Raw genomic sequence first — 54723 nt, 5'->3', positions numbered from 1 at the left:
GTAATGACGTCCTCGTCAGTGCCGCAGGTAACGACATCATCATCGGTGGCGCAGGTACCGACACGATGGTCGGTGGCGTCGACAACGATGTCTACGCAGTCACCGAGCTTGGGGACGTGGTGAGCGAGCTTGGCGGTGAGGGTATTGACACGGTCTGGACTTCGCTCGCGAGCTACACCCTGGGTGCCGACGTCGAGAATCTGTTTTTCGGCGGCAGCGGCAACTTCGCGGGCAGCGGCAACGCGCTCGACAACACGCTCGTGGGCGGTGCGGGTAACGACGTGCTCACCGGCGGTGGCGGTAACGACCTGCTGAGTGGCGGCGTCGCTGGCAACGATACGTTCGTGTTTGCTGCCGCGGGTTTCGGCAACGATACGATCCTGAACTTCGGAGCTAATCCGGCCGGACAGGACTTGCTCAATATCACGGCGCTGGGGATCAATAGCGCGACGTTCGCTGCCAACGTGACCATAACGGCTAACGGGGCGGACACGGTGGTAGGGATCGGGGCGGACACGATTCACCTTGTTGGTGTCAACAGCGCGGCCGTTGATCAGACGGACTTCATTCTGGCCACTTGAGGTCCTGGTCAGTACTGTCGCAGGGAGCGTGGACAGAGGAGGGGAGGGCAATGGATGCCCTCCCTTTCTCCTTCCATTCAATTGCCCATTAGCTATCGGGGTGCCAGCAGCGTACTGGAACTCATCAAAGCAGGTTGGAACCGAGCGGCGAAAACAAAAAACAATGGAAAAAAGGAAGCCCGGCCTTGAACATTTCAGCCATCTGCCTCTTGAGCAGCCTATTGGTTTCGGTCGCGGCGTCTGCTACCGGAGTGACTCCGCTCTTCGACCTGGACTTCACCAGATCAGCCACGGAAACGCTGAAAAAACTGGATATCAACGACGCTTGCATTATCGCCGTCTCAAGTCCTGCGGCGTTTACCTTCTGCCGAAAAGGGTCGTCAACGCTCTGGAAGTATCAGGTGTTGGATCTGGAGCAACTGGCGGCGATCCAGACTGGCCAAAAGCGCTCTTCGACGGATGATCAGCGAATTACCGTTGAGGAAGTCGATAGCGCTGCCTGCGAGCAGGATCACCTTGCGCTATTGGTTAATCCGGTTATCAGGCGTGGACTTGTCCTCGGCCTGATCAGCCTGTTTCTGTTGATTGGCCTGCGACAGACCTACCGGGCAATCCTGTATTGCCGTTATGACCAATCCGGGTTTTCGAAGTCCGGCTTGCGGCGGTTGAGCGAATCCCGGTTACCGCACAATTCAACGGTAATGGCGTTGGCCGCGTGGGGTGTAGCTGCAGCCATGGCATTTGTTTACTTCGGATTTTGGGCATGACCACAGATGACGAATAAGTAACTTGATTCACGCCCTGATTGATTCAATTGATCCTGCGTTGCGGCCTGCGTGAAGTGGTGGCCGGATTATCGTGGAATCCGCAGTTGGAGTTGGCTCTGGATGAGAGTCGCTCGCTATTGTGCGTGTTGTCGGATGTATAACAACTAGTGGATCCAATGTGCAGTTGTAAAAATGCAAGTAGTCAAGCAGGCCAGTTGTGGTGGGGCATAGAGTGAAAGTTGGCTCATTACTGTCGCTTCAGGCGCACTTGCGCTACGCACCGTTTGTCGGTGGTTTGTTCAAGAAATGAACATTGGAGCGTCTGTGGCCTCTGATTCCTAAGCACGTCAGTCATGACCTGCCCATGCAGTCGCAAAAAAGAAGTGGAAATTGAATTTCAAATGCAGTGAATGCACATGGGGATTTTTATCTAAAAATCAGGGGGGTGATAAACCAGCCGGTCATTGAATCGCCAAGCGAGTCAATGAGGTTAACAGTGCCGAGTCCATGATTTGGCTTATCTTTTAGAAGTAAGGTCGTACAGGGTTTTTAATAATTAAAGATTCTGTCAAGTGGTCGATCCGTACTCTCGAATAAGGTGGAGAAAATACCGTGGCGATAAATACCATTATGAGTCTGCTGGAAAATAAGGAATTCCTGGAGTTTTTGCGTCTGGGCGTTATTTACGTTCATTTGGTGGCGTGTTGTGTGGCCATCGGTTTGGTGCTGACCAGTGATGTTGCGATGGTCAGGGATCTTTTAAAACGGAAAGTATTCACTGAGCATGATAATGCTCACATGGAAAGTCTTCAGAAGTCTGTCATCGTTGCACTAATAGCGCTGTGGGTAACGGGTGTCGCTGTCGTCGGTATCGATTACCTGGATAAGGGTGCCGATTACTTTTTGAATCCAAAACTTCAAGCCAAAGTCATTATTGTGGCGTTGCTGACTTACAACGGCATCTTGTTGCATCGCATGGTACTGCCAGCCCTGCAAAAGGCGGGCTCCTTGCTAAATCTCGGATTCAGTGCACGGATGCTGGCGTTGGCCTGCGGGTCGTTGTCGGCAGTGTCCTGGATGTATGCCGCCATGCTGGGTGTCGGGCGCCCTTTGGCCTGGAAGTATTCCCTTTCCGAACTGTTGATGGCTTATCCGGTGCTGATTGTGCTCGGGTTCCTGGCGATGGTGGCGTTGACCCAGCGAGCGAAACAACAGGACGACTATGTTGCGCCTGCTCGGTCAGTAGCAAGCGCATGCTAAGCCGGTTCTGCGCGTAAACCTTGCGGGCTTCTCCAGAGCCCGAAAGGAAGCGGCCTTCTGGTGCAGGTTTCAATCCGGACCTGCACCGCAAGGTCGTTTTTGTTTTGAGTCATCCCCGGGTGCCCAAAGCCGCTGCTCATTTCGATCAATAATTTGTCAGTTGCGGTCATTGAGGGATGACGGCGCGACTCTTAGTCTGTCGAACATGACTGATGGGGGCCACAGAGCTCCTGCACTTTCCGTGATCGCTCGATGTGGAGTTACCGATGACCGCCGCTCAATACCCGCACCTGCTGGCTCCGCTGGACCTGGGTTTCACCACGTTGCGCAACCGCACCCTGATGGGGTCGATGCACACTGGCCTTGAAGAAAAACCGGGTGGCTTCGAGCGCATGGCGGCGTACTTTGCCGAGCGTGCCCGTGGCGGTGTCGGCCTGATGGTCACTGGCGGTATCGGCCCGAACGAAGAGGGTGGCGTGTATTCCGGTGCGGCCAAGCTGACGACCGAAGAAGAGGCGCTCAAGCACCGTATCGTCACCCGTGCCGTGCACGACGCAGGCGGCAAGATCTGCATGCAGATCCTCCATGCCGGTCGTTATGCCTACAGCCCGAAACAGGTTGCGCCCAGCGCGATCCAGGCGCCGATTAACCCGTTCAAGCCCAAGGAGCTGGACGAGGAAGGCATCGAGAAGCAGATCAGCGATTTCGTCACCTGCTCGGTGCTGGCACAAACCGCCGAGTACGACGGCGTGGAAATCATGGGCTCCGAAGGTTATTTCATTAACCAGTTCCTCGCCGCCCACACCAACCACCGCACCGACCGCTGGGGCGGCAGCTACGAAAACCGTATGCGCCTGCCGGTGGAAATCGTGCGTCGCGTGCGTGAAGCGGTAGGCCCGAACTTCATCATCATTTTCCGCCTGTCGATGCTCGACCTGGTCGAAGGCGGCAGCACCTGGGAAGAAATCGTGCAACTGGCCAAGGCCATCGAGCTGGCCGGTGCGACCATCATCAACACCGGTATCGGCTGGCACGAAGCGCGGATTCCGACCATCGCCACCAAAGTGCCGCGCGCGGCCTTCAGCAAGGTCACGGCCAAACTGCGGGGTTCGGTCAATATTCCGCTGATCACCACCAACCGCATCAACACCCCGGAAGTGGCCGAGCAGATCCTGGCCGAGGGCGATGCCGACATGGTGTCCATGGCGCGGCCGTTCCTCGCCGACCCGGATTTCGTCAACAAGGCCGCTGAAGGTCGCGCCGATGAAATCAACACCTGCATCGGTTGCAACCAGGCCTGCCTCGATCACACCTTCGGCGGCAAGCTGACCAGTTGCCTGGTCAACCCGCGTGCCTGCCACGAAACCGAACTCAATTACCTGCCCGTGCAGCAACTGAAGAAAATCGCCGTGGTTGGGGCCGGCCCTGCCGGTTTGTCCGCCGCGACCGTGGCCGCCGAGCGTGGCCATCAGGTGACGCTGTTCGATTCGGCCAGCGAAATCGGCGGTCAGTTCAACATCGCCAAGCGCGTTCCGGGCAAGGAAGAGTTCTTTGAGACCATTCGCTACTTCAACCGCAAGTTGCAGACCACCAACGTCGAGGTGTGCCTGAACACCCGCGTGGACGTAGCGCAACTGGTCGAAGGCGGTTACGACGAGATCATTCTGGCCACCGGCATTGCGCCGCGCCTACCGGCCATTCCAGGGGTGGAAAACGCCAAGGTGCTGAGCTACCTGGACGTGATCCTTGAGCGCAAACCGGTCGGCAAGCGCGTTGCGGTGATTGGTGCCGGTGGTATCGGTTTCGACGTCTCCGAGTTCCTTGTGCATGAAGGCGTCGCTACCAGTCAGGATCGCGCCGCGTTCTGGAAGGAATGGGGCATCGATACACACCTTGAAGCGCGCGGCGGTGTCGCTGGTATCAAGGCCACGCCCCATGCGCCGGCCCGCGAGGTGTTCCTGCTGCAACGCAAGAAATCCAAGGTTGGCGACGGCCTGGGCAAGACCACTGGCTGGATACATCGCACCGGTCTGAAGAACAAACAGGTGCAGATGCTCAACAGCGTTGAATACCTGAAGATCGACGACGAAGGCCTGCACATCCGCATCGGCGAAACCGGCGAGCCGCAGGTGCTACCAGTGGACAACATCGTGATCTGCGCCGGGCAGGATCCGCTGCGTGAGTTGCATGACTGTCTGGTTGCGGCGGGGCAGAGCGTGCATCTGATCGGTGGCGCGGACGTTGCGGCAGAGCTGGATGCCAAGCGGGCGATCAATCAGGGTTCGCGGTTGGCGGCGCAGTTGTAATCCACGTCCGACAAGCTCCCTCGCCACAAAGGTGCTGCTAAGATGCCGGATCACTCCAATGATCCGGCATCATGCTTTCTCCTCCTGACAACTGGCTTCCTCAAGTCCCCCTCGACCCCCTTCACCTCGACTGGCTCACTCACGCCGGCATCGAAGTGGCGATCCTGCGCCTGGACCAGATCGACCCGCTGATCAGCGGCAACAAATGGTTCAAGCTCATCGAACACCTGAAAACTGCCGAGCACTTGGGTGCCGAAGGCATCATCAGCCTGGGTGGCGCGCACTCCAATCACCTCCACGCGTTGGCGGCGGCGGGCAAGCGTTTCGGCTTTTCCACCGTCGGCCTGTTGCGCGGGCACCCTCAGCAAACCCCGACGGTCAAGGACTTGCAGGCGTTCGGCATGCAGTTGCACTGGCTGGGTTACGCAGGCTATCGAGCGAGGCATGAAGAGGGCTTCTGGCAACCCTGGCAAACCCGCTATCCGACGTTGCATCCGGTGCCTGAAGGGGGAGGAGGTTTGCCTGGCGCCCTGGGTTGCACGCAACTGCGGGCCAGCGTTTGCGCGCAATTGGRGGGTTTGGGCTGGAGTGACTACGACGGCTGGTGGCTGGCCTGCGGAACCGGCACGACGCTGGCCGGCCTGGTGCTGGGCGAAGCGGGGGATCATCCGGTGTACGGTGCCCTGGCGGTGCCTGGCGATCACGGGGTGGCGCAGCAGGTCGAGAGGATCATGCAGGAAGCGGGTCTGGTCGATGCGGCGTATGAGCTGTTCGAGGCCAGCCGCGGCGGGTTTGCCAAGGTTGATCCGCTGCTGCTCGACTTTATCGAAAAGACAGAGCAGGCCGGGAATATTCCATTGGAGCCGCTGTACACCGGTAAGGCACTCATGGCCCTCAAGCAACAAGTCGAGACGGAAAAGTTCGCCCGGGGCACGCGACTGATATTTGTCCACACGGGCGGCTTGCAGGGGCGGCGGGGATTCAATTCACAAACCTGAAACGCACCGCAAATCAATGTGGGAGCGAGCTTGCTCGCGATGGCGGTGTGTCAGTCGACAAATGCGCCGAATGCAATACCCGCATCGCGAGCAAGCTCGCTCCCTCATTGGCATTCATTGGCATTCATTGGTCTCAGGAGTCACGGTTCACGCTCTTGGGCATCATCCGCAGCAAGGTGTTATCGCCCACCACATAGTGGTGATACAGCCCGGCCACGGCATGCAGGCCGATCAGCCAATAGCCGATAGTGCCGCCGAGCTCATGCCAGCCCTGGAGCTGTTTGGCCAGGTCCTTGTTTTCCTCTACCAGCATCGGCAGGTCGACACCGTAGAACATCACCTGATTGCCTTTGGCGCTGGTGACCAGCCAGCCGAGAATCGGCGTGACGATCATGAAAATGTACAGCGCCCAGTGCATCAGCCTGGCCAGCGTCGTTTGCCAGTGCGGCGAGGCCGGGAAGATCTGCGGCGCCGGGCCGAGGCTGCGCGCGAACAATCGCAGCCAGACCAGAACGAATACGGTCAGGCCGAGCATGAAGTGTGATTCGACGATCAGCGTGCGCCCGCCACTGCCCTTGGGAAAGATCCCGCGAAACTCGATACAGGCGTAAACCAGCACCAGCAGGACCAGCATCAACCAATGCAGCGCGATCGATACGGTGCTGTAGCGCGATTCGGAGTTTTTCCACGGCATACGGTGTTCCTCAGAGGTCCGGTTTAAAGCCACCGTTCTTGTCCGACGGTGTGTTCTAACTGTAATCCTGTTTCACCGGGTTTGCCTGAGGCGATTGGTCGCTGGATGCTCTGGTTCGGGTAATACACAGAAAAACCCTGTAGGAGCGAGCAAGCTCGCTCCTACAGGGGGGAGTTGCGTTTTTTAGCTCGATTGCGGCATTTCACCGTTGGCCAGGCGCTTGTTGATGTCGGCGATCACTTCCGGCAGATCGGTGATGGTATCGATCATGTAGTGCGGGCGTGAACCTTCGAACATTGCGTGGATGCGCTTGCGCTCGCTGTCCAGTTGGTCGCTGCCCAAGGCGCGATAACCTTCGTAGTCCAGGCCCAGGGCGTTGCCCGAGCAGATCAGCGCCACGGTCCACATGCCGGCGCGGCGACCCTCGAGAATGCCCGGCACCGTGTCATCGATCTTCACGCACGCGGCAACATCGTCGATGCCCAGGGCGATGACGTTGGCCAGTGCCTGGGCGGGCCATGGGCGACCGTTCGGGACTTCGTCGGTGGCGACCACGTGATCGGCCACGTAGCCGTTGGTGGCGGCCAGTTCGACCACTTTGTCCATGACCTGTTTCGGGTAACCGGAGCAGGAGCCGATCCTGATCCCTTGCTGGCGCAGGTTGGCGATGGTCTCCAGCGCCCCGGGAATCAGCGCCGAGTGTTCGGCGATTTTTTCGATCTGCAGCGGCATGAAGCGTTGGTAAATCGCGGTGACGTCATCGTCGGTCGGCGTGCGGCCGAACACTTTGCGATAGCGCTCGGCAACTTCCGGTTGATCGCACAGAGTGCGGATGTGGTCCCATTTGCCCATGCCCATCGGGCCACGGGCTTCTTCGATGGACACCTGCACGTCGAACTCGGCGAAGGCCTCGACGAAAATCTGCGTCGGGGCGAAGGAGCCGAAGTCGACCACGGTGCCGGCCCAGTCGAGGATGGCGGCTTGCAGTTTGGTTGGGTTGGAGTAGTTCATGGCAATTAAATTCCTGTAGAAACTGACTATTGGAGAGCAGCTTTTACTGTGGGAGCGAGCTTGCTCGCGATGGCGGTTTTTCATTCAACCTATGTGCTGACTGATCGGGCCTCATCGCGAGCAAGCTCGCTCCCACAGGGGGGTAAGGTGTTGTTTAGATCTCCAGGACTTCCATCTCGCGCAACACTTCGGCAATCGCCGCCACGGCTTCGCGCATTTCGGCTGGCTGGACTTGGCCGATGCAGCCGACGCGGAAGGTTTCGACCTGGGTCAGTTTGCCGGGGTAGAGGATGTAGCCCTTGGCCTTGACCCGTTCGTAGAATTCCTTGAATGCGTAGCGCGGATCTTTCGGGGCGTGGAAGGTGGCGATGATCGGCGCCTGAATCGCCGCTGGCAGGAAGCTGCGCAGCCCCAGTTTGCTCATCTCTTCCATCAATGCCTGGCAGTTGGCGGCGTAGCGTTCGTGCCGCGCGGGCAAGCCACCTTCTTCGTTGTATTGCAGCAGGGCTTCGTGCAGCGCGGCGACCACATGGGTCGGCGGGGTGAAGCGCCATTGGCCGGTCTTGGCCATGTAGGCGTGCTGGTCCTGCAGATCCATGGCCAGCGAATGCGAGTTGCCGGTGGCGTTGGCCAGGGATTCTTTGCGAGCGAAGACAAAACCCATGCCCGGTACGCCCTCCAGGCATTTGCCCGAGGCGGCGATCAGTGCGTCGAACGGCACTTGCTGTGCATCCACTGGCAGGGCGCCGAAGGAACTCATGGCGTCGATGATCAGGCGCTTGCCGCGTTCTGCGACGACCTGGGCGATTTGCGGCAGCGGGTTGAGGATGCCGGTGCTGGTTTCGCAGTGAATCAGGGCGACGTGGGTGATGTCTTGATCGGCACGTAGCAGGCGGTCGACGTCGGCGGCGGTGGTCGGCTCGTCTTCGGCGGTTTCAAAAGTGCTGAAGGAGCGGCCCAGCACTTCGCAGATTTTCGCCAGGCGTTTGCCGTAGGCGCCGTTGATCAGTACCAGAATCTTGCCGTCCCGAGGCACCAGCGTGCCGATCGCCGCCTCGACCGCGAAGGTGCCGCTGCCTTGCAGGGGTACGCAGTGGTGGGTGGCGGCGCCGTTGAGGATTGCCAGCAGTTGCTCGCAGAGGCTGGCGGTCAGTTGGTTGAAGCGGTCATCCCATGAACCCCAGTCGATCATCATCGCCTGACGGGTGCGGGGCGAAGTGGTCAATGGGCCGGGGGTGAGCAGGATGGGTTCGGCAGTACTCATTCTCGTGTCCTCGCAATCGATGGGATGAAGCGTTGGTGCCTAAATTGCAATTTGCCGTGTTATCAATCAAATTGTTTGTTGTTATGCCAGCCATCAGCGAGGGTTATTCATGAACCTGTTCCAGCTCCGCGCCTTCGATGCCGTGGCCCGGGAAGGCAGCTTTACCCGGGCGGCGGCGCGGCTGTTCATCAGCCAGCCGGCGGTTACCGGGCACATCAAGGCCCTGGAGGAGCACTACCAGATCACCCTGCTGCGTCGCACCGCCCGCCGCGTGGAACTGACTGAGGAGGGCACCAAACTGGCGGCAATCACCCGGGCGATGTTCGGCCTGGCCGAAGAGGCGCAGGTGATGCTCGAAGCCAACCGGCAATTGCTGACCGGGCGCCTGGAGGTGGCGGCGGACGGTCCGCACATGGTCATGCCGATGCTCGCCAGCCTGCGCGCGCGCTATCCCGGGATCACGGTGAACCTGCGCCTGGGCAACGCCCAGGAAACCCTGGCGGCGTTGTTGTCCGAACATGCCGACGTGGCGGTGCTGACTGAGGTCGAGCCGCGCAAGGGCTTGCATCTGCAGGCGCTGAACGAATCACGGATTTGCGCGCTGGTGCCCGACGGGCATCCTTGGGCGCAGAAAACCAAAGGCGTGCAGCTCAAGGAACTGGATCAGGTGATCATGGTGCTGCGCGAGCCGAGTTCGATTACCCGGCGCACCTTCGATGAGGCTTGCGCACAGGCCAAGGTCAATCCACGGGTATTGCTGGAACTGGACAGCCGCGAAGCGGTGACCGAGGCGGTGGCCGCCGAACTGGGGGTGGGGGTGGTGTCGTCGGTGGAGGTCAGCCACGATCCTCGGGTGGCGGCGGTGCCGATCATTGGCGAGGGGTTGGTGAATCGACACATGATGGGGTGCATGGAGCGGCGGCGGGATTTGCGGTTGATTCAGGCGTTTTTCGGGTTGGCGCCAGGCAGGTAGACCGGGTTGCCTGCATCGCGAGCAAGCTCGCTCCCACAGGGGATTTATGTTGGTCTCCTATTTTGTACACGACGCAAATCTACTGTGGGAGCGAGCTTGCTCGCGATGACGTCGGACCTGCCTAAACAAGACTCTCGCGCACCATCTCCAGAAAAGTCGCCACCACCCGCCGAGAACTCTGTTCGCGCAAGCACACCAGTGTCTCGGTCAACCGCCGTTTGCAATCGGTAATCGGCAGTGCGCAAACCCGCGAATCCGCACCAAACTCGGCAGCCGACACCACGCCCACCCCAATCCCGACCACCACGGCTTCCCGCGCCGCCTCCCGACCTTCAACCTGAATTGCCGGGCGAATGCGGAACCCGGCACCGGCCATTTCCTCCTCCAGGGTCTGCCGGGTCACCGAACCGATTTCCCGCAACACCAGCGGCGTGTCGTCGAGGTCCGCGAGGGTGATGGATTCGCGGTCGGCCCACGGATGATTGCGCGACACGAACGCCACCATCGGGTCGTTGCGCAGGGGCAGGGAAAGCAGGCGTTCATCGCTGACGTCACGGCCCAGCAACGCCAGGTCGGCCTGATAGTTGAACAGTCGGAACAGCGATTCATCGGTGTTGCCGGTTTCGATCTTCACGCTGATCCCGGGGTAGCGTTCGCAAAAACGGGCGATCTGCGGCAGGACGTGGACCGGCGCATCCACCGCCAGAATCAGGCTGCCGGTCTGCAACGCCTGGGAGTCCTGCAACAGTTCTTGGGCTTCGGCTTCGATGACAAACAATTTCTGCGTCACGCTCAGCAGGCGTTCGCCCAGATCGGTCAGGCGCACCGAGCGCTTGTTACGGTGAAACAGCAACACCCCATAGCGCTCTTCGAGTTTGCGCACCTGGTCGGAAATCGCCGGTTGCGTCAGAAACAGGCGCTCGGCGGCTTTGGTAAAGCTTCCATGCACCGCCACGGCGTGGAACGCTTTGAGCTGGGCGTGGGACACCGACATGGGAATCTCCAGTAACAAGCTGAACTTATATTTGAAATACGATAAATCGATTTCACTTATTAATCAGTAATTGTTTTTATCCACCTCAACCCCGGTGACTGGTCAGTCGAACAGCAGCGGGTGCCATGAGCCTGTGCGTGCAACTACAGGACTCATCTGACCGGTATCCGCCGTAGGGACAGGGCGATATCGCAGTGCTCAACAATAAAAAGACAGGCGTTTTCTTCCAATTCTGCCGGCACACTCACACCCTGAGGTCAGAACCACAATGAACAAGCACATCGGCACCATCAAGCGTTGGCGCGTGCAGATCTTCGCGATCACCTGGCTCGCCTACGCCGCGTTCTACTTCACCCGCAAAGCATTCTCGGTCGCCAAGCTCGGTATTGGCGAAGACCCGACCTTCATGCTCGACAAAATGGCCATGGCCAACCTCGACGCCATCTACCTGACGGCTTACGCCGTCGGTCAATTCACCTGGGGCATCCTCGCAGACCGTTTTGGCCCGCGGGTCGTTGTGCTCGGCGGGTTGCTGATTTCCGCCGCCGCGGCGCTGGTGATGGGCAACTTTGCAACGATACCGATTTTCGCTACCTGCATGCTGATACAAGGCCTGGCGCAGTCCACCGGTTGGTCTGGGCTGTGCAAGAACCTCGGCAGCTTCTTTCCCTCCGAGCAACGCGGGCGGGTATTGGGCCTGTGGAGTTCCTGCTACGCCTTTGGCGGTCTGGTGGCCTCGCCGTTTGCCGGTTGGTGGGCGTACACGCTCATCGGCAGCTGGCATGCGGCGTTCATTTCCAGTGCGGCGGTGGTTGGGCTGGTCGCCGTGCTGTTTTTTATTTTCCAACGCAACAAACCGGAAGACGTCGGCTTGCCGGCGGTGGAGCCGGAACCTGAGCTGACCGCCGAACAAGCTGACGCGCAAAGCAAAATCAGCATGTGGGAGCCATTGAAGGAAATCCTGCGCAACCGCACGGTGCTGGTGCTGGGGTTGGCGTACTTCATGCTCAAGCCGGCGCGCTACGCGATTCTGTTGTGGGGGCCGGTGATCGTCTTCGAACAGATGCCTTCGGTGGGCAAGGTCGGTGCGGCGATCATTCCGACCGCGTTCGAACTGGCCGGGTTGCTCGGGCCGATCCTGATTGGCCTGGCCTCGGACAAGCTGTTCGGCGCCCGGCGCATGCCGGCCTGCGTGATAAGCCTGTTGGCGCTGACGGTGTCCCTGGCGTTTTTCATGGGCGCCTTGCATACCGGCAGCGTGCTGCTGGTGGTGGCGCTGCTGTTCGTCATGGGCCTGACCCTCTATGGGCCGGACTCGATGATCAGCGGCTCGGCCGCCATCGACTTCGGCACCGCCAAGGCCGGCGCCACGGCAGCCGGTTTCGTCAACGGCTGCGGCTCGGTCGGGGCGATTCTCGGCGGGCTGCTGCCGGGCTACTTCGACACCGTTACCGTGTTCATCGTCTTCGCCGGCTGCGCCATGTTCTCGGCGCTGGTGTTGATCCCGCACTGGAACAGCCGCCCCGGTGGCCTGGGTACTCAATTCGCCTACGTGCCCAATAAAGCGATGACCATCAAACCCCTGCGTACCTGAATCCTGTCCCTCGTCGCCTGCTGCACCTGCGGCAGGCTGGCGTGTGGGCAACTGACCGGAGATTGACCCCATGAGACCCTTTTGGCTGGACCAGGCCTTGAAGGCTGATGCATCCGAAACCTGTCCGCCACTGCAAGGCGACAGCCGCGCCGACGTGTGTATCGTCGGTGGTGGTTACACCGGGTTGTGGACCGCGATCATGCTCAAGGAACAGAACCCCGAGCTGGACGTGTTGCTGATCGAAGCGGACATCTGCGGTGCCGGGGCCAGTGGACGCAACGGCGGTTGTGCGTTGTCGTGGTCGGCCAAGTATTTCACCCTTGAGCGTTTGTTCGGCGTCGAAGAAGCCGTGCGCCTGGTCAAGGAGTCCGAGCGCAGCATTCACGCCATCGGCGCCTTCTGCGAACAGTATGCGGTGGACGCCGATTACCGCCTCGATGGCACGCTCTACACCGCTACCAATCGTGCGCAATGCGGCTCGACTGATGCGGTCATTGCCGCCCTGGAGCGCAACGGCATCAACTCGTTCACCCAGCGGCCAGTGGCCGATGTGCAGCGCATGGCCGGTTCCAGCAAGCACCTGGAGGGCTGGTTTTCCCCGGCGGCGGCCAGTGTGCAGCCGGGTAAACTGGTGCGTGGTCTGCGCCGGGTAGCCTTGCAACTGGGGGTGAAGATTCACGAAAACACCGCCATGACCGGGCTGGAAGAGGGCAGGCCGGCGGGCATTCAAACTCCCAGCGGCACCATTCGTGCCGACCGCGTGGTGCTGGCGATGAACGCCTGGATGGCCCGGGCGTTCCCGCAGTTCGAACGCAGCGTGGCGATCGTTTCCAGCGACATGCTGATCACCGAGCCTCGGCCGGACCTGCTCGACGAAATCGGCTTGACCAGCGGGGTCACGGTGCTCGATTCACGGATTTTCGTGCACTACTACCACAACACCCCGGACGGCCGGATCATGCTTGGCAAGGGCGGTAATACCTTCGCTTATGGTGGACGCATGCTGCCGGTGTTCGACCAGCCTTCGCCTTACGCCGGATTGTTGCAGAACAGCCTGGCGGACTTCTTCCCGGCGTTTGCCGACGTCAAGGTCGAGGCGACCTGGAATGGTCCGTCGGACCGTTCGGTGACCGGGTTGCCGTTTTTCGGGCAGATGAGCGCCAGTGGCAATGTGTTTTACGGTTTTGGCTACTCCGGCAGCGGAGTCGGGCCCTGCCATATGGGCGGGCAGATTCTGGCGTCGATGGTCCTGGGCCTGGACAACCCCTGGACCCGTTCGCCGCTGGTCAACGGACCGTTAGGCTTTTTCCCGCCGGAGCCGATTCGCTACATCGGCTCGCTGATGGTACGCAACGCCATCCGCCGCAAAGAGCGCGCGGAGGATCACGGGCGTCGGCCACGGCACCTGGACGTGCGCCTGGCGAAGTTCGCCGCCGCGGCCGGCAAGGCCGACAAGGGCTGAGGATCAGGGCGCAAGGTCCGAGCGGCTGAGCAGCCAGTCGAACAGCAGGCGGGTATCGCCATGGGGTTCATGCGGACGAGGGTGGCGATGTTGTGGCTGGGGGCCCATGGCCGTACAGAGCACTGGGCGGTCCGGGTCACTGTCGAGGAAAATCACCAGTACCTCGCTGCCAGCCACGGGCAAGCGGGCCGGATCGATCCAGTCCTCGGCGGTGGTCAGCGCCAGCGGCAACCACAGGCCGGTGGACGCCTCTGCGGTTGATTGTGTGGCAGGCCAGAGGTGCACCTGAACCCGGCCATCCTCATCCACCGTTGCCGGTTGCCCGACCGGGCCGCACACCTGGCCGGGCTGATACCCGGGGATACTCGGCCTGGGTTGTTTGAGCGCGGGCCGGAACACCGTCGACCAGGGGATGGCGCTGAATTGATTGCGGTAACCCGGGGCCGTGCCCGCTGTGTCGTCGAGCAGAATGGACGACTGACGCCCCTGATGGCGGATTTCGGTGACCAGCCATTGATCATTGAAATTCGCCAGCGGATGCTCGGCTACCTGAACGATCCGGCCGCTACGTAGTGCACCCTGGTTACTTTGACCGTGGATCTGCAGGTGTCGGCAGCGCAGGCGTTCCAGTTGTCGACGGCTGAGCTGGTCGCGACGTTGTTGCTCGCGAGCGCAAAGGTGCCTTGCAGTGGCGAACGAGTGATTGGCTGCGCCTTCGCTGATGTCCGCTGCACCCGGATTCCTGGCGCCTGGGCGCACAGGGGAGAGCGGAGCATCATGGCGCTGGAACAGTTCGCTGATCACAGGTTCGAGATGTTCGTCGAGGGCATCGCTGCGCATCGGCATGAGCAGCGGTTCCTGGGGAAAACTCAGGCTGTCATCGGCCAGCACCAGCACATGGCCGTCGCGTTGATGCTCGAAGTGATAATGGATGCCTTCCTCCTCGCACAGTCGTTGCAGCAACGCCAGATCGGTTTCTTCGTACTGAATGCAAAAAGGGCGCAGGGGATAGTGCCCGGTTGCCAGTTCAAAGCGATAGCTGCCGACAGGCAACCCATGTTCCTCCAGCAACTGGCGCAGGATCATGGGCACGCTGGCACGCTGGAAAATACGTCGGCATCGTTGCTGTTCCAGTGCCTGGACACGGGGTACCAGCGCCAGTTTGTAAGCGACCCGGTATCCACTTCGATGTTCACAACTGGCGCTGTGCAGCACGCCATGAATGCCTTGGTCGTGGCCGAAGTCGAGGAACGCCGGTTGGCGCAGCAATCGCTCAAGGTTCAGGGCCGGTGCCAGCCCGATAACTTCGATGTCGAATCGATAGGGCTGGTTGAGTGCTTCATGACCACTGAACCGGACCACCTGGAAACTCAGGTCGTCGTCGAGAAGCGTCAGGGTGGTGGGACTTTCCTTGTCGTTGTGCATCGAACACGCTGCCGCCGTGAAGTAGGGTGCAAAGCGTACGAAACCCCAGCGCATTGCGGGCACGGCAAAGCGACATTTCCGAATCGCCCTACAACCGCTGGTGAAGATGTCGATGCAAGTCGGGATTTTTTGGTCGATTGCCAACTTTAGGCCGTATAAACTTGTGCAAAGCGTCGGCCAATAGATGTCTCGGCGCCACAGATGCCACAGATAAGAGAGTGAGAAATGGGCGCACAGTGGAAGGTTAAACACAAAGAAGCGGCAGCCAATGCCAAGGGCAAGATCTTCGGCAAACTGGTGAAAGAAATCACCATTGCTGCGCGCAACGGCGCTGATATTGCTACCAACGCACACTTGCGCCTGGTGGTTGAACAGGCCAAGAAAGCTTCGATGCCCAAGGAAACACTGGATCGCGCCATCAAGAAGGGCGCGGGCTTGTTGGGTGAGACCGTGCAATACCATCGCGTGACGTATGAAGGGTTCGCCCCGCATCAGGTGCCGTTGATCGTTGAATGTGTGACCGACAACATCAACCGTACCGTTGCCGAGATCCGCGTGGCGTTCCGCAAGGGCCAGTTGGGGGCTTCCGGTTCGGTGGCCTGGGACTTCAACCATGTCGGCATGATCGAAGCGTCGCCGGACTCCCCGGATGCCGACCCGGAAATGGCCGCCATCGAAGCCGGTGCACAGGATTTCGAACCGGGTGAGGAGGGTGCGACCCTGTTCCTGACCGAGCCGACCGACCTCGACGCGGTACAGAAAGCCCTGCCGGAACAAGGCTTCACCGTGCTGTCGGCCAAACTGGGCTACCAGCCGAAAAACCCGGTCAGCGGCCTGAGCGATGAGCAGATGGCGGAAGTCGAAGCGTTCCTCGAAGGCCTCGATAACCATGACGACGTGCAGGACATGTTTGTCGGCTTGGCGGGTTGATCGAACTGGCCTGGATCTGACTTGTGGCGAGGGGGCTTGCCCCCGATGGACGGCGAAGCCGTCCCAAAAGCGACGGCTGCTGCGCAACCGAACGGGGCGATTCGGCGTTCCGACAAGCCCCCTCGCCACATTGTTTTGTATTTACAATTTGAACTCAGCCAATTCCTGAACAACTTCATCAAACCCCGGCCGCTCCAGCACGTGCGGCTGACAGCAACGCCGCTCCAAATCTTCCAGCACCCCACGCAGTTCATGGCTCAACCCCGAATCAACCCGCTCCAGCAGTTCGCCTAGCAACACCCCGAACGCCCGCACCTCGATCCGCTGCAAGGCACGGCTTTCAAGGCTGTCGGAAATCCCGTGGAACGACGCCGCGCCAAAGTCCCCTAGCAAGCAATCACCCTGCTCATTCCACAGAATATTGTGCCCATAGAGATCGCCGTGGGTGATGCCATGGCTGTGCAGGTGCTCGGCCACCGAGGCAATGCCCGAGGCAATGCGTAGCGCCACCGCCGCACTGAAATGCAAGCCATCGGCATAAATGTCGCGGCTGCACGACGCCAGGCTCGGCAGGCTGGCGAGGTTGAGAAAACTAGGCGGAATCAACTGCATGACCAGCCCCGCCGTTTGTTGCGGGTGATCAACAATCCGCCCTTCGACGCGAATCAGGTTCGGGTGCAGGCCAGCGGTGATACACGCGTTCATCTCGTGCAGGGGCGAGCCATCGCTGGTCATTTCGCCCTTGTAGAGCTTCACTGCAACAGCCATGGGCGGCTGGTCAGCCGGTTGCCAGACGGCCTGATGAATCACCCCGGACGCCCCTTCGCCGAGTTTTTTCTCCAGGTGCAATGCCGGCCAGTCAATGCGCGGTGTGGCGTCGAGGGCGGCGGCATCGGCTTCGGTTTCCAGTGGGTTACCGGCGTACGCTAGCCAGGTAAGGCTCGGCAATTCCAGCAACCATTGCGGCAACCCGGTCAACTGGTTGGCGGCGATGCGGATCAGCTCCAGCCGATGACAATTGCGCATCGACTCCGGCAACGCCTGCAGGCGGTTACCGGCAAGCATGAGCTTTTGCAGGTATGGCCGCTCTCCCAACTCGCTCGGCAGCGTCTCGATGCAATTGTCGGTCAGGATCAGCCAGCGCAGCAGCGGTGGGAGTGCCGCAGCGGGCACGTGAGTGATGCGATTGGCCTTGAAGCCGATCATCGTCAGTGCGGCGCATTGGCCAACACAGGCCGGCAATTCGGTGAAACGGTTGTCGGAGCAGAACAGCACGCGCAAACGGGTCAGGCGATGCAAGTCCTCGGGCAGGGCGCTCAAGGCATTGCCGCTGAGATTGAGCACTTCCAGCGAGTCCGCCAGATCGAAAATCTCCCGAGGGAATTCGGTGAGGTTGTCGACCAGATCCAGCCGCGTGATGCCCGACAACTCGCCGGCACGCAATTGAGCAAGGGTATGCATGAACAGATTCGCTATTGATCAAGGAAAAGGCGCGTGGCCCCGGAAGTGCGCGACATGATAGCGGCAAAGACGGCTGATCTGTCAGGCCGTGCAGTCGACAAACATCGATCAGGCCGGTTCGCTGACTTCGACCAGTTGCCCCAATCGACTGCGAGTGCGCGCCAGATCAATGGCATCGCCGTCCAGGCTTTCGCGCAGGGCGTGCTGCCCGAGCAGCGTCAGGTGCTTGTCCTGGTCGTACAGCACGTCGATGAGGTTGATGAACCGCTGTTGGGCGGCAATCGAACATTCACCGAGCGGCGGCAGGTCATCGATGATCCAGCTGTCAAAATGGCGGCACAGCTCCAGGTAATCCATCACGGCCGTGGGTTGGTCGCACAGGTCGGCGAAGGTAAAGCCGATGCGGCGTCCTTCGCAGAAACGGGCCTGGAAATGCCGGGTGCCGACGGGCAACGACATGACTGGGGTATCGCGATCCGGCAGGTTCAATGACTGACGCTGCGCCACGCTCGCCGGCCAGACGTAGTGACCTTGAGTGAACAACTGCTGTGCATGGGTCCGGGCCTGGCTTCGATAGTCGTGGGGCCCGCCGACTTCCATCACCTGCATGCGCGCATTGATCAGGTCGATCACCGGTTTGAAGCGTGCGTGGTACAGCGGATTGGGCAGCAGGCCTTCGGGCGGGTAATTGGAGGTGACCAGCAACAGGATGCCGCGCTGAAACAGTGCCTTGAACAACCGGGTGATGAGCATCGCATCGCCGATGTCGTGCACATGGAACTCGTCGAAACACAGTACCCGGCAATCGCTGAGCAGTTCATCGAGGGTGATCGCCAGGGCGTCGGCCTGTTCGCGGTGCTTGAACATGCCCTGGTGCAGTTGGGCGAAAAACTGATGGAAGTGCAGGCGTTGTTTTTGCGCGAGGGGAATGGCCCGGAAAAACCCGTCGAGCAGCCAGCTTTTGCCGCGCCCCACGGCACCATGCAGGTAAAGGCCGGGAAGCGGTTCCGGCAAAGCACCCATCAGCATGCAGGCATGCCGGGCCATGCAGTCGATCACCCGCTGTTGGCTGTGACTGAGGGTGTAGCCCCGGGCATGGGCCTGATGGCGAAAGTAGTCGTGGATGACTTGGCCAGCCGCGCCGCTGCCCGCTGCCGGTGCCTTGCCGAGAAGGCGACGCAACGTTTGCCAGCGTGATTTGATTGGCGAACGGTTGGGCGGTCGAACGGCCACTGGGATATCACCTATGGTGTGCGGGCAGGCTCTCCGAGCTGCGGCGGCATAGTGTAACCAGAGCAGGGAATTTGCTTCCAGCTGTGTCGGCATATACTGGGCTAACGTCACTGGGTTCTAAAGGAACACCGCGAAACCTGTGGGAGCTCGCGGATTTTGCGTACACCCACTATCCCTGTGGGAGCGGCGGTGCGGCGATTCGACTTGCCCGCGAAAGCGTCAGGTCAGTCAATATCTATGTGAATGACGCACCGTATTCGCGAGCAACCCTGCTCCCACAAGGTTATGCCAATGTCCAGACCACTGCGCCTGGCCAGTGACCTAGCGCTCGATACTGCGGTTCCAACGTGCACTCCATGCCGGACGTTGTTCGTTGACCTGATCCCAATCCACGGCAATCGCCGTATTAAGGTACTGTTTCATGGCTTCGACCTGACCATGGGTTCGCTCGGTGGTCGGGGTGTTGGGGTTGGACGGAATCTGGTCGCCATCCTCGAGTGCGACGGCCTGGGCTTCGGGGGTCAGCAAGAAGGCGGCAAGTTTTTGCGCCAGCTCCGGTTGCGTGTTGTTGGCGATTGCGCATTCGGCGACGTTGAGCACCACGGCGCCTTCCTTCGGCTGTGCGTATTCCACTGGCATGCCCTTGAGCTTCAGAGCCGTCACTTGGGTCGGCGTCAACGGGAACAGCGCCGCTTCGTCGGTCTGAAGCATTTCGGAGATCTTCGCCGAGCTCGGAATGTATTCCAGTACGTTACGCCCGACGGTGTTCGGCCAGGCCTTGAAACCAGGGTCGACATTGGTTTCAGTGCCACCCTGGATCCGGTTGAACATCAGGAAGCCGTGCAAGCCGAACGTCGAAGAGGCCATCGACTGGAACACCAGTTTGTCCTTGAAACGCGGGTCGGCCATGTCCATCCAGGAGGTCGGCGCGCTCCAGCCTTTTTCTTTGAACAACCGGGTGTTGTATGCCAGCCCGGTGACCCCCAGGCTGACCGCCACGGCCTGGTCCTTGATCCGTCCCTTGGCCGGAATCTGTTCCAGCGTCGGGCTGTCTTCGAGTTTGTCGCACAGGCCCATGGAGATCGCGCGGTACATGATGCCGTCGTCGAGGAACATCACGTGCATCTGCGGGTTGCCCTTGCTGGCCTGGACCTTGGCCAGGATATCGGCTGAGGTGCCCGGCACGATCACCACTTTGACGTTGTTGGCCTTCTCGAAAGCCGGCAGCACCTTGTCGGCATAGAGCCGCTCCATGGTCCCGCCGTTCATGCCCAGATAAAGTGTCGGCTCGGCCTGGGCCTGAGTGACCGTGAGCAGGGCGCCCACGCAAGAAAAACTTAGCCAAGAGAAACCGAGCAGTGCACTGCGTTTGACATTATTCATTGGCGCGACCTTCCTCTATCAAGCTACGGAGATGGAGTGAAACCGGGTGATGGAAAACGCATCCAGCGACGTTTTTGACGCGCCGCTACAGATGATTTCGGTGAGCGCCTGGCCCACCGCGGGACCGATCTGGAAACCGGCGCCGGCAAAGCCGAACGCGTGCAACATACCGGGTTGGGTGCCACTGTGGCCGATCACCGGTTGGCGATCGGGCAGATAACCTTCGGTGCCGCTCCAGGTACGAATCGCCTGGGCACCTTCCAGAAACGGGTAGAGCTCGACGGCCTGGCGGAGTATTTCCAGCACTGCGCCTTGACCGGGGCGGGCGCGGGCCTCGTCGAGGGCAAAGCCCTGGCCGCCGCCCAGTACGCAATTTCCCCGGGTAACCTGACGGGCATAAATGCCTCCGCCCTCGACGCCGGTGCTGGCATCCATCACCAGCGGCAACGGTTCGGTGACCAGCATCGCCGGGTGACCTGAATGCATCGGCACCGGTTCGCCGAACTGCGTGGCCAGGCTGCCGGCCCAGGCCCCGGCGCAGTTCAACAGCCAGGGTGCACGCCATTCCAGGCCAGTTTGAGTACGCACACGAAATCGTTGTCCGTCATGTTCTACAGCGCTCACCGCGCATTGTTCGTAAACCTGCGCGCTCTGTTGCCGCGCCGCCCGAGCGAACGCCGGAGACACCAGGCGCGGGTTGGCGTGACCATCGTCCGGGCAATAGGACGCGCCTGCCGCCACGTCTCCGACCCACGGAAAACGCGCGCGCAATTCGGTTCGGTCGAGCACTTGCAGATCGAGACCGAACCCCCGACTGCTATCGGCGTAGTCCTGCAGGGCTTGCAGATCGTTGAGGCTGCGGGCCAGTTTCAGGTGACCGCTACGCTGGTATTCGCCGTCGATGCCGATCAGTTGTGGCAACTGCGCCCAGATTTCGTGGGCCTTTTGCGACAGCGGCAATTGCGCCAGGGGACGACCCTGACGCCGCACGCCGCCGTAGTTCACGCCGCTGGAATGTGAGCCGCAAAAATCCCGCTCCAACAGCGCCACGCGCCGGCCGGCCCGACTGAGAAACAGGGCGGCGCTTGCACCGACAATGCCACCGCCAATGATGACTGCATCGACTTCGTTCAAAGCTCGATCTCCAGGCCAAACGGCAGCGGTTTGATCGGTGCCTGGGCGCGCAACCGGCCGATATCGGACACGGCGCGCTGGCTCTGGCAGGCAATGATTTCTGCTGCTGCGGCACCGCACATCCGACCCTGGCAACGCCCCATGCCGACACGACAATGAGCCTTTACCCGGTTGATTTCCCAATGACCTTCGCGCACCACGTCGCGAATATCCCCGGCGCGTACTTCTTCACAGCGACAGACCATCACGTCATCGGCGATACCCGCGGCCCAGTTGTCGGGAAATGTAAAGGCGCGTTCGAGACCCTGGCGAAATTCGCCAATGCGTTCCAGGCGGTGTTCCAGTTGCGCAGGGCGCTGTGCTGGAATCAGATGACCCATGTCTTCGAGCAGTGCCAAAGCGGCGAGCTCCCCGGCCATTTCCGCCGCGTCCGCACCCATGATGCCGGCGCCGTCGCCCGCCAGATAAACCTCGGCGACACTGCTGCGGCCCGCGCGGTCACGCTGGGGTAACCAGGCGCGATTGAGCGGGTTCCAGGCGAATTCACAGCCGAGCAGATCGGCCAGTTGGGTTTCACTGCGCAGGCCGTGAGCGAAGGCCACGGCGTCACAGTCGAGTGAGTGGTTGCCCTTGGCATTGGACCAGCGCAGCGATTGCACACGTTGCTCGCCGTTGATGGCTGTCAGGGTCGCGCCTTGATGCACAGGGATGCCGCGCGCGGTCAGCCAGCCGCGGTAATAAACGCCTTTGGCCAACGTAAACGGTTGCGCCAGCAGGCCGGGCAGGGCTCGGGCCTGTGCGCTGAAGGGTGAGCTGTCGAGCACCGCGACCACGTTGGCCCCAGCCTTGGCGTATTGATAGGCGACCAGGTACAGCAGCGGGCCGCTGCCGGCGAACACCACGCGTTCGCCGATGGCGCAGCCCTGAAACTTCAAGGCGATTTGCGCCGCGCCGAGGCTGTAGACCCCCGGCAATGTCCAGCCCGGTACGGGCAGAATCCGGTCGGTGGCGCCGGTGGCGACGATCACCCGGGAGAACTCCAAACGTGCTGCGCGGCCGTTCTGCAAGGTGTCGAGGGCGCCGTCTTCGGCATTCCACACCAGGGTTTCGGGGCGGTAATCGATTTGTTCGCGCAGTGCGTCAATCGTCTGATGCAGCGCATTGGCTTTGCCTGCTTCAAAGCCATACAGCTTGACCGGCGATCGTTTGAAGTTGGCCGGTTGACGCCGATAAATCTGCCCGCCGCCGCGTGCGGCTTCGTCCAGCAGCACCGGACGCACGCCATGGGCAACCAGCGTTTGTGCCGCACGAATGCCCGCCGGACCGGCGCCGACGATGATTACGGATTTCATGCGCACCTCATCGGTTGAATTTTGTCGGGAGCAGATTTGTCTGGGCAGCTTGTGGGGCATGTAAGGGCCCCTTCGCGAGCAAGCCCGCTCCCACAGGGGAGCTGAGTTTTACAGGTGAAATTCGTGTTCATGCCAAACGTCCCGGTTCGCGGCAGACCTGCTGCCCGGCTTCGAGCAGCGTCGAGCAGGCACGCACCCGGCGGCCATCGCCCAGTTGCACCCAGCAATCCTGACAGGCCCCCATCAGGCAGAAGCCAGCGCGGGGTTCGGCGCTGAAGTCGCTGCCGCGCAGGTGTTCGCTGCAAGTCAGCACGGCGGTCAGCACGGTATCGCCGAGCAAACCACTGGCGGGATGGCCGTCGAGGGTAAAGTCCAGGGCCGGGCGGTCAGCTTCGGCCAGTCGTTTCAGCAGAGCCATGGCGCCCTCATTGTTTACCCACCAGAACCCGATCCAGGCCGTAGACCCGATCAAGCAGAATCATCGTCAGCGCGGTCAGCGCAATCACCAGTGCCGACACCGCCGCCATCATCGGATCGATGGATTCAGTGGCGTACACGTACATGCGCACCGGCAGGGTTTGTGTGGCCGGCGAGGTGACGAAAATCGACAGTGTGACTTCGTCGAAACTGTTGATGAACGCCAGCAACCAGCCACCGGCCACCCCCGGCAGAATCATCGGCAGGGTGATCTGGCGGAACAGCGTGAAGCGCCCGGCACCCAAGGATTGCGCGGCGTATTCGGCGCTGCGATCCAGGCCAATGGCCGAGGCCAGCACCAGACGCAGCACATACGGTGTAATCACCAGCACGTGGGCGAAGATCAGCCAGACGAAGCTGCCATTGACACCCAGCAACGCAAACAGGCGCAGCAACGCCACACCGAGTACCAGGTGCGGAATGATGATCGGCGACAGAAACAGGCCGTTGAGGAAGTCTCGACCGGGAAACTCGAATCTGGTGATCGCCAGCGCGGCGGGCACCGCAATCAGCGTCGCCAGGGTGGCGGCACTGAACGCCAGGATCAGGCTGTTGTAGAACGCATCGACAAAATCGGCACGCTCGAACACCGCGCGAAACCAGCGTAGAGAGAACTCCGTGGTCGGCAGGCTCAGGGTGTTTTCCGGGGTGAAGGCCACGAGGCAAACCACCACCAGCGGCGCCATCATGAACAACACCACCAGGGTATGAAACAGCAGGGCGAAAGGACCGTTCCTGGACATGACGAATTATCCCAATGACTTCTTGTAGCGGCCTTCGATCATGCGATTCCACGACAGCATGATCAGCAGGTTGATGAGCAGCAGAGCCACGGCAATAGTCGCGCCCATGGGCCAATTGAGATCCGACAGGTACTGGTCGTAGATCAGCGTGGCAACCATCTTCAGCCGACGACCGCCGAGCAGGCCGGGGATCGCGAAAGAGCTGGCGGCCAGGCCAAACACGATCAATGTGCCGGACAACACACCGGGCATGACCTGTGGCAGCACGACCTGGCGAATCACCGTGAAGTGACTGGCGCCCAGCGACTGCGCGGCTTGTTCGGCGGCGGGGTCGAGTTTCTGCAGCGAGGTCCAGACCGGAATGATCATGAACGGCAGCATCACGTGCACCAGCGCAATTACCACCGCGAACGGCGTGTAGAGCAGCTTCATCGGCGAGCCGCCGAGGGCTTGCAGGGTCTGGTTGACCAGGCCGTCGGTGCCGAGCAACAGGCTCCAGCCGAAGGCGCGTACCACCACCGAAATCAGCAGCGGGGTGAGGATCAGAATCAGGAAAATCGAGCGCCAGGGTGTGCCCATGCGGCTGAGGATGTAGGCCTCGGGCACCCCGATCAGCACGCAGAGAAAAGTGGTCAGGGCGCTGATCCACAAGGTGCGCAGAAAGATCTCGTAGAAATACGGATCGCCCAGCAGGCTGCTGTAGTGCTCGACGGTGTAGGCGTCGCCGTTGATCCCCGAGCTGTAGTCGAAGACGTTGAATGACAGCACCAGGGTCAATCCCAGCGGGATGATCAGCAAACTGAGGTACAAGGCCAGGGCCGGTGCGGACAGCCAATACCCTTGGCGGGTGGCGGTGAGCGTACTCATGCTGGCACCTCGTCGACACTCAGCACTCGCAGCAGCGCCGCGTCCCAGTCCAGACCGACTGCAGTGCCTTCGTTCAAGGGTGCAGAGCCATCGTTGCGGCGCACCACGCAGAGTTCGCCCAAGCCTGTCCCGACGCCGTACAGCCATTGGCTGCCGAGGAAAAACCGACTGACGATCTTGCCTTGCAAACGACCGTGGCCAGCATCGCGCAGATCGATTTTTTCCGGCCGCAGGCTCAAGGTCAGATCGCCTTTGCCAACACTGCACACCTGAATCACACCGGCACCATTGCGCTCGCCGGGCAGCAGATTGGCCTTGCCGACGAATCCGGAAATGAACTCGGTGCGCGGGTGTTCGTAGAGGGTGTAGGGCGCGTCGATCTGGGTGATGCGTCCAGCCTGCATCACCACGACACGGTCGCTGATGGACAGCGCTTCCGACTGGTCGTGGGTGACCATCAGCGTGGTGATTGCAACTTCGCGCTGGATGCGGCGGATCTCGAATTGCATCTCTTCGCGCAGATTGGCGTCGAGGTTGGACAGTGGTTCATCCAGCAACAGCACCGGCGGCTGAATCACCAGGGCGCGTGCCAGGGCGACGCGCTGGCGCTGGCCACCGGAAAGCTCCCGCGGGTAGCGCTCGGCGTGCTGGTTCAGGCGCACCAGTTTCAATACCCGGTCGACCCGTTGCTGGATATCGGCGTTCGGCACCTTGCGCATGCGCAGGCCAAAGGCGACGTTGTCCTTGACGGTCATGTGCGGGAACAGCGCGTAGCTCTGGAAGACCACCCCCAAACCGCGGCTGGCGGGTTTGGCGTGGGTGATGTCGCGGCCATCGAGCACGATGCGCCCGCTGGTGACTTCGACGAAGCCGGCAATCATTTGCAGGGTGGTGGTCTTGCCGCACCCCGAGGGGCCGAGCAAGGACACGAATTCACCTTTCTCGACCGAGAGGTCGGTGGCGACGACGGCGTCGATTTCGCCGTAGCGTTTGCAGAGTTTTTCAAGTTGCACAAAAGCCATGACTGCGCTCCACCTGAGATTGTTATGCGTCACCCAAAGGCGCGCTTTTTTGTATGGGCAGATACGAAAAGATGTTGCCGGGGTGCGTGGCGCTCGACTTGAGTCGGCTGCCGCTGTTGTTCGAATCGCCCCTGTCTGGACGCAGAGTAGGACGAAGACTAGGATGGGCTCAATGGCCTATTTCACTGAGGCGATGACTATTTTGAGTTTTATTCGGTCAGTAAATTAATAATCGGAAAACAAGATGCCAGATTCCATTGAGCGGAATGAAAACAAAAATGAAGTCGGTGTCGGCGCCGTCTCAAGATTGTTTGCGGTACTGCGAACACTGGGGGATACCGTCGAGGGCGGCGAGCGGGTGACGCAACTGGCGCAGCGCATCGGTTTATCGCAACCGACCACGCACCGGTTGCTGCGCAGCCTGATGGACGAGGGCATGGTCGAGCAGGATGCGCGCAGTAAACGCTATCGCCTGAGCCTGGATTTTTTCGCTCTGGCGGCTCGTGCGGGCAACACCGGAAACCTGCGCGAATTGGCACGGCCGGCGCTCCTGAGGCTCTCGGCGTCGCTGGGTGATTCGTTGTTTTTGCTGGCGCGCTGCGGCTTTGATGCGATCTGCCTGGACCGCAGCGAAGGGCCGTTCCCGATCCGCACCTTTACCGGGGATATCGGCGGGCGTGTGGCGCTTGGCGTGGGTCAGGGCAGCCTGGCGATTCTGGCGTTCCTGCCGGAGGAGGAGCGCAACACCGTCATCCATTACAACTTGCCGCGCCTGAAAGACTTCCACCTGTATGACGAGGTGTTCCTGCGCTCGGAAGTCGAAAACGTGCGCGCCCTGGGTTACGCCGGGCGCAATACCGGCGTGCTGCAGGGCATGGCCGGGGTGGCCGTGCCGATTCTCGATCGTGAAGGTCGCGCGGTGGCGGCGTTGAGTGTGGCGACCGTGAGTGACCGATTGGGACCGGATCGCCTGCCGACGGTGGTGGACATGCTCAAGCGCGAAGCGGCGCTGATCGGGCCGCGGATCAATCCGTTCGACCCGCTACTGCGCCGGCCTTCGCAGGTGTTCGGGCAAGGGTAAGTTTTGCCCGCTCCCACATTTGATTGGTGTCACCATCAATACTGTACGGTTTTGCTGAGCATCCGCGCCGCTGGCGTATCCGCCGGGCTGACCATCGCATAGTTGTAGCCACTTCCCGACCAGTACTCGGCCTGCAACTCGCCATCACTGCGACTGCCCCTGGGCAGCAGAAAGTTTTTCGGCCCTGGCGGGCGCACATAGAAACTGATTTTCTGCCCGCTCTGATCCTCGTAGACCACCATTGCCGCAGGGCCTTGCTCGGTACTCAGTAAACGCCCGCTGGCCGGCTTGAACCCGGCACCCGAGAGGTCGGGCAGGCGATTGGCCTGGGTGAAGTAGCGGTCGAGCCAACCCTGCATGTCGCCGTCGTCGCTTGCCTTGTAATCCGCCGGTAGGAGGCCTTGCTGGGCAATCAGGCGATAGGCCTGCAGGGCATCGGTCATTGGCAGCTGGGGATTCGCGAGCGTCATCTCCCGCGCTTGCCAACCGCTGAAACCGCCGATGCTGACGGCGATGAGCAACACCGCGGCACTGGCCAGGTGTCGACGGGATTGGCGTTTGAGGCGCTGGCGTATCACCGCCGGATCAAGGTCCGGGTTCGAGGGTTGTTGCAAGGCACCACTCAGGGCTGCGCGTAGTGTCTGGGCATCCTGCTGCCAGGCGCGCACTTGCGCGGCCATCTCCGGGTTACCGGCCAGAAAAGTCTCCACCAGGCGTCGGTCGGCGTCGCTCAGTTGGTGGTCGACGTAGGCGTGCAGGTCTCGTTCGCTGGGGGGCATGCTGATCATTTGAGTCTCCGCAGGGAAGGGCGGTTGATTTCGCCCTCGCTGAGTTGGCGCAGGGCCTGGCGAGCCCGGGACAGGCGGGACATCACGGTGCCGGTGGGTACGTCGAGAATCTCGGCGACCTCTTTGTAACTCAAGCCTTCCACCGACACCCAGAGCAGCAGCGCGCGTTGCTCGGTGGGCAGTCGGTCGAAAGCGTTGAGGGTCGATTGTGCAATCACGGTGCGCTCCACCGAGGGCTGGGCATCGTCACGCCCGGTGAAGAATTCGAGCATGCGCGCATAGCGCCGGGAGCGGCGGTGCGCATCGAGAAACTGCCGATAGAGAATCGAGAACAGCCAGGCGCGCAAGTCGCCCTCGGTGCGTTTGCCGGCCCAACTCGACAGCGCCCGCTCCAGGCTCGCCTGCACCAGGTCGTCAGCGCTGCTGGTGTTGCGCGTCAACGACACGGCAAACCGCCGCAGTCCGGGAATGATTTCTCTGAGTTGTTCGTCGATATCGTTCATGAAGTTCTGGCTAGTCACTACGCTGGACTGTGGACCAGGAAGACGCCCGGCATTCGAGGTTATTCCACGTCAGAAAAAATAAAAACCGCGCGTGGGAATAAACCTGCGTGCGGTTCGTCTGCTTGATTCCTCTCATTTGTGGCCGATGGCCCTGGAGTCTTTCATGGTAGATCGATCATCACCGCCAACCCGGCCACCCTTGAGTGCGGCGAGCCTGACGTTGCGTCTGGCTGGCATTGCCGTGGTCGTTGCCGCCGTGGCTGGGGCGTTTGCCTACGTCAACGGCACCTTTGACCCACAGCGCCTGACCCCGAAGAAACTGATCAACGTGCTGGAAACCAACAACGGCGTGCACCCGGGATTCCGTCGCAACCATTCCAAAGGCGTGTGCGTGATCGGGCATTTCGAGAGCAGCGGTGAGGCGCGCAGCTATTCCACCGCTCAGGTGTTGAACGAAGCGCGGACACCGGTGGTCGGACGATTCGCCTTGCCCGCCGGCAACCCTTACGCGCCGGACAGTGCCGTGCCGATCCGCAGCTTGGCCTTGCGCTTCACCCAGGCCAACGGCCAGCAGTGGCGCACGGGGATGAACAGCATGCCGGTGTTCCCGGTGGGCACGCCCGAGGCGTTCTATCAACTGCAAAAAGCCCAGTCGCCAGACCCGGCCACCGGCAAACCGGACCCCAAGGCCGTGCCGGCGTTCTTTGGTTCACATCCCGAATCCGCACCGTTCCTGGCTTGGATCAAGACCGCCAAGCCGTCAGCCAGTTACGTCACGGAGACCTATAACAGCGTCAACGCGTTTTATCTGGTGAGCGCTACCGGACAACGCCAGGCCGTGCGCTGGAGCATGGTGCCGGTGGCTCAAGATGCTCCGGGGGCTGCGGCGCCGGAGGGGGGCGACTTTCTGGAGAAAGACCTGGTTCAGCGCATTGCCGCAGGGCCGTTGCGTTGGCAGTTGAACATCATCCTGGCCAATCCTGGCGATCTAGTGAACGATGCCAGCAAAGCCTGGCCTGAAGGGCGCAAAGTGTTGAACGCGGGCACGCTGGTGCTGGAAAAAACCCAGCCGCAACTCAATGGCGAATGCCGTGACATCAACTACGACCCGCTGGTATTGCCCGCCGGCATCGAAGGGTCCGACGACCCGTTGCTCGCCGCTCGCTCAGCCGGTTACGCCAATTCCTACCTGCGTCGCACCAGCGAAGTCAGCCAGTTGCCCGCCGCCAAACAGGAGGCCCAGCAATGAGCACTCAACCGAACCACTTCGCTCCATTGGCGCGACTGCTGCACTGGCTGATGGCGTTGATGATCATTGCCATGCTGTTTATTGGTGCCGGCATGGTTGCCTCGGTCTCCGAGCGGCATGAATGGCTGATTCATCTGCACAAACCCTTGGGCATTGCGATCTTGCTGCTGGTGATCGTGCGCCTGGTGGTGCGTTTCTCCACCACACAGCCACCTCTGCCGGCGGACATGCCGGGTGTGCAAGTACTCGCGGCCAAGGCCTCGCATGTCTTGTTGTATGCATTGATGCTGGTTTTGCCGCTGCTGGGCTGGGCGATGATTTCGGCCTCCGGCGAACCGGTGATGCTCAGCAGCTCGCTGCAATTACCGTCGATTGTGCCGGCGAACGCACAAGTGTTTGCGTTTTTGCGCAAGGCGCATGGGTATCTGGCGTACCTGCTGTTTCTGACCGTGTTGCTGCATTTGGCGGCCGCGTTGTTTCACGGCTGGGTGCGTCGCGATGAGGTGCTGGACAGCATGTTGCGGGGCAAGGATCGCGGCTAGTTGCAATGCAGAGAAAGATCGCAGCCTGCGGCAGGCGGCGATCTTTTGATCTTGAAGGGTGATCAGCGCAAGGTGTCGACCATATCTGCAAGCGTGGTCAACACATCCTTGCCCAGCTGTTTAGAACGCTTGCCCGACCAACCGGTTTCCGCGTTCGGATGGTCGTCGTGATCCTTGAACGGCATTTCCAAGGTCAGCGACAGGCAGTCGTACTTCTGACCCACACTGTTGCAGGCTAGCGTCATGTTGGCCTGGCCCGGTTCGTCGCGGGTGTAGCCGTACTTGGTCTGGAAGTCTTTGGTGGTGTGCTTCAGGTGGCTGCGGAAGTGCTCTTCAAGCTTTTCGATCCGTGGCGTGTAGCCTGGATTACCTTCGCAACCGGCGGTGAACACGTGAGGAATTTCCTCATCACCGTGAGCGTCGAGGAACATATCGACGCCGTACTTTTCCATCTGCTGCTGTACGAACAGGACTTCCGGGCTGGTCTCCTGGCTGGCGTTCTGCCAGGCGCGATTGAGGTCCTGGCCCATGGCGTTGGTGCGCAAGTGACCGTGGAAAGCACCGTCCGGATTCATGTTGGGCACCAGGTACAGGTCGGCGCTGGCCAGCAGTTTGTTCAGCACCGGGTCGTCGTGCTTTTCCAGGCGCTCGATCACGCCTTCCATGAACCACTCGGCCATGTGCTCGCCCGGATGTTGCTGGGCGATGATCCACACTTTGCGCTGGCCTTCGGCGCCGGTGCCTTTGCGCAGTAACTGGATGTCGCGACCTTCGACACTCTTGCCGGTGGCCAGCAGTTCGGTGCCGGCCTTGGTCAGCGCCTGCTCGATCAGCCAATCGTGGCGACCACGGCTGTAGGGTTCGAAGTAGGCGAACCAGGCATGGGTCTGCTCGGCTTCGAGGCTGAATCGCAGGCAGTCGCCTTCGAAAATGGTGGGTACGCGGAACCAGTTGACGTGATCGTAGGACGCCACCGCCTGATAGCCGGTCCAGGCCTTGTTATAGGAGGATTGGCTGGCATTGTTCAGGCGAAACCAGTGCTCCTGGCCGACATGCAGGCCACTGGCCTTGAAGTGGAACCATTGGAAATGGTTGCTTTTGGTATCGGGGCGGATCGCCAGCAGGGGCTTGAGCGGGTCGCTGACGTCGATCACCTGGATGTTGCCGCTGTCGAAGTTGGCACTGATGTCGAAAGAGGATTTAGCCACGGCCATAATCGGGTCCTGAATATGATTTTTATGGCGGCTACTTTACACGCAAGAGTGAGGTGAAACCGAGGGAAATTGCGGGGTGCAGAGGTGGGGGCGTCCTCCTTGACGCCGTCGCAGCTTAGAGACTGTGCGATTGATTCTCAAGTGCTATCTGTCGCTGGTTTCAACCCATGATGCCGGGCTTCTCTCGCCAACCGGCATTCTTTTGATATCATCCGCGCCATCGAATTTGCGGCACCCAAAGACTTCATTAGCCTGAAGCCAAAGCCAGAAAACTGGCAAAAAAAGACCCGGCAAAAAGCCGGGTCAAAAACCGTGATTAGCCTGATGAGGAGATAGTCCAGGAGACCGACCTAAGGTCACCTGGTCCATCGACTGATCTCGCGATCAGTGGATGCAATAATAATCATTCTCGTTTGCAGGTCAAGCGTTTTTACCTGCGCGACAGGAAAACTCTTTCCTGCCCTCTCGATTTGCCTTCTCACCTCAACCGTTTTCATACTTCTCCAGTGATCGATCGACCATCGCCTTGGCCATGTCGATCATGTGCACCGTCGAAAACGCCAGGTCGCGATTTGCGCCTTGCAGGTGATTGGCTGACTCGTACGCAGTGGCGGCAGCACAGCGCAACAGGTCCAAAGCATGGACCAGTGCCTCTTCGCCGCTGATATTGCGGTTCACATCAAAAAAACGCGGCTCGGCCACTTCCTCTGAAATAGCTGGTTTCAAGTAATAGTCCAGCGCGCGTTGTGCCGCCGCTGAGCCCAGGGGCGAAGTGAAGGTGGTGTCGATTTGCATGTCCGGCAGGTCATTGGTGGGTTGGTTCATGGCGATGGCAAGCTCCGTGTTAGATTCAGATCCGTGAATCGATCCTAATACGAACTGTATTTGTGACGATAATTTAAATACTACAATTTGTGTTTTGATGGCCGGAGTCGCCCACGTATCGTGCCGCACATGGATAAATGGATTGAATTGGTCAAGGCCAAGATGAGTGAACTCAAAATCACTCAAGAGATACTCGCCGAGCGCCTCGGGATGTCCCAGGGCGGCATTGGCCACTGGCTCAACAAACGTCGTGAACCCGGCATCGAAGACATGAACCGTGTGCTTCGGGCGCTGGGCCTTGAGTTTCTCGAAGTGGCGCTGGTGATCCGGGAACCGCAGGCGTCAACGGATGACGAAATCCCCCTGACACAGAAGTACAACCCGTACTTTCGCTACCCGGTCAGTGACTGGCGCGAACCTGCCGAAGTGCGCGACGGCGAGGTTGCGGTGTATGGAAAAGGGCACTTTGAACTGTCCGATTACCACGCCCGGGGGCCGGCATTCTGGTTGAGAGTGGCAGGCGATGCGATGACCGCACCCAATGGCATCAGCATCCCGGAAGGCATGCTGATTCTGGTGGACCCGGCGGTGGACGCCGAGCCTGGCAAACTGGTCATTGCCCAGTGGCCGGACAGCACCGAAGCCACGTTCCGCAAGCTCATCGAAGAGGGCGGGCAGCGTTATCTGGTCCCGCTCAATCCGACGTATCCGAAAGCCTTGTACGCCGAAGAATGTCGAATCATCGGCGTAGTAGTTCAGGCAACAGCCAGGTTCTGATCAGATCGGTCCTCGCGATGCGTAGGACCGATCTTCATTTCACGCTTCTTCAAGTTCGACCAGCGCACTGCCTTCACTGACCATCTCGCCTTCCTGGCAATACAGCGCCTTGATCACCCCGGCGTGGGGCGCGCGGATGCTGTGCTCCATCTTCATGGCCTCAAGTACCACCAATTGCGCCCCGGCTTCGACCGATTGCCCGGCCTCCACCAACACGCGCACGATGCTGCCGTTCATGGGGGCGGTCAGTCCGCCGTGATGGCTGTGGCTGGCCTCGACGGCGCTGATCGGGTCGTAAGCCTCGATGCGGTGCAACTCGCCATCCCACTGCAAGTACACATGTTCGCCACGGCGTATTGCGCGGTGTTGACGGCGCACGCCAGCCTGCTCGGTCAGTAGATGTTCGCCCTTGAGTCGAGCGCGGTGGGCATTGATGTCGCCCAGCGTCAGCGCCCGGTCCTGGCCTTCACAGCTCAGGTGAAGGGTGATTTCTCTCGGCAGTCCAGCGCGCAGCCCGTTACCCGCCGCCCATGGCGAACTCGGGTCATCGGATCGGGTGGCAGGCGGTTGGCTCTGGGCAAACGCCTGGGCGGCGGCTTGCCAGAAATCATCGCTGAGTTCCGCAGGGGCCGGCAGCAACTGCTCCTGATAGCGCGGTATAAAGCCGGTATCCAGTTCAGCAGCGGCAAATGCCGGATGGCCGATGATGCGCCGCAGGAAATTGATGTTGGTCTTCAGCCCGCCGATGGCGAACTCGCCGAGCATGCTCAGCAGGCGCAAACGCGCTTGTTCACGATCCTCGCCCCAGGCAATCAACTTGCCGAGCATCGGGTCATAGAACGGCGAGATCTCGTCGCCTTCTTCAACGCCGCTGTCCACCCGACGCCCCGGCCCCGGGGCGGATTCGCGATACAGCTCCAGACGACCGGTCGCCGGCAGGAAATCATTGCCCGGGTCTTCGGCATACAGCCGCACTTCGATCGCGTGACCCACCAGCGGTACCTGGTCTTGAGTCATCGGCAATGCTTCGCCACGAGCCACGCGAATCTGCCAGGCCACTAGGTCGAGACCGGTGATGGCTTCGGTGACTGGGTGTTCCACTTGCAGACGCGTGTTCATCTCCATGAAGAAGAACTCGCCCCGCGCATCCAGCAGAAACTCCACGGTGCCAGCGCCGACATAGCCGATGGCCTGCGCCGAACGCACGGCGGCCTCGCCCATGGCGCGCCGCAGCTCCGGACTAAGGCCTGGCGCCGGGGCTTCTTCGACGACTTTCTGGTGCCGCCGCTGAATCGAGCAGTCACGTTCGTTGAGGTACAGGCAGTTGCCGTGTTGGTCGGCGAACACCTGGATTTCCACATGACGTGGCTTGAGCAGGTATTTCTCCACCAGCATCCGCGAGTCGCCGAACGACGATTGCGCCTCACGTTGGGCCGAGGCCAGGGCTTCGGCCAGTTGGCTGACGTCCTCGACTACTTTCATGCCTTTGCCGCCGCCCCCGGCTGTGGCCTTGAGCAGCACCGGGTAGCCGATGCGCTCGCAGGCATCGCGGAAGGTGTCGAGGTCTTGAGCCTCGCCGTGATAACCGGGCACCAGCGGCACGCCAGCGGTTTCCATCAAGGCTTTGGCGGCGGATTTGCTGCCCATGGCGTCGATGGCCGAGGCGGGCGGGCCGAGGAATATCAAGCCGGCGTTTTCGATGGCGCGGGCGAATCCGGCGTTCTCCGACAGAAAACCGTAGCCGGGGTGAATCGCCTGGGCGCCGCTGGCCTTGGCGGCAGCGATCAGTTTGTCGATTTGCAGATAGCTGTCGGCGGCTTTGCTGCCACCGAGGTCGACACGAATGTCGGCTTCGCGGCTGTGCCGGGCGTCACGGTCGGTGGCGCTGTGCACGGCCACGGTGGTCAGGCCCAGGGCCTTGGCGGTACGCATCACCCGGCAAGCGATTTCGCCACGGTTGGCCACCAACAGGGTGGTGAGGACAGGTGCGCTCATCAACGGGGCTCCTTGGTGGTTTCGGCTTGCCAGCTCGGCGGACGTTTTTGCAGGAAGGCGCGCAGGCCTTCCTGGCCTTCTGGGCTGACGCGGATGCGGGCGATGGCGTTTTCGGTGAAGCGACGCAATGCCGGGGTCAGTGAGCCGTCGCCGACCTCGCGCAGCAAGTCCTTGCTGGCGCGCATCGCGGCCGGACTGTTGAGCAGCAGATTGTCGATCCACTGCTCGACTTTCTGTTCCAGCTCGGCACTTGCATAGCTCTCCGACAACAAACCGATTTCCCGAGCCCGTTGCCCGCCGAAGCGCTCGGCGGTCAAGGCATAGCGACGTGTCGCGCGCTCGCCAATGGCTTGCACCACGAACGGGCTGATGACCGCCGGTGCCAGGCCGATGCGCACTTCCGACAGGCAGAACTGCGCATCATCGGCGCCGATGGCCATGTCGCAGCAACTGATCAGGCCCAGCGCGCCACCAAAGGCTGCGCCTTGCACCACCGCCAGGGTCGGCACTTTGAGTTTGGCCAGGTTGTACATCAACTCCGCCAGTTCCCGGGCGTCATCGAGGTTGGTGGCGTAATCGAGCTCGGCCGATTGCTGCATCCAGGCCAGGTCGGCGCCGGCGCTGAAATGCTTGCCGCGACCGCGCACGATCAGAAACCGCAGGCTGGTATCGCTCGCGACTTTGTCGAGGGCGAGGATCAGCTCGCGGATCATCTCGGCATTGAAGGCGTTGTTCTTTTCTTCACGGCTGAGCCACAGCGTGGCAAAACCACGGGGGTCGGTCAGCAGTTCGAGGGTGTTGAAGTCGCTCATGTTCTTCTCCCGATCACATCCGGAACACGCCGAAGCGGCTCGGTTCGATTGGCGCGTTCAACGACGCGGACAAGGCCAGGGCCAGTACGTCGCGGGTCTGGGCCGGGTCGATGACACCGTCGTCCCACAGGCGCGCGCTGGAATAGTAGGGGTGACCCTGTTCTTCGTACTGGTCGAGGATCGGTTGCTTGATCTCGGCTTCCTGTTCGGCGCTGAAACCCTGGCCGCTGCGTTCGGCCTGCTCGCGCTTGACCTGCACCAGCACGCCGGCCGCCTGTTCGGCACCCATCACGCCGATGCGCGCATTCGGCCACATCCACAGGAAGCGTGGATCGTAAGCCCGACCGCACATGCCGTAGTTACCGGCCCCGAAGCTGCCGCCGATGATCACGGTGAATTTCGGCACCTTGGCGCAGGCCACGGCGGTCACCAGTTTTGCGCCGTGCTTGGCGATGCCGCCGGCCTCGTATTTCTGGCCGACCATGAAGCCGGTGATGTTCTGCAGGAACAGCAGCGGGATGCCGCGCTGGCACGCCAGTTCGATAAAGTGCGCGCCTTTCTGCGCCGCTTCAGCGAACAGGATGCCGTTGTTGGCGAGGATCGCGATCGGGTAACCGTGCAGGTAAGCAAAACCGCAGACCAGCGTCGTCCCGAACAACGCCTTGAATTCGTCGAATACCGAACCATCCACCAGCCGCGCAATCACTTCGCGCACGTCAAACGGTTGCTTGGCGTCGGCCGGGACCACGCCGTACAACTCGTCGCTGCTGTAGAGCGGGGCGATTGGTGTGCGTTGCTGAACCTCACCTTGCTTGCGCCAGTTGAGGTTGGCGACGCTGCGGCGTGCCAGTGCCAGGGCGTGTTCATCGCTCTCGGCGTAATGGTCGGCCACCCCGGAAATCTTGCAATGTACATCGGCCCCGCCGAGGTCCTCGGCACTGACCACCTCACCGGTCGCGGCTTTCACCAGTGGCGGACCGGCGAGGAAGATCGTCGCTTGTTCGCGGACCATGATCGCTTCGTCGGCCATCGCCGGTACATAGGCGCCGCCAGCGGTGCAGGAACCCATGACCACCGCAATCTGTGGAATGCCCATGGCGCTCATGTTGGCCTGGTTGAAGAAGATCCGCCCGAAGTGCTCGCGGTCCGGAAACACTTCATCCTGGCGCGGCAGGTTGGCGCCGCCGGAGTCCACCAGATAGATGCACGGCAGACGATTCTGCTGGGCGATGGTCTGGGCGCGCAGGTGTTTTTTCACGGTCAACGGGTAATACGAGCCACCTTTCACCGTGGCGTCGTTGGCGACGATCATGCACTCGACGCCTTCCACACGGCCGATCCCGGCAATCACGCCAGCCGCCGGAACGTCTTCGCCATACACCTCGTACGCCGCCAGTTGGCTGATCTCCAAAAATGGCGAACCCGGATCGAGCAAGCGGTTGATGCGCTCGCGAGGCAGCAGTTTGCCCCGCGAGGTGTGGCGTTCCTGAGCCTTCGGGCCGCCACCTTGCGCCACTTGGGCGAGCAATGTGTGCAACGCGTCGACCTGCTTGAGCATCGCCGCGCTATTGGTGGCGAACTCCGCTGAACGGGGGTTGAGCTGGGTATGCAGGGTAGCCATGGACAGCTCCGTTTAGCGGGTTTCGTTGAACAGTTCGCGACCGATCAGCATGCGACGGATCTCACTGGTGCCCGCGCCGATTTCGTACAGCTTGGCGTCACGCAACAGACGGCCGGCCGGGAATTCATTGATGTAGCCGTTGCCACCGAGAATCTGGATTGCGTCGAGGGCCATTTGTGTGGCGCGTTCGGCGCTGTAGAGGATCACGCCGGCGGCGTCCTTGCGTGTGGTTTCGCCGCGCTCGCAGGCCTGGGCCACGGCGTACAGGTAGGCGCGGCTGGCGTTGAGTTGGGTGTACATGTCGGCGACCTTGCCCTGGATCAGCTGGAATTCGCCGATGCTTTGGCCGAACTGCTTGCGGTCGTGGATGTACGGCACGATCAGGTCCATGCACGCCTGCATGATCCCGGTCGGGCCACCTGAAAGGACAACGCGCTCGTAGTCGAGGCCGCTCATCAGCACTTTCACGCCGCCGTTGAGCACGCCGAGGATGTTTTCTTCCGGCACTTCAACGTCATCGAAAAACAGCTCGCAGGTGTTCGAACCGCGCATGCCGAGCTTGTCGAATTTGTTGCTGCGGCTGAAGCCTTTCCAGTCGCGCTCGACGATGAACGCGGTGATGCCATGAGGGCCTTTTTCCAGGTCGGTCTTGGCGTAGATCACGTAGGTGTTGGCGTCCGGACCGTTGGTGATCCAGGTCTTGCTGCCGTTGAGCACGTACTTGTCGCCACGTTTTTCGGCGCGCAGTTTCATCGACACCACGTCGGAACCGGCATTCGGCTCGCTCATGGCCAAGGCGCCGATGTGCTCGCCGCTGATCAGCTTGGGCAGGTACTTGGATTTCTGTTCGTGGTTGCCGTTGCGGTTGATCTGGTTGACGCACAGGTTGGAGTGAGCGCCGTAGGACAACGCCACCGAAGCCGAGCCTCGGCTGATTTCTTCCATGGCCACCACGTGGGCCAAGTAGCCCAGGCCGGCACCGCCGTACTCTTCCGGCACGGTAATGCCCAGCAGGCCCATGTCGCCAAACTTGCGCCACAGGTCGGCGGGGAACAGGTTGTCGATGTCGATCTGAGCGGCGCGCGGGGCGATCTCCTTGGCGACGAAGGACTGAACCTGATCGCGCAGCATGTCGATGGTTTCACCGAGGGCAAAGTTCAGGGATGGATAGCTCATGGGTCACCTTTTGGCTTTTTTGTAGGGCAGGGAGGGCCGTGATTGGGTTCTCACCTTTACGTTAACGTAAGCCTGTGACGAATGGCTGTCAATCACCCTTTACGTTAACGTCAACTTGAGCGAGAGTAGAGGCAGTTCAAGATAGAATGCGGACCACTCCTGTGGGACCGCCGGTAGCCCATAAATAAAGACAATAGGGGTCGTCATGGATCAACCCAGTGCAAGCCCGCAACGCAGTTACACCCGTGGTTCCCAGGACAAAGCCTTGCTGGCGATGACCATTGGCCAGGCGTTCGACAACACGGTTGCGCAGTACCCGGACGGGGAGGCGCTGGTGGTGCGCCATCAACAGCTGCGTTACACCTGGCGGCAATTGGCCGAGGCCGCGGACCTGCATGCCAGAGCACTGCTGGCGCTGGGGCTACAAGCCGGGGATCGCCTCGGCATCTGGGCGCCGAACTGTGCGCAGTGGTGCATCAGCCAGATTGCCACCGCGAAAATTGGCGTGATCCTGGTCAACATCAATCCGGCGTATCGCAGTTCCGAACTCGAATACGTATTGAAGCAGTCCGGCTGCCAATGGCTGGTGTGTGCCGGGGCCTTCAAGTCCTCGAACTATCACGCGATGCTGCAAGGCCTGGTGCCGGAGTTGGCCGGGCAATCCATCGGCAAGTTGCAGAGTGAGCGGCTGCCGGAGTTGTGTGGCGTCATCAGCCTGGATGTGCAGCCACCTTCGGGGTTCCTGCCATGGTCGCAACTGGCCGATCTGGCGGGCGGCGTCACGGTCGAGCAACTGCATGAGCGTCAGGACAGCCTGCATTTCGATCAGCCGGTGAATATCCAGTACACCTCCGGCACCACCGGTTTCCCCAAGGGCGCGACCCTCAGTCACTACAACATTCTCAACAATGGTTACATGGTCGGCGAAAGCCTCGGCCTGACCGCCGCTGATCGCCTGGTGATCCCGGTGCCGTTGTATCACTGCTTCGGTATGGTCATGGGCAACCTTGGTTGTATCACCCACGGCAGCACCATGATTTACCCAAACGATGCGTTTGATCCGCTGCTGACCCTCAGCACCGTCGCCGAAGAGAAAGCCACTGCGCTGTACGGCGTACCGACCATGTTCATCGCCATGCTCGATCAGCCCCAGCGTGCCGAATTCGACCTGTCGAGCCTGCGCACCGGGATCATGGCGGGCGCGACCTGTCCTATCGAGGTGATGCGCCGGGTCATCAGCGAAATGCACATGAGCGAAGTGCAGATCGCCTACGGCATGACGGAAACCAGTCCGGTGTCGTTGCAGACTGGTCCTTCAGACGACCTGGAACTGCGCGTGACCACCGTTGGCCGCACGCAGCCGCAACTGGAAAGCAAGATCATTGACGAAGCGGGCAATCTTGTACCGCGCGGCACCATCGGCGAACTGTGCACCCGCGGTTACAGCGTGATGCTCGGTTACTGGAACAACCCCGAAGGCACGGCGGACGCCATCGACCAGGCGGGGTGGATGCACACCGGTGATCTGGCGAGCATGAACGACGAGGGTTACGTGTGCATTGCCGGGCGCAACAAGGACATGATCATCCGCGGCGGTGAGAATATTTACCCGCGGGAGCTGGAAGAATTTTTCTTCACCCATCCGGCTGTTGCGGACGTGCAGGTAATCGGCATTCCTTGCTCGCGCTACGGTGAAGAGATCGTCGCCTGGATCAAGTTCCACCCCGGCCACAGCGCCACCGAGCAAGAGCTGCAAACCTGGTGCAAGGAGCGCATCGCGCACTTCAAGACGCCGCGTTACTTCAAGTTCGTCGAGGAGTTTCCGATGACGGTGACTGGCAAGATCCAGAAATTCAGGATGCGCGAGATCAGTGTCGAGGAGTTGCGCATCAATAAAGCCTGACCACAAATCCCCTGTGGGAGCAAGCCCGCTCCCACATTTGATTGGGGAAAACCTGAATGCCAGACAGCACAAAGGGGAGCCGAAGCTCCCCTTTAATTTTCGTTGCGCGTGCTCTTTTTTTATTATTGAGGGTCGGTCTGTTTTTGTTTTTGGCAACCGTTGCCCTTTACCGCTGTTTTTGGCGATCCCCATTCGGGATCAAGAGCAAACGTATTTTTTTGAGCGCTGATCTACTTTCTCGCTGAGCGATCCAACCAGTACGGGAGCTACCTGAAGGTAGTTTTATTATTCTCTGTCCGGTTGCGGGTAACTCCGAAAAGCACCCTGAAAAGCACATCTTCTCCAAAAAAATCTGTTAGCTGCGTCTCTGCCGTGTTGTTTTTGTTATGTCAGAGTCGTTACGTCTTGTTTTTATTAGGTTTGCCGCAATTTTTTTATTCTTGTTGTGCGATAGATATTGCAGGAGGCATGCCAACTTTTTAAAAGCCTTTAAAATCAATGGTTTGCAAATTTATAGGGTTTTGCGCCTCAGGCAAACCCCTACATTTTGTTTCCGTGTTACTCGCTTCCACCCACGTTTCAGACACAGCGGTAACACCCGGACACACTCAGCGCACTCACTGTGCGCTGCGGGCCTTGGCCACGCGGGAACCGGTAGGGCGACCCAATACTGTGCAAATCTGTTGGCCGGCGAGCATCAAGGCGTCGAGGTCGATTCCGGTGTCGATGCCCAGGCCGTTGAGCAGGTAAACCACGTCTTCGGTGGCGACGTTACCGCTGGCGCCCTTGGCGTAGGGGCAGCCGCCCAGACCGGCGATGGAGCTGTCGAACACCGAGATGCCTTCCAGCAGGCTGGCGTAGATGTTGGCCACAGCCTGACCGTAGGTGTCGTGGAAGTGCCCTGCGAGTTTCTCCCGGGGCACATCCTTCGATACCACTTCAAACATCCTGCGGGTTGCGCCAGCGGTACCGGTGCCGATGGTGTCCCCCAGCGAAACTTCATAGCAGCCCATGGCATACAACTCGCGAGCGACCACGGCGACCTGCTCCGGGGCGACGTTACCTTCATAGGGGCAGCCCAGCACGCAGGACACATACCCGCGCACGGTCACTCCATGTTGTCTGGCGGCCTCCATGATCGGCCCGAAACGCTCCAGGCTTTCGCTGATCGAGCAATTGATGTTGCGCTGGGAAAACGCTTCGGACGCCGCCGCGAACACGGCCACTTCCTTGACCCCGGCGGCGAGGGCATCTTCGAAACCGCGCAGGTTGGGGGCGAGAGCGCCGTAGACCACGCCCGGTTTACGCTGGATCTGCGCGAAAACCTCGGCGGAGCCGGCCATCTGCGGCACCCACTTGGGCGACACGAAACTGCCGACTTCTATATAGCCGAGCCCGGCTGCGGTCAGCGCATCGACCAGTTGCACCTTGTCGGTAACACTGATGGGCTGGGCCTCGTTCTGCAGGCCGTCGCGTGGGCCGACTTCGACAATGCGTACGTGGGTGGGGAGGGGCATGGGGTTCGACCTGTGCTGATTGTCTGATTGTGCAGTGATCCCTGTGGGAGCGAGCCTGCTCGCGATGGCGGTAGCAAATTCAACGCTGATGTCGACTGACCCGGCGCTATCGCGAGCAGGCTCACTCCTACAGGGGATTTTGTAGGGTTACTGAATCGATTCCTGGCTTTTGAGCGTCTGCTCCAGCGCCTGCACGCAGCGCTCTTCGGCAGTATCGAGTTCCAGTTTCATCTGTTCGATGTCGAGCATTTGCTGTTCAAGCTGCTCCCGGCGCTCGCTGATTTTCGCCAGCATGCTGTGCAGTTGCTTGGTGTTACCGCTGGACGGGTCGTAGAGCTCGATCAGCTCGCGGCATTCAGCCAGGGAGAAACCGATGCGCTTGCCCCGCAGGATCAGCTTCAGGCTGACCTTGTCGCGGGGCGAGTAAATGCGTTCCTGGCCACGGCGCTCGGGGCTGAGCAGGCCTTGCTCTTCATAAAAGCGAATGGCGCGGGTGGTGATGTCGAGCTCGCGGGCGAGATCGGAAATGCTGTAGGTCTGGCTGCTCATGGGCGCGCTCGCAAAAGGTCATGGCGCTAAGCTAATGTCAGGTTGACGTTTACGTCAAGGGGCATGGATTTAAGCTGCTCTTGCTGGCCTCATCGCGAGCAGGCTCGCTCCCACTGTGGTTCTTCATTGAACTCAATATCTGTGTACGACAAATATCCCTGTGGGAGCGGGCTTGCTCGCGAAGAAGTCACCTCGGTATCAAGCCCTACACCTTCTCGAGCTTTTTCTCCTGCGCCGTCACCTGCTGGCACAACTCGATCATCTGCTCGCGCATCCAGCGGTTCGCCGGGTCCTGGTCGGTGCTTTCGTGCCAGTAGAGGTGGGTTTCCACCGGCGGCACATCGTTGACCGGCAGATAAAAGGCGTGCAGGTCGTTACGGCGGGCGAAGCGTTCCGGCACGGTCATGACCATGTCGGTCTGTTGCAACACTTGCGAGGCCATCAGGTAATGCTGGGAGCGCAGGGCGATCTTGCGCTGGATGCCCATCTTGCCCAGCGCCAGGTCGACATAGCCGAGGCCGCTGCGTCGGCTGGAAATATGGATGTGGGTCAGGCCCAGGTAATCATCCAGCGTGAGTTTCTCCTTGCCCGCCAGCGGGTGCCCCTTGCGCATGGCGCACACATAGCGGTCCTCCATCAACTTGACGTGACGCACCTGCGGGTCAGTGTTGAGCGGCGCATCCACCGCGAAGTCGAGGCGACCGGCCGCCAGTTCCTTGGTGGTTTCACGGCGTTTGGACAGGAAGCTTTCGATGATCACCGCCGGCGCCAGGCGACGCAGGCGCTGGAATAGCAGCGGCAGGATCACCGCTTCGGTGAGGTCGGTCATGCTGATGCGGTAGGTCTTGACGGCTTGCTGCGGGTTGAAAATGCGGCTTTCCTGCACCGACACGCGCAGCAGCGAGAGTGCGTTGCGCACCGGGCCGATGATGTTCTGCGCCATGGGCGTCGGCACCATGCCCTGGGCGGTGCGCACGAACAGCGGGTCGTTGAAGGTCTCGCGCAACCGGGCCAGTGCGTTCGACACCGCTGGCTGGGTAATGCCCACAATCTGCCCGGCACGGGTCAGGTTGGCTTCGGTGTAGATCGCGTCGAAGACGATGAAAAGGTTGAGATCGACCTTGCTCAGATTCATTACGCGGCTCTCTTATTGTGTGGGCGGACTGACCGTGACGATCAGTCGATCATATATCGGTGATGAATGTTTATACACGCCGAGAATAGGCTAGGTAAATTATCAACGCTGTTCTAGCATCGATACATGACCTAAACAACCTCCCCCAAGAAGGTATCTCGCTCATGGATTTCGCTTATTCGCCCAAGGTTCAGGAACTGCGTGAGCGCGTAACAGCGTTCATGGACACCTACGTCTATCCCGCCGAAGCCGTGTTCGAGCGCCAGGTCGCCGAAGGCGATCGCTGGCAGCCGACCGCGATCATGGAAGAACTCAAACTCAAGGCCAAGGCCGAGGGCCTGTGGAATTTGTTTCTGCCTGAGTCCGAACTGGGTGCCGGGTTGACCAACCTCGAATACGCGCCGCTGGCGGAAATCATGGGCCGCTCGTTGCTGGGACCAGAGCCGTTCAACTGCTCGGCACCGGACACCGGCAACATGGAAGTGCTGGTGCGTTACGCCAACGAGGAGCAGAAACAACGCTGGCTCGAACCCTTGCTGCGCGGCGAGATCCGCTCGGCGTTCGCCATGACCGAACCGGATGTCGCATCCTCCGACGCCACCAACATGGCCGCCCGTGCCGTGCGCGATGGCGACGAGTGGGTGATCAACGGCAAGAAGTGGTGGACGTCGGGTGCTTGCGACCCGCGTTGCAAAATCCTGGTTTTCATGGGGCTGAGCGATCCGGACGGGCCACGTCATGCCCAGCACTCGATGATTCTGGTGCCGGTGGACACCCCCGGGGTAAAAATCCTGCGTCCACTGCCAGTGTTCGGCTATGACGATGCTCCTCACGGTCACGCCGAAGTACTCTTTGAAAATGTCCGGGTGCCGTACGAAAACGTCCTGTTGGGCGAAGGACGCGGCTTCGAAATTGCGCAAGGTCGCCTTGGCCCGGGCCGGATTCACCACTGCATGCGTTCGATCGGCATGGCCGAGCGCGCGCTGGAACTGATGTGCAAACGCTCGGTGAACCGCACGGCGTTCGGCAAGCCTCTGGCACGCCTGGGCGGCAACATCGACAAGATCGCCGACTCGCGGATGGAAATCGACATGGCACGCCTGCTGACGTTGAAAGCGGCGTACATGATGGACACCGTCGGCAACAAAGTGGCGAAAAGCGAGATCGCGCAGATCAAGGTCGTCGCGCCAAACGTTGCATTGCGGGTGATCGACCGGGCGATCCAGATCCATGGCGGGGCAGGGGTTTCCAACGATTTCCCGCTGGCCTACATGTATGCGATGCAGCGCACCCTGCGCCTGGCCGACGGCCCGGACGAAGTGCACCGTGCGGCGATCGGTAAATTCGAAATCGGCAAATATGTGCCGAAGGAGATGATGCGTAGCGGGCACTGACAGACACCGCGTTATCGTTCATCGCGGGCAAGCCCGCTCCCACAAGGACTGCATCGAACCTGTGGGAGCGGGCTTGCCCGCGATTGCGTCAGTCGATCCAGCACATCAACAGCAGATTCAGTAAACCCAAACCTCAACCCGCCGATTCTTGATCCTTCCCTCATCGGCGCTATTGGCCGCCACCGGCATTTCGGCGCCGAATCCGCGTATCTCGCGAAACACCACGCCGCTCTTCACCAACTCCCGCCGTACCGCCATGGCCCGCAGTTTCGACAACAGATCGGCGCGCGCCGGGTCGCTCTTGGCATCGCCAAACCCCACCAGCGTGACCTGACCATCGGTCTTGCCGTGCTGCTTTATATAGTCGAGCACTCGTGTCAGGTCTTGCCGCGCCTTGTTGTCCAGGCTGGCACTGCCTTCCTCGAAGCGAAAATTCACCGACAGCCGTTGAGCATGTCGACTCAGCGCCTGGTAACCCTCGGGCATCAACGCATTGGGGGTAACGGCCATGGCCTGGACGGTTTGGGCAACAAAGCCGTTCGCTGCGACTATGGCCTGGCCGCTGCTGCTTTGGGCAAAGGCCACCAGAGCGTCAGCCCAGGGATTTTTCCCGTTGGGTGGCAGGTAAAAGAACAACCGGCGGGACAACGGATAATCTTCCGTGGCAATGAGGCTGTTGAGCGGCAGCATGGCTTGCGATTGACCGTCGACAATGGCCACGGCTTTGGCCTGACGCACGTAGGGCAAACCGATAAAACCGATGCCTTGCGGGTCTGCGCTGACCGCATCAGACAGTTGTTCACTGGACTCGAAGCGTTTCGCCGCGCTGCCGAGGGTTTTCCCACGGCCACTGAGGACCAGTTCCTTGAAGGTGTCGTAGGTCCCGGACTGATCATCCCGCGCATACAGATGAATCGGCCCGCCGCGACCGCCGATGTCTTCCCAGGTCTTCACCTCGCCACTGAAAATGCGCGCCAGTTGCACGGTGTCGAGTTGGTTCAGCGGATTGTCCGGATGAAGGATGATCGCCAGGCCATCGATGGCGATGACCTGTTCGGCGCTCGGGCTTTTCAGGTCACCGAGCGATTGCAGGCTGGCCAGTTCGCTGTCCTTGATCGCGCGCGACGAGGCGGCAAGATCGGCGCTGGCGTTTTTTAGCGCGGTGAAACCGGTGCTGGAACCATGGGCCGCCACCTCCACCACGACCCGATGGCCTTGAACGGTTTCGCCGACGATGCGCAGTTCGTTGGCGGTGTCCGGGGTTTCGCGGTGAATCTTGCGCAGGCCCTGTTCACTCAGCAGGCCCTCGACCAGCGCCGGTCCCAATGCCGCGCCGATGGTGTTGGAACCCTGGATGAGCAGCACCGGGCCGTGTTCGGGTGTCGGCAAGTCGCCGGCCGAGGCCGCCTTCTGCAAGCCCGTGCACAGCATCAACAGGAACAACACGCGCAGCATCATGCCGGCACCTTATATAGCCAAAGGAGGTGTCGGGAGATTAAGTCAGTAAGGTTTCCGAAAAATGACACGTTCTCATGTGGGAGCGGGCTTGCTCGCGAAAGCGGCGGGTCAGTCGACATTGATGTTGAATGATTAACCGTATTCGCGAGCAAGCCCGCTCCCACATGAGAGTTGTGTTCGACGGGGATCAGCTCAACTCAAGCCAGATCGGCGCATGGTCCGAAGGTTTTTCCATGCCACGCAGTTCGTAGTCCACACCTGCGGCTTTCACCCGAGGCAGCAAGCCGTGGGAGGCGAGGATCAGGTCGATGCGCAGGCCACGCTTGGGCTCGTCTTCGAAGCCACGGCTGCGGTAGTCGAACCAGCTGAAAGTGTCGGTCACGTCGGGGTTCAGGTGGCGGAAACTGTCCACCAGGCCCCAGTTCTTCAGGCGGGCCATCCACTCGCGCTCTTCCGGCAGGAAGCTGCATTTGCCGGTTTTCAGCCAGCGTTTCATGTTGTCCGGGCCGATGCCGATGTCGCAGTCCTCTGGGGAGATGTTTACGTCGCCCATCACCACCAGTGGCTGGTCGTTCTTGAACTGGCTTTCCAGCAGTTGCTGCAAGTCGCTGTAGAAACGTTCCTTGGCCGGGAACTTGGTCGGGTGGTCGCGGCTTTCGCCCTGTGGGAAATAACCGTTCATGATGGTCACCGGCACGCCGTTGGCGTCGGCGAAGGTGCCCCAGATGAAGCGCCGCTGGGCATCTTCTTCGTCGGTGGCGAAACCTTTATGCAGGGCCAGCGGCTCCTGGCGCGAGAGCAGGGCGACGCCGTAGTGGCCTTTTTGCCCGTGGAAATACACGTGGTAGCCCAGTGCTCTGACTTCATCGAGGGGGAACTGGTCGTCGTGGACCTTGGTTTCCTGCAAGCCGATCACATCGGGTTGGTGCTTTTCGATCAGCGCCGCCAGCTGATGGGGACGGGCGCGCAGCCCGTTGATGTTGAAGGAGACGATCTTCATGGTCGGCAGTCCTGGCAAAAGGGCGATGCTAGCTGACATGTGGGAATCGGGCCAGTGTGGGGTGAGGGGATTCGGTTTTGTCAGTCAGTCTTGTGTGGGCAGTGATGGCCTCATCGCGAGCAGGCTTGCGCTCCTACAGGGAATGGATGGGGTCTGTACCTTTGTGGGAGCGGGCTTGCTCGCGAAGGCGATTTCATTGCCTACACTCATTGCGGATCTGTAAGGAACTGTGTCAGCGCCGACAGGCTCGTAACAACAAGAGCGCAGCCACCCGAGCTGTGCCGGGGAGATCAACCGTCATGCCCGAAACCTCAACCGTCATTGCCGATATCCATATGCTCGACAGCGGCTACGCCCGCGAAGCGCGTTCGCTGCTGTACCAGGCTTATCGACACGAGCCGACCTTCGGCTATCTGTTCGAAGCCGAGCGCCTTGGCTACGAACAGCGGGTTCGCGCCACCGTGCGCGAGCTGGTGACCCAGCACTTTCTCCAGGACCTGCCGGCCATCGGCCTGCTGGTCAACGACCGCCTGATCGGCATCGCCCTGATCGCACCGCCGCAACGTCGTCTCGGCGTCACCGAAAGTTGGGCTTGGCGCTTGCGCATGGTGCTCAGTACGGGATTTCGCTGCACCCGTCGCTACCTCGATTATCACGCCGCCGTGGAGGCCTGCGTACCGAACGAATCGGTGCACGTCTTGCCGTTGCTGGGGGTTCATCCGCAGTTCCAGGGCAAACATTTCGGCGAGCAACTGTTGCAAGCCGTGCACAACTGGTGCGCGGTGGATGAAAATTCACAGGGAGTGATCCTCGATACCGGGAACCCTCGCTACCTGGAGTTCTATAAGCGCCAGGGCTATGAGGAAATCGGTGAAGTTGCCGTAGGACCGATTCGCGAACACGTGTTTTTTCACCCCAATCCCCAGGTGTTACATACTGCAACGGCTTGAACGGCGAACTTTCCGGGCATGTCAGGCTCTATCACGCTCTCAAGCTCGTGATAGCATCCGCGCCTATGAAGTTTCCAGGAAGAATTACCAGCGGCGTACTGATGCTGATGACCAGTTGTGCGGCGCTGGCACAAAGTGAATTGGATGTACGGATCAAACCGTCCAATGATGAGCTGAAAGCCAATATTGAAGGCTATATCGGCAGCCTCGGCGATCGCGATGAAGAAGCGTTGCTGCGCTTCAGCCGTGGCGCCGAAGAACAGGCGCGCAAGGCCGCCCAGGCCCTGGGTTATTACCAGCCGCACATCGACAGCGAAGTGAAGGGCGGCGATAAGCCGCGCCTGGTGCTGAAGGTCGACCCCGGCGAGCCGGTGCATCTGCGTAACGTCACGGTACGTGTCGACGGTCCGGCAGCCGCCCTCAAATCCTTTCGAGTCCCCAAGAGCGACGCGCTCAAGCCTGGCGCCGTGCTCAATCATGGGCATTACGAGGACGCCAAGCGGCTGATCCAGAATCAGGCTTCGCGTTATGGCTTTTTCAGCGGCCGTTTCACCCGTTCAAAATTGTCGGTAGACCCCCGTGCCGGTGTCGCCGATATCGAACTGATCTATGAAAGCGGTCCGCGCTATACCTTGGGCAAAGTCAGTTTCGAAGGTGATACGCCGTTCGATGACGAGCTGCTGCAACGCATGGTGCCGTTCAAGGCCGGTACGCCGTATGACTCGGAGCTGATCGCCGAACTCAATCAGAACCTGCAGTCGAGCGGTTACTTCGAAGGCGTGCGGGTGGACGCGGCGCCCGCGTTGTCCAAGGACGATGCGATCCCGGTGGACGTCAAACTCGAAACCCGCAAACCGCGGACCATGGGCCTGGGCCTGGGTTTCTCCACTGACGTCGGTCCAAGGGCCAAGGCCAACTGGACCCGGCACTGGGTCAACGCGCAGGGGCACAGTTATGGCTGGGAAACCGAAGTCTCGGCACCTCGGCAAAACGTCGGGCTGTTCTACGACATTCCGCTGGACCCGCCACTGACCGACAAACTGCGTTTTGCCGGCGGCTATCAGAATGAGGACATCGCCGGCACCGACACCCACAGCAAGCTGCTGACCCTCGGTCCTGAATGGCACAGCAAGTTGCCCAGCGGCTGGCAGCGGGTGGTATCGCTCAAATGGCAGCGCGAGGATTACCAGCTCGGCGACGACTCGGGCCTGAGTAACTTGCTGATGCCCGGTGTGAGCTATTCGTACCTCAAAAGCGACAACCGCATTGACCCGCACAACGGCTATCGCCTGCAATTCGAATCCAAAGTGGCCAAGGAGGGTCTGGGTTCCGACAGCAACCTGATCTACGGCACGGCGCTGGTCAAAGGCCTGACCACGGTGTTCGATAATCACCGTTTCCTCGGACGGGTGCAGGTCGGCGGCAGTGCCACCAACGGTTTCAAATCGGTGCCGCCATCGCTGYGCTTCTTCGCCGGTGGTGACCAGAGCGTGCGCGGTTACGACTATCAGAGCCTGTCCCCGGAAAACTCCGACGGCGACCGCATCGGTGGTCGCTACATGGTGGCCGCCAGCGCGGAATACCAGTATTCCATCGCCGAAAAATGGCGGATCGCGACCTTTGTCGATCAGGGCAACTCTTTCAATACACTCGAACTGCCGAACCTCAAGACCGGGGTCGGTATCGGCGTGCGTTGGGTATCGCCGGTGGGGCCGATCCGCCTCGACCTGGCCCACGCGCTGGACGACGATGGCGGCATTCGATTGCACTTTTCCATGGGGCCTGAGCTGTGAAGCGTGGTTTGAAAGCAACACTGCTGACAATGGCGGCGCTGTTGATGCTGGTTGTCCTGACGCTGGCCACGGTGCTGGGCACGGCGCCGGGCAGCCGCTGGGCGTTGGGCTTCGTACCGGGCTTGACCCTGGAAAACTTCCAGGGCCGGCTGGGCGGGCAGTGGAGTGCCGACCGGGTGCTGTGGCAGCAGGACAGCAACCGGGTTGAACTGAGCAAAGTGATTTTTGCCTGGTCGCCGTTGTGCCTGACCCGCATGACCCTGTGCATCGAGCAATTGCAGGCCGATCAGGTCAGCCTGACGTTCCCGCCGGGTGCCGAAGAGCCAGACAGCGGCCCGATCACACTCCCGGAGCTCAAGTTACCGTTGGCCATCGAACTGGGGGAGATCAAGGTTGGCAGCCTGTTGTTCAACGGCAGCGAAGAGCTCAAGGGCTTGCAACTGGCGGCGCACTGGACGACAGCCGGTTTGAAGATCGACGCGGTGTCGTTACAGCGCGATGACCTGAGCCTGAACCTGTCCGGTCTGCTGCAACCCTCCGGCAACTGGCCCCTCAGCGCCTCCGGCAAGCTGACCCTGTTGTCGACACCTGAGCCCCTGGCGCTGGCACTGAAAGTCGACGGCGACCTGCTCAAGACCCTGAACCTGAAAGCCGACGGCAGCGGTTACCTCAACGGGCAACTGACCGGCGAACTGCAACCGCTGGTGGAAAACCTGCCGGCCAAAGTGCGGATCACCGCCGATGGCTTCAAGCCCAGTGCCGATCTGCCGGACACCCTGCAACTCAATCAGCTTGAACTCACCGGTGCTGGCGACTTGAAGAACGGCTACGCGCTGCTCGGCAAAGCCACGCTGCCCGCCGAACAAGGGCCAGTCGCACTGGCGCTGCAAGGCAAGGTCGACGCCAAGGGCGCGCAGATCGCCGCACTGGACCTGACCGCCAACGACAAGCAAAGCCTCAAGCTCACCGGACAGCTGGATTGGAGCAAGGGCCTGAGCGCCGAGGCGAAGATCGACTGGCTGGACTTCCCGTGGCACAGGCTCTATCCGCTCATCGACGAACCGCAGGTAGCGCTTCGCACCTTCACCGGCGAAGTCTCTTACACCGACGGCAAGTACCTCGGGCATTTCGACGCCGCGGCGGATGGTCCGGCCGGCGCCTTCACCCTGGCCAGTCCATTCGCGGGCGACCTGACGAAGATCTACCTGCAACAGATTCAACTTCAGGCCGGGCAAGGCAAGGCTGAAGGGCACCTGAACCTGCAATTCGCCGACGGCGTTGCCTGGGACACCGCGCTGGACCTGTCGGCGATCAACCCTGCGTACTGGGTCGCGGAGCTGCCGGGCACGCTGGCCGGGCCGTTGCGCAGTCAGGGCGAGATGAAAAACGAAGTGCTCAGCCTCAATGCCGACCTGGACCTCAAGGGCAAACTGCGCGGGCAACCGGCGGTGATCCAGGCCAAGGCCGATGGCCGTGGCGAGCAATGGAACCTCAACGCCCTGCAAGTTCGCCTCGGCGACAACAGCATCAGCGGCAAAGGCAGCCTGCAACAGAAGCTCGCCGGCCAGATCGATCTCAAGCTGCCGCGCCTGGCCCAGCTCTGGCCGCAACTGCGCGGCCAGCTCAATGGCCGCGTGGATGTCGCCGGCACGCTCAAGGCGCCCCAGGGCAAGCTTGACCTGCAAGGCTCGCAACTGGCTTTCCAGGACAATCGCCTGCAAAGCCTGAACCTGGACGCCACGCTGGACAGTGCGCAACGGGCGAAAATCGACCTCAAGGGCAGCGGCATCCGGGCGGGCGATACTTCACTGGGAACGCTGACCGCCAGCGGCCAGGGCGACATCAAGAACCAGAAGTTGAGCTTCGATCTGCAAGGGCCGAAGCTGAAACTGACGCTGGGTCTGGACGGTGCGCTGGATAAAGGCAATTGGCGCGGACGCCTGGCCAGCGGTGATATCCAGGCCGGTGGCCAGGACTGGAGACTGCAAGGGCCGGCGAAACTCGAACGCCTGGCGGACGGCAAAATCAACTTTGGTGCCCATTGCTGGGCATCCGGCCAGGCCAGCCTGTGCGGGGAAGACTCGCGCCTGATGCCCGAGCCGAAGCTGCGTTATCACCTCAAGCAATTCCCGATCGACAGCCTCGCGCAGTGGTTGCCGAAGGATTTCGCCTGGCAGGGCCGGCTCAATGCCGACCTGCAACTGGACCTGCCGGCCAGTGGCCCGAACGGTCAGGTCAGCGTCGATGCCGGCGGCGGCACGTTGCGCATCAAGGAAAAGGACCAGTGGCTGGACTTCCCGTACCAGACCCTGAAGCTCACCAGCAAACTCACGCCCAAACGCATCGACACCGAGCTCAATTTCGTCGGTGGCAAACTCGGCGAGCTGATGGTCCAGGCACAGCTCAATCCCTTGCCAAAGAACAAACCGTTGAGCGGCTCGTTCCGCTTGAGCGGGCTGGACCTGTCGGTGGCGCGGCCGTTCGTGCCGATGGTCGAGAAGCTGACCGGGCGCTTGAATGGCAGCGGCACGATTTCCGGTGGGCTGCTGGCACCGCAGGTCAACGGCAGTCTGCAACTCAGCGACGGTCAGATCTCCGGGCCTGAATTGCCGATGGAGCTGAAAAACCTGCACGTTCAAGCGCTCATCGCCGGTGAAAGCGTGCAATTGAACGGTGGCTGGAACAGCGGCAAGGCCGGGCAGGGCAGCCTGAACGGCAACATCGCCTGGGGCCAGGCGCTGGTGGTGGACCTGGCGCTCAAGGGGTCGCAGTTGCCGGTCACCGTCGAGCCTTATGCCAAGCTGGAAGTCGCACCGGACCTGAAAATCTCGATGAAAGGCGACGAGTTGGCCATCGCCGGTAAAGTGCTGGTGCCCAAGGGCGACATCATCATTCGCGAGTTGCCGCCGTCGACAGTCAAGGTCTCCGATGACACGGTGATCGTCGGTCAGCAGACCGAGGAGGGCAAACCGCCGCTGGCAATGAAGATGGACATCGAAGTGGTGGTCGGCGAGGACAAGCTGAGCTTTGCAGGATTTGGCCTGACCGCGAATGTGCAGGGGCATGTGCACATTGGTGACAACATGGACACCCGTGGCGAGCTGTGGCTCAACGACGGGCGTTATCGCGCCTACGGCCAGCGGCTTTCGGTGCGCCGGGCGCGCTTGCTGTTTGCCGGGCCCATCGATCAGCCGTACCTGGACATCGAGGCCATTCGCAAGACCGACGACATCATTGCCGGCATCCGTTTGAGTGGCAGCGCCGAGCAGCCGACCACGCAGATCTTCTCCGAGCCGGCCATGAGCCAGGAGCAGGCCCTGTCCTATCTGGTGCTCGGGCGTCCGCTGAGCAGCAATGGCGAAGACAACAACATGCTCGCCCAGGCGGCCCTCGGGTTGGGCTTGATGGGTAGCTCCGGGGTGACCAGCGGCATCGCCAAGAACCTGGGGATCCAGGACTTCCAGCTCGACACCCAGGGCAGTGGCGACGCCACCAGCGTGGTGGCCAGCGGCAATATTTCCGAGAAGCTCAGCCTGCGCTATGGCGTTGGCGTGTTCGAACCGGCCAACACCATTGCCCTGCGCTACAAGCTGAGCAAGAAGGTCTACCTCGAAGCCGCTGGCGGCGTGGCCAGTTCGTTGGACATCTTCTACAAGCGGGATTTCTAATTCTCAATCAAGCGGCGGTTCGGCAATCCGGTTTGCCTGCTCAGGCGGCCTGATAGCCGGCGTTTGCTTTGTTGACTGAGTACATATCCGTTTCTTCGGTAACGGCGGCTTATGGTTTCGCCCTGACGGCGACTCACTTTTTTTACAAGCGCCTAAAAAAAGTAAGCAAAAAAACGCTCGCCCCGAACGTACGGCCCCTCGCTAAGGCTCGGGGTTCCTTCGCTCCGGCATTCATCCGGGGGCATCGCCTCCGGTCGGCTTCGCTCGACCTCCTCTCGATGTGTTCGGCTTCGCCGAACGGCGCTGCGCGCCTACCCCCCGGATGAACACCTCCACTCAGCCTGCCGAGGGGGCGGGTGGATCAAGATCAAGAGCTGCAGGCGAGCTAACGCTCGGCCTGATGAGTGGTGAAGAGCGTGGGTGTACGCCACTTTGCCTTTGCTCTTCTGTGGGGGGCGGCGGTGCGGCGATCCGACTTGCTCGCGATGGCGACCTGACAGCCGATCGAAATTTTTCGGATGTACTGAATACCTGTGGGAGCGAGCCTGCTCGCGATGGCGGCCTTCCAGCCGACCAGGTACATCACAGGCGAACGAAACCCGCAAAGAGGCCGGCCGGTAGGCCGCCTCGCTTTTGCTTTGGCTTTTGATCTTGATCTTCTTGCCCCCTCGAGAGGCCGAGTGGAGGTTCTGCGCAGTGGGCAACCCGGCATGGATGCCGGGTTAGCCGCCGCCGGCCATGGATGGCCGATGGCGGCGGGCCCACGGAGCAGGACCGGAGCGAGGGCATGCCGAGCCTTGGCGAGGCACCGAACGTCAGGGGCAAGAGCCCTTGGCCCTTGG

The 54723-nt window shown here is 60.8% G+C and carries 45 protein-coding genes; 18 read left to right on the top strand and 27 right to left on the bottom strand.

The annotated features are described in order from the left end of the window. From AC1DVE_RS26045 to AC1DVE_RS26025, 5 genes are all read left to right on the top strand, one after another. Positions 1–581, top strand: a 581-nt coding sequence (locus AC1DVE_RS26045) for a calcium-binding protein (protein ID WP_477784319.1), incomplete at its 5' end; no start/stop codon positions are given. A 185-nt stretch (positions 582–766) separates the two neighbouring features. After that, positions 767–1348, top strand: a complete 582-nt coding sequence (locus AC1DVE_RS26040) for a hypothetical protein (RefSeq protein WP_223461756.1) — start codon at positions 767–769, stop codon at positions 1346–1348. Positions 1349–1960: 612 nt separating this feature from the next. Continuing rightward, positions 1961–2608, top strand: a complete 648-nt coding sequence (locus AC1DVE_RS26035) for a hypothetical protein (protein ID WP_046037771.1) — start codon at positions 1961–1963, stop codon at positions 2606–2608. A 266-nt stretch (positions 2609–2874) separates the two neighbouring features. Further along, positions 2875–4914, top strand: coding sequence for an oxidoreductase (locus AC1DVE_RS26030; RefSeq protein ID WP_223461754.1), 2040 nt, complete (start codon positions 2875–2877; stop codon positions 4912–4914). A gap of 71 nt (positions 4915–4985) precedes the next feature. After that, complete coding sequence (locus AC1DVE_RS26025; RefSeq protein ID WP_477784318.1) at positions 4986–5912, top strand: 1-aminocyclopropane-1-carboxylate deaminase/D-cysteine desulfhydrase; 927 nt, start codon at positions 4986–4988, stop codon at positions 5910–5912. A 133-nt stretch (positions 5913–6045) separates the two neighbouring features. On the opposite strand, the gene AC1DVE_RS26020 is transcribed toward AC1DVE_RS26025, so the two are convergent. The 3 genes from AC1DVE_RS26020 to AC1DVE_RS26010 form a co-directional block, all read right to left on the bottom strand. After that, positions 6046–6606 carry a cytochrome b gene (locus AC1DVE_RS26020; RefSeq protein WP_223461749.1) on the bottom strand — a complete coding sequence of 187 codons (561 nt, stop codon included), beginning with the start codon at positions 6604–6606 and terminating at the stop codon, positions 6046–6048. 183 nt (positions 6607–6789) lie between these two features. After that, positions 6790–7617, bottom strand: a complete 828-nt coding sequence (phnX, locus tag AC1DVE_RS26015) for a phosphonoacetaldehyde hydrolase (protein ID WP_223461747.1) — start codon at positions 7615–7617, stop codon at positions 6790–6792. Between the two features lie 154 nt (positions 7618–7771). After that, the gene (locus tag AC1DVE_RS26010) at positions 7772–8881 is read right to left on the bottom strand and encodes a 2-aminoethylphosphonate--pyruvate transaminase (RefSeq protein ID WP_223461745.1); all 1110 of its coding nucleotides are present in this window, start codon (positions 8879–8881) and stop codon (positions 7772–7774) included. Positions 8882–8990: 109 nt separating this feature from the next. Between AC1DVE_RS26010 and AC1DVE_RS26005 the strand changes: the two genes are divergently transcribed. Next, entirely contained in the window at positions 8991–9854 is an 864-nt protein-coding gene (locus tag AC1DVE_RS26005) for a LysR substrate-binding domain-containing protein (RefSeq protein WP_046037777.1), read from the top strand. Positions 9855–9975: 121 nt separating this feature from the next. Here the strand turns inward: AC1DVE_RS26005 and AC1DVE_RS26000 are convergent, their stop codons facing one another. Beyond that, complete coding sequence (locus AC1DVE_RS26000; RefSeq protein WP_223531898.1) at positions 9976–10848, bottom strand: LysR family transcriptional regulator; 873 nt, start codon at positions 10846–10848, stop codon at positions 9976–9978. Between the two features lie 268 nt (positions 10849–11116). Here AC1DVE_RS26000 and AC1DVE_RS25995 point away from each other — a divergent pair, with 268 nt between their 5' ends. Both AC1DVE_RS25995 and AC1DVE_RS25990 read left to right on the top strand, forming a co-directional pair. Next, positions 11117–12442 carry an MFS transporter gene (locus AC1DVE_RS25995; protein WP_223537358.1) on the top strand — a complete coding sequence of 442 codons (1326 nt, stop codon included), beginning with the start codon at positions 11117–11119 and terminating at the stop codon, positions 12440–12442. A gap of 70 nt (positions 12443–12512) precedes the next feature. Beyond that, positions 12513–13904 (top strand): FAD-dependent oxidoreductase, encoded by a 1392-nt coding sequence (locus tag AC1DVE_RS25990; protein WP_223459950.1) that lies wholly within the window; start codon positions 12513–12515, stop codon positions 13902–13904. 3 nt (positions 13905–13907) lie between these two features. On the opposite strand, the gene AC1DVE_RS25985 is transcribed toward AC1DVE_RS25990, so the two are convergent. Then, positions 13908–15329, bottom strand: a complete 1422-nt coding sequence (locus AC1DVE_RS25985) for a type VI secretion system Vgr family protein (protein WP_223459957.1) — start codon at positions 15327–15329, stop codon at positions 13908–13910. Positions 15330–15554: 225 nt separating this feature from the next. On the opposite strand from AC1DVE_RS25985, the gene AC1DVE_RS25980 reads away from it, so the two are divergent. Next, positions 15555–16259, top strand: coding sequence for a YebC/PmpR family DNA-binding transcriptional regulator (locus AC1DVE_RS25980; protein ID WP_223459948.1), 705 nt, complete (start codon positions 15555–15557; stop codon positions 16257–16259). Between the two features lie 141 nt (positions 16260–16400). On the opposite strand, the gene AC1DVE_RS25975 is transcribed toward AC1DVE_RS25980, so the two are convergent. The 9 genes from AC1DVE_RS25975 to AC1DVE_RS25935 all read right to left on the bottom strand — a co-directional run bounded on the left by AC1DVE_RS25975 (position 16401) and on the right by AC1DVE_RS25935 (position 25931). Further along, positions 16401–17720: a leucine-rich repeat-containing protein kinase family protein gene (locus AC1DVE_RS25975; protein ID WP_223459947.1), complete on the bottom strand. Its 1320-nt coding sequence runs from the start codon at positions 17718–17720 to the stop codon at positions 16401–16403. A 108-nt stretch (positions 17721–17828) separates the two neighbouring features. Further along, positions 17829–18953, bottom strand: a complete 1125-nt coding sequence (gene zapE, locus AC1DVE_RS25970; RefSeq protein ID WP_223459945.1) for a cell division protein ZapE — start codon at positions 18951–18953, stop codon at positions 17829–17831. Between the two features lie 321 nt (positions 18954–19274). After that, positions 19275–20336 carry an ABC transporter substrate-binding protein gene (locus tag AC1DVE_RS25965; protein ID WP_223459943.1) on the bottom strand — a complete coding sequence of 354 codons (1062 nt, stop codon included), beginning with the start codon at positions 20334–20336 and terminating at the stop codon, positions 19275–19277. An 18-nt stretch (positions 20337–20354) separates the two neighbouring features. After that, the gene (locus tag AC1DVE_RS25960) at positions 20355–21470 is read right to left on the bottom strand and encodes an NAD(P)/FAD-dependent oxidoreductase (protein WP_223459942.1); all 1116 of its coding nucleotides are present in this window, start codon (positions 21468–21470) and stop codon (positions 20355–20357) included. Next, positions 21467–22822, bottom strand: a complete 1356-nt coding sequence (locus AC1DVE_RS25955; RefSeq protein ID WP_477784317.1) for an FAD/NAD(P)-dependent oxidoreductase — start codon at positions 22820–22822, stop codon at positions 21467–21469. Before AC1DVE_RS25955 ends, AC1DVE_RS25960 begins: the two co-directional genes overlap by 4 nt. A gap of 127 nt (positions 22823–22949) precedes the next feature. Continuing rightward, the gene (locus AC1DVE_RS25950; protein WP_223459938.1) at positions 22950–23240 is read right to left on the bottom strand and encodes a (2Fe-2S)-binding protein; all 291 of its coding nucleotides are present in this window, start codon (positions 23238–23240) and stop codon (positions 22950–22952) included. A gap of 7 nt (positions 23241–23247) precedes the next feature. Beyond that, the gene (locus tag AC1DVE_RS25945; protein ID WP_223459937.1) at positions 23248–24042 is read right to left on the bottom strand and encodes an ABC transporter permease; all 795 of its coding nucleotides are present in this window, start codon (positions 24040–24042) and stop codon (positions 23248–23250) included. Between the two features lie 6 nt (positions 24043–24048). Beyond that, a complete protein-coding gene (locus AC1DVE_RS25940) occupies positions 24049–24909 on the bottom strand; it encodes an ABC transporter permease (RefSeq protein ID WP_223459935.1) in 861 nt (286 codons plus the stop codon). After that, on the bottom strand, positions 24906–25931 hold the full coding sequence (locus AC1DVE_RS25935; RefSeq protein WP_223459933.1) for an ABC transporter ATP-binding protein: 1026 nt from the start codon (positions 25929–25931) through the stop codon (positions 24906–24908). Before AC1DVE_RS25935 ends, AC1DVE_RS25940 begins: the two co-directional genes overlap by 4 nt. Positions 25932–26175: 244 nt before the next feature. On the opposite strand from AC1DVE_RS25935, the gene AC1DVE_RS25930 reads away from it, so the two are divergent. Next, the gene (locus AC1DVE_RS25930) at positions 26176–27012 is read left to right on the top strand and encodes an IclR family transcriptional regulator (RefSeq protein WP_223459931.1); all 837 of its coding nucleotides are present in this window, start codon (positions 26176–26178) and stop codon (positions 27010–27012) included. Between the two features lie 35 nt (positions 27013–27047). Here the strand turns inward: AC1DVE_RS25930 and AC1DVE_RS25925 are convergent, their stop codons facing one another. Beyond that, positions 27048–27800, bottom strand: a complete 753-nt coding sequence (locus AC1DVE_RS25925) for an anti-sigma factor family protein (protein ID WP_223459930.1) — start codon at positions 27798–27800, stop codon at positions 27048–27050. Then, a complete protein-coding gene (locus AC1DVE_RS25920) occupies positions 27797–28303 on the bottom strand; it encodes a sigma-70 family RNA polymerase sigma factor (RefSeq protein WP_223459927.1) in 507 nt (168 codons plus the stop codon). Before AC1DVE_RS25920 ends, AC1DVE_RS25925 begins: the two co-directional genes overlap by 4 nt. A gap of 163 nt (positions 28304–28466) precedes the next feature. Between AC1DVE_RS25920 and AC1DVE_RS25915 the strand changes: the two genes are divergently transcribed. Together AC1DVE_RS25915 and AC1DVE_RS25910 are read left to right on the top strand one after the other, a co-directional pair. After that, entirely contained in the window at positions 28467–29552 is a 1086-nt protein-coding gene (locus AC1DVE_RS25915) for a catalase family peroxidase (RefSeq protein WP_223459926.1), read from the top strand. Continuing rightward, on the top strand, positions 29549–30094 hold the full coding sequence (locus AC1DVE_RS25910) for a cytochrome b (protein ID WP_223459924.1): 546 nt from the start codon (positions 29549–29551) through the stop codon (positions 30092–30094). Before AC1DVE_RS25915 ends, AC1DVE_RS25910 begins: the two co-directional genes overlap by 4 nt. 62 nt (positions 30095–30156) lie before the next feature. On the opposite strand, the gene AC1DVE_RS25905 is transcribed toward AC1DVE_RS25910, so the two are convergent. Both AC1DVE_RS25905 and AC1DVE_RS25900 read right to left on the bottom strand, forming a co-directional pair. Continuing rightward, positions 30157–31308 (bottom strand): M14 family metallopeptidase, encoded by a 1152-nt coding sequence (locus tag AC1DVE_RS25905; protein WP_223459922.1) that lies wholly within the window; start codon positions 31306–31308, stop codon positions 30157–30159. A gap of 483 nt (positions 31309–31791) precedes the next feature. After that, entirely contained in the window at positions 31792–32133 is a 342-nt protein-coding gene (locus AC1DVE_RS25900) for a DUF6124 family protein (protein ID WP_150725904.1), read from the bottom strand. Positions 32134–32262: 129 nt separating this feature from the next. On the opposite strand from AC1DVE_RS25900, the gene AC1DVE_RS25895 reads away from it, so the two are divergent. Further along, entirely contained in the window at positions 32263–32910 is a 648-nt protein-coding gene (locus AC1DVE_RS25895; RefSeq protein WP_223459921.1) for a LexA family protein, read from the top strand. Positions 32911–32949: 39 nt separating this feature from the next. On the opposite strand, the gene AC1DVE_RS25890 is transcribed toward AC1DVE_RS25895, so the two are convergent. Genes AC1DVE_RS25890 through AC1DVE_RS25875 form a run of 4 tightly spaced genes read right to left on the bottom strand, consistent with a single transcriptional unit; the run spans position 32950 to position 38514 of the window. Continuing rightward, on the bottom strand, positions 32950–34905 hold the full coding sequence (locus tag AC1DVE_RS25890) for an acetyl/propionyl/methylcrotonyl-CoA carboxylase subunit alpha (protein WP_223459919.1): 1956 nt from the start codon (positions 34903–34905) through the stop codon (positions 32950–32952). Beyond that, positions 34905–35717: a gamma-carboxygeranoyl-CoA hydratase gene (locus AC1DVE_RS25885; RefSeq protein ID WP_477784316.1), complete on the bottom strand. Its 813-nt coding sequence runs from the start codon at positions 35715–35717 to the stop codon at positions 34905–34907. The genes AC1DVE_RS25890 and AC1DVE_RS25885 overlap by 1 nt, the downstream gene beginning before the upstream one ends. Positions 35718–35730: 13 nt before the next feature. Beyond that, positions 35731–37338: a carboxyl transferase domain-containing protein gene (locus AC1DVE_RS25880; RefSeq protein WP_056724065.1), complete on the bottom strand. Its 1608-nt coding sequence runs from the start codon at positions 37336–37338 to the stop codon at positions 35731–35733. 12 nt (positions 37339–37350) lie between these two features. Continuing rightward, complete coding sequence (locus AC1DVE_RS25875) at positions 37351–38514, bottom strand: isovaleryl-CoA dehydrogenase (RefSeq protein ID WP_223459915.1); 1164 nt, start codon at positions 38512–38514, stop codon at positions 37351–37353. A 205-nt stretch (positions 38515–38719) separates the two neighbouring features. On the opposite strand from AC1DVE_RS25875, the gene AC1DVE_RS25870 reads away from it, so the two are divergent. After that, the gene (locus AC1DVE_RS25870; protein ID WP_223459913.1) at positions 38720–40417 is read left to right on the top strand and encodes an AMP-binding protein; all 1698 of its coding nucleotides are present in this window, start codon (positions 38720–38722) and stop codon (positions 40415–40417) included. A 617-nt stretch (positions 40418–41034) separates the two neighbouring features. Here AC1DVE_RS25870 and AC1DVE_RS25865 read toward each other — a convergent pair. The 3 genes from AC1DVE_RS25865 to AC1DVE_RS25855 form a co-directional block, all read right to left on the bottom strand. Continuing rightward, positions 41035–41934 (bottom strand): hydroxymethylglutaryl-CoA lyase, encoded by a 900-nt coding sequence (locus AC1DVE_RS25865; protein WP_150725910.1) that lies wholly within the window; start codon positions 41932–41934, stop codon positions 41035–41037. 147 nt (positions 41935–42081) lie between these two features. After that, positions 42082–42483, bottom strand: coding sequence for a MerR family transcriptional regulator (locus tag AC1DVE_RS25860; protein WP_085725920.1), 402 nt, complete (start codon positions 42481–42483; stop codon positions 42082–42084). Between the two features lie 205 nt (positions 42484–42688). Beyond that, positions 42689–43618: a LysR family transcriptional regulator gene (locus AC1DVE_RS25855; RefSeq protein ID WP_150725911.1), complete on the bottom strand. Its 930-nt coding sequence runs from the start codon at positions 43616–43618 to the stop codon at positions 42689–42691. A gap of 164 nt (positions 43619–43782) precedes the next feature. Here AC1DVE_RS25855 and AC1DVE_RS25850 point away from each other — a divergent pair, with 164 nt between their 5' ends. Beyond that, on the top strand, positions 43783–45012 hold the full coding sequence (locus AC1DVE_RS25850) for an acyl-CoA dehydrogenase (RefSeq protein WP_223461403.1): 1230 nt from the start codon (positions 43783–43785) through the stop codon (positions 45010–45012). Between the two features lie 117 nt (positions 45013–45129). On the opposite strand, the gene AC1DVE_RS25845 is transcribed toward AC1DVE_RS25850, so the two are convergent. Both AC1DVE_RS25845 and xthA read right to left on the bottom strand, forming a co-directional pair. After that, on the bottom strand, positions 45130–46470 hold the full coding sequence (locus AC1DVE_RS25845; RefSeq protein ID WP_223461405.1) for a substrate-binding domain-containing protein: 1341 nt from the start codon (positions 46468–46470) through the stop codon (positions 45130–45132). A 187-nt stretch (positions 46471–46657) separates the two neighbouring features. Then, positions 46658–47470, bottom strand: coding sequence for an exodeoxyribonuclease III (gene xthA / locus AC1DVE_RS25840; protein WP_007999540.1), 813 nt, complete (start codon positions 47468–47470; stop codon positions 46658–46660). Between the two features lie 299 nt (positions 47471–47769). Between xthA and AC1DVE_RS25835 the strand changes: the two genes are divergently transcribed. The 3 genes from AC1DVE_RS25835 (at position 47770) to AC1DVE_RS25825 (ending at position 53881) form a co-directional block, all read left to right on the top strand. Continuing rightward, complete coding sequence (locus tag AC1DVE_RS25835) at positions 47770–48420, top strand: GNAT family N-acetyltransferase (RefSeq protein ID WP_046037811.1); 651 nt, start codon at positions 47770–47772, stop codon at positions 48418–48420. Between the two features lie 65 nt (positions 48421–48485). Next, a complete protein-coding gene (locus AC1DVE_RS25830; protein WP_477784315.1) occupies positions 48486–50213 on the top strand; it encodes an autotransporter assembly complex protein TamA in 1728 nt (575 codons plus the stop codon). Continuing rightward, the gene (locus AC1DVE_RS25825; RefSeq protein WP_223461408.1) at positions 50210–53881 is read left to right on the top strand and encodes a translocation/assembly module TamB domain-containing protein; all 3672 of its coding nucleotides are present in this window, start codon (positions 50210–50212) and stop codon (positions 53879–53881) included. Before AC1DVE_RS25830 ends, AC1DVE_RS25825 begins: the two co-directional genes overlap by 4 nt. Positions 53882–54723: the final 842 nt, after the last annotated feature.

The organism is Pseudomonas sp. P4_B4, assembly GCF_056402255.1.
Note: the sequence above shows the minus strand (reverse complement) of the source record. Positions and strands in the feature narration are given on the sequence as shown.

What these genes read in the sequence shown, in the direction of transcription:
- AC1DVE_RS25990 (WP_223459950.1), top strand. Translation starts at nt 12,513, where the DNA reads ATGAGACCCTTTTGGCTGGACCAGGCCTTGAAGGCTGATGCATCCGAA.
- AC1DVE_RS25865 (WP_150725910.1), bottom strand. Translation starts at nt 41,934, where the DNA reads ATGCCCCTCCCCACCCACGTACGCATTGTCGAAGTCGGCCCACGCGAC.
- AC1DVE_RS26020 (WP_223461749.1), bottom strand. Translation starts at nt 6,606, where the DNA reads ATGCCGTGGAAAAACTCCGAATCGCGCTACAGCACCGTATCGATCGCG.
- AC1DVE_RS25920 (WP_223459927.1), bottom strand. Translation starts at nt 28,303, where the DNA reads ATGAACGATATCGACGAACAACTCAGAGAAATCATTCCCGGACTGCGG.
- AC1DVE_RS25925 (WP_223459930.1), bottom strand. Translation starts at nt 27,800, where the DNA reads ATGATCAGCATGCCCCCCAGCGAACGAGACCTGCACGCCTACGTCGAC.
- AC1DVE_RS25890 (WP_223459919.1), bottom strand. Translation starts at nt 34,905, where the DNA reads ATGAGCGCACCTGTCCTCACCACCCTGTTGGTGGCCAACCGTGGCGAA.
- AC1DVE_RS25995 (WP_223537358.1), top strand. Translation starts at nt 11,117, where the DNA reads ATGAACAAGCACATCGGCACCATCAAGCGTTGGCGCGTGCAGATCTTC.
- AC1DVE_RS25845 (WP_223461405.1), bottom strand. Translation starts at nt 46,470, where the DNA reads ATGATGCTGCGCGTGTTGTTCCTGTTGATGCTGTGCACGGGCTTGCAG.
- AC1DVE_RS25930 (WP_223459931.1), top strand. Translation starts at nt 26,176, where the DNA reads ATGCCAGATTCCATTGAGCGGAATGAAAACAAAAATGAAGTCGGTGTC.
- xthA (WP_007999540.1), bottom strand. Translation starts at nt 47,470, where the DNA reads ATGAAGATCGTCTCCTTCAACATCAACGGGCTGCGCGCCCGTCCCCAT.
- AC1DVE_RS26000 (WP_223531898.1), bottom strand. Translation starts at nt 10,848, where the DNA reads ATGTCGGTGTCCCACGCCCAGCTCAAAGCGTTCCACGCCGTGGCGGTG.
- AC1DVE_RS25975 (WP_223459947.1), bottom strand. Translation starts at nt 17,720, where the DNA reads ATGCATACCCTTGCTCAATTGCGTGCCGGCGAGTTGTCGGGCATCACG.
- AC1DVE_RS25860 (WP_085725920.1), bottom strand. Translation starts at nt 42,483, where the DNA reads ATGAGCAGCCAGACCTACAGCATTTCCGATCTCGCCCGCGAGCTCGAC.
- AC1DVE_RS25980 (WP_223459948.1), top strand. Translation starts at nt 15,555, where the DNA reads ATGGGCGCACAGTGGAAGGTTAAACACAAAGAAGCGGCAGCCAATGCC.
- AC1DVE_RS25945 (WP_223459937.1), bottom strand. Translation starts at nt 24,042, where the DNA reads ATGTCCAGGAACGGTCCTTTCGCCCTGCTGTTTCATACCCTGGTGGTG.
- AC1DVE_RS25955 (WP_477784317.1), bottom strand. Translation starts at nt 22,822, where the DNA reads ATGAAATCCGTAATCATCGTCGGCGCCGGTCCGGCGGGCATTCGTGCG.
- AC1DVE_RS25835 (WP_046037811.1), top strand. Translation starts at nt 47,770, where the DNA reads ATGCCCGAAACCTCAACCGTCATTGCCGATATCCATATGCTCGACAGC.
- AC1DVE_RS25965 (WP_223459943.1), bottom strand. Translation starts at nt 20,336, where the DNA reads ATGAATAATGTCAAACGCAGTGCACTGCTCGGTTTCTCTTGGCTAAGT.
- AC1DVE_RS25875 (WP_223459915.1), bottom strand. Translation starts at nt 38,514, where the DNA reads ATGAGCTATCCATCCCTGAACTTTGCCCTCGGTGAAACCATCGACATG.
- AC1DVE_RS26005 (WP_046037777.1), top strand. Translation starts at nt 8,991, where the DNA reads ATGAACCTGTTCCAGCTCCGCGCCTTCGATGCCGTGGCCCGGGAAGGC.
- AC1DVE_RS25915 (WP_223459926.1), top strand. Translation starts at nt 28,467, where the DNA reads ATGGTAGATCGATCATCACCGCCAACCCGGCCACCCTTGAGTGCGGCG.
- AC1DVE_RS26010 (WP_223461745.1), bottom strand. Translation starts at nt 8,881, where the DNA reads ATGAGTACTGCCGAACCCATCCTGCTCACCCCCGGCCCATTGACCACT.
- AC1DVE_RS25910 (WP_223459924.1), top strand. Translation starts at nt 29,549, where the DNA reads ATGAGCACTCAACCGAACCACTTCGCTCCATTGGCGCGACTGCTGCAC.
- AC1DVE_RS25940 (WP_223459935.1), bottom strand. Translation starts at nt 24,909, where the DNA reads ATGAGTACGCTCACCGCCACCCGCCAAGGGTATTGGCTGTCCGCACCG.
- AC1DVE_RS25870 (WP_223459913.1), top strand. Translation starts at nt 38,720, where the DNA reads ATGGATCAACCCAGTGCAAGCCCGCAACGCAGTTACACCCGTGGTTCC.
- AC1DVE_RS25855 (WP_150725911.1), bottom strand. Translation starts at nt 43,618, where the DNA reads ATGAATCTGAGCAAGGTCGATCTCAACCTTTTCATCGTCTTCGACGCG.
- phnX (WP_223461747.1), bottom strand. Translation starts at nt 7,617, where the DNA reads ATGAACTACTCCAACCCAACCAAACTGCAAGCCGCCATCCTCGACTGG.
- AC1DVE_RS25880 (WP_056724065.1), bottom strand. Translation starts at nt 37,338, where the DNA reads ATGGCTACCCTGCATACCCAGCTCAACCCCCGTTCAGCGGAGTTCGCC.
- AC1DVE_RS25850 (WP_223461403.1), top strand. Translation starts at nt 43,783, where the DNA reads ATGGATTTCGCTTATTCGCCCAAGGTTCAGGAACTGCGTGAGCGCGTA.
- AC1DVE_RS25885 (WP_477784316.1), bottom strand. Translation starts at nt 35,717, where the DNA reads ATGAGCGACTTCAACACCCTCGAACTGCTGACCGACCCCCGTGGTTTT.
- AC1DVE_RS25950 (WP_223459938.1), bottom strand. Translation starts at nt 23,240, where the DNA reads ATGGCTCTGCTGAAACGACTGGCCGAAGCTGACCGCCCGGCCCTGGAC.
- AC1DVE_RS25895 (WP_223459921.1), top strand. Translation starts at nt 32,263, where the DNA reads ATGGATAAATGGATTGAATTGGTCAAGGCCAAGATGAGTGAACTCAAA.
- AC1DVE_RS25985 (WP_223459957.1), bottom strand. Translation starts at nt 15,329, where the DNA reads ATGCACAACGACAAGGAAAGTCCCACCACCCTGACGCTTCTCGACGAC.
- AC1DVE_RS26030 (WP_223461754.1), top strand. Translation starts at nt 2,875, where the DNA reads ATGACCGCCGCTCAATACCCGCACCTGCTGGCTCCGCTGGACCTGGGT.
- AC1DVE_RS25900 (WP_150725904.1), bottom strand. Translation starts at nt 32,133, where the DNA reads ATGAACCAACCCACCAATGACCTGCCGGACATGCAAATCGACACCACC.
- AC1DVE_RS25935 (WP_223459933.1), bottom strand. Translation starts at nt 25,931, where the DNA reads ATGGCTTTTGTGCAACTTGAAAAACTCTGCAAACGCTACGGCGAAATC.
- AC1DVE_RS25905 (WP_223459922.1), bottom strand. Translation starts at nt 31,308, where the DNA reads ATGGCCGTGGCTAAATCCTCTTTCGACATCAGTGCCAACTTCGACAGC.